The organism is Halomonas sp. TH-94 (assembly GCF_057473365.1).
The window spans coordinates 54,464-112,134 of the sequence record NZ_JBYCKL010000034.1 but is presented as its reverse complement, the minus strand read 5'-3'; the positions used below and the strand labels follow the sequence as shown (position 1 = coordinate 112,134).

Below are 57,671 nucleotides of genomic sequence, written 5' to 3'. Positions count from 1 at the left end.
ACCCGATTCCCCCGGAGGTGCTGGCACGCTTGCTGGAGGCTGCCCATCATGCCCCTTCGGTGGGCTTCATGCAGCCCTGGGACTTCCTGCTGATCGACAGCCTCGACGTGCGGCGCCGTGTGCATGACATCTTCGAGCGGGAGAACGAGAAAGGAGCGCAGCGCTTCTCCGAAGAGCGGCAGCAGACGTATCGCCGCCTCAAGCTCGAGGGAATTCTGGAGAGCCCCCTCAACCTGTGCATCACCTGCGACAGGGCCCGCGGCGGCGAGCATGTGCTGGGGCGCAACAGCATCGTCGATACGGACCTGTTCAGCACCTGCCTGGCGGTGCAGAACCTGTGGCTGGCGGCCAGGGCCGAGGGCATCGGCGTGGGCTGGGTCAGCATTCTCGATCAGGATGAACTGGCGCAGGTGCTTGGTTTGCCGGAACGGGTCTACCCCTTGGCGTACCTGTGCCTGGGCTATGTCAGCGAGTTCCTGGAGCAGCCCGAGTTGGCGCGCTCCGGGTGGCGTCAGCGCCTACCCTTGGCGGAGCTGGTGCATGGCAATGGCTGGGGGCAGGCACTGACGGATGAAACGCTACGGGACGCGCTGGGCGAGGTGGCTCGGCCATGAGCACCCTGATGATCCAGGGCACCACCTCGGACGCCGGCAAGAGTACCGTGGTGGCGGGGCTGTGTCGGTTGTTGGCGCGCCGTGGGGTGTCGGTGGCGCCGTTCAAGCCGCAGAACATGGCGCTGAACAGCGCGGTGACGGTGGACGGCGGCGAGATCGGTCGCTCCACGGCGCTGCAGGCGCTGGCAGCGGGGGTGGAGCCCCACAGCGACATGAACCCGGTGCTGCTCAAGCCGGAAAGCGACCGTGGTGCCCAGGTGATCCTGCGCGGCAGGGTACACGGCCACATGAACGCACTCGATTATCACGCCTACAAGCGCACGGCTCGTGAGAGCGTGCTGGCGGCGTGGCAGGCGCTCTCTTCTCGATATGATGTGATCATCGCCGAGGGCGCGGGCAGCCCGGCGGAGATCAATTTGCGCGCCAACGACATCGCCAACATGGGTTTCGCCGAGATGGTGGATTGCCCGGTCGTGCTGGTGGGCGATATCGACCGCGGCGGCGTCTTCGCCCAGCTGGTCGGCACCTTGGAGCTGCTCAGCGAAAGCGAGCGTTCACGTACCCGTGGCTTCATCGTCAACCGCTTCCGTGGCGATATCGCCCTGCTCGAACCGGGCCTCGACTGGCTGGCCGAGCGGACCGGCAAGCCGGTTTACGGCACGCTGCCCTATCTGCAGGGATTATTGCTCGACGCCGAGGACAGCATAGGCCGCCATGGTCGCGAGGGGCAGGGCGCCAAGCTCAAGGTGGCCGTTCCAGCGCTGCCGCGCATCAGCAATCACAACGACTTCGACCCGCTGCGCCTGCATCCACAGGTCGAGCTTAGCTTCATCGGGCCAGGCCAGACGATCCCCCCGGCCGATTTGATCGTCCTGCCCGGTAGCAAGAGCACCCGCAGCGACCTCGCCTGGCTGCGTCTTCAGGGTTGGGAAGAGGCGATTCAGCGCCATCTGCGCTACGGCGGCAAGGTACTGGGCATCTGCGGCGGCTTCCAGATGCTGGGTCGGGCAGTGCACGACCCGGAGGGGCTGGAAGGGCCGGCAGGGTCGACCCCCGGGATAGGGCTGCTCGAGTTCGAGACGCGCATGGTGGCAGGCAAGCAGCTGCGCAACGTGAGTGGGCGCTTGCTACCCGAGGGGGTGACGATTCAGGGCTATGAGATACACAACGGTGTGAGCGAGGGGGCTGCACTGTCACGCCCCTTGTGCGAGCTGGAGGGGAGGTCGGATGGCGCCGTCAGCAGAGACGGCCAGATCATGGGCACCTACCTGCACGGCCTGTTCGACCGCTCCGAGGCGTGCGCGGCATTGTTGGCCCGCTGCGGACTCAATGCACAGGGTGCTGCCGTGGATTACCAGGTTCATCGGCAGCAGGAACTCGATCGGCTGGCCGACTGCCTGGAAGCGCACCTGGACATGGCGGCAATCGGTCGCCTCGTTGGGCTCTGAGCCTACTGTGAGGCTTGTTATTCTTTAGTTGTACCCGGAACTCGATCAGCAGTGTTTCTGCTCTGTAAATGCTGGCTCCACCTGCATCTTTCTGCTTTTTAGACCTTGAGTTGACGTTAACGTAAACTTCCGGAATCTTGCTCTGAATTTGTCGACAACTCCTGCCATTTGAGGCGGTGCATGATGGGGCGGAAGGCTCTATATGCAGACCTCTCTGAGTGCTTGTTTGTAATGTTGTCGACAAGTTCCGTGCGGCGACGACTCGAAGACTCCTCACTTGGTCGAATGTTGCACCGCGTCAGATATGCGTAAAACCAAGCTCAGCCAAAAATAACAATAAACGACCAAGAGGACCGCTCAACAAACAGAACCGCTGAGGTGTCGACGTGCTGCTCAAACGTGAATACGGCCAGGAACATCCCTACTGGCCACTGGGACCGTTCAAGGTCCGCCTGCCTTTCATCCATTTTCAGTGGGCCATTCCCGAGACCATCCAGGCGATGGTGATGTTCGTCATCTCCCTGGGCATGATCCCGCTGCTGGAGCAGTATCTGGGCGTGCCCTACGAGGTCGGCCTGGCCTTCGTGGTGGTGTGCGGCATCGGCTTCATCCTGCCGCCGCTGCTGGGCGTACCCTTCATCGCCGGCTGGATCACCCCGGCGATACCCGTGGTATTGCTGTTCATTGGCCAGTTCGAGCCGGGGCCCGAGGCGATTCGCGCCATGGTGGCGTTGCAGCTGATGGTCACGGCGATTTTCCTGTTCATGGCCGTCACGCGGCTCGGCAGCAAGCTGGTCAACAACGTGCCGGCATCGATCAAGGCAGGGATTCTGCTGGGTGCGGGTATTGCGGCGATAAGCGGGGAGATCGTCGAGGGCGGTCGGCTATACAACACGCCGATCTCGCTGGGTATCGGCGGGCTCATCACCCTCTACGTGCTGTTCTCGCTCTCCTTTCGCGATCTGGCGGAGAAGTATCGCTGGGCGCGCAATATCGTCGCCTTCGGTATGGTGCCGGGCATGCTGATCACCATGGCGATTGGCTGGGGTGTCGGCGAGTATTCGATGCCCACGGTGGAGTGGGGCATTGCCGTACCCGACTTCGCCGGTATCTGGGCCTACCTGCCGTTCTCCATCGGAGCGCCGGGTATCGAGCTGATGGTGGCGGCGATCCCCACCGCCATCATTGCCTACATCATCGCCTTCGGTGACATCGTGGTGGGCCAGACATTGCTCAAGCGCGTCGACCACCTGCGGCCGGACGAAAAGATCGAGGTGAACATCGACCGGGTGCATTTGATCACCGGTATTCGTAACCTGATGCACTCGCTGTTGGCCCCCTACCCGGGACTGGCCGGGCCGCTGTTCACTGGCGGCATGGCCACCGTGACCGAGCGCTACCGCTACGGTCGCAAGGCCATGGATACCATCTATTCCGGTACCGGGGTGTTCTGGATCGTCGGCTTCTTTGCCCTGTTCCTGCTGCCATTGGTGACTTTCTTTCGTCCGGTGCTGCCCATTGCGCTGTCAATCACGCTGCTGATCACCGGCTACCTGTGCATCGCCGTGGCAGTGGAGCAGATCAAGAATGCCACCGCCATGGGCGTGGCGGGGATCATGGGCGTGGTGCTGGCCACCCATGGCGCAGCCTGGGGTCTGGGTATCGGCTTGATTCTCTATTTCCTGATCGAGCATCGTGCCCGGAGTGCCCGTGAGGCGGAGGAGCAGGAGCCCATCGCAGTGGAGGACGACATGGTGGTGGAACGCGACGAAGGGGAGACCGCGCGGCCCGACCCCGCCACACGCTGATAGCCAGACGGAGCAATGGATTCGGGCCGACCTTCCGTTGTCGGCCCGTTTCATTGGTGTGAGGTAGGGCTCAGTCCGGCGCGATGGGCAACTGCCGCTTGTGCTCGGTACGACGGTAGGTGGTGACGATGGTCTCGAAAGCCTGCTCGGAAACGTCCCGGTTCTCGAGGAAGTCATCGATCTCCTCGTAGCTGACGCCGAGGGCCACTTCGTCGAGCTTCTGCGGTGCTAGCGACTCGAGGTCGGCGGTGGGCGCCTTGTTCACCAAAGAGCTGGGTGCGCCGAGATATTGTCCGAGCAGGCGCACCTGGCCTTTGGTCAGGCCGGTCAGGGGAGCGACGTCGCAGGCTCCGTCACCATACTTGGTGAAAAACCCCATCAGCGCCTCGGCGGCCTGGTCGGTACCGATGACCAAGCCGCCGCGGGCTCCGGCTACGGCATATTGAGCGATCATGCGCTGGCGTGCCTTGATGTTGCCCAGCACGAAGTCGCGCTGATGTATATCCTCGAACGCCATGCCGCCGCTTTCCAGCGACTCCAGTATCGCATCGCTGGCGCTTTTGATGTTCACGTCGAGGACCTCGTCGGGCTGGATGAAGGCCAGCGCTTTGTCGGCATCGTCGGCATCCTGCTGCTCGCCGTAGGGCAGACGCATGGCAACGAAGTGAGCTTTCTCGCCCTCTTCGCGCCTTTTCTCCACCGCAAGCTGTGCCAGACGACCCGCTACCGTTGAGTCGACGCCGCCGCTGATCCCCAGCACCAGCGTCGTCTGTCCGCTCTCCTGCATGATCTTGCACAGGAAGTCGCGCCGCCGGCCTATTTCATGCTGGGCGTCGATTCCCCTGTGGGCCTGCAGCTGCACTCCGATGGCGCGCTGTATGGCTTGACGTGAACGTGTCTCCTCCGCGTTCACCGTGTCACTGGCGAGGCACAGCTCATGGTAATGGGGCAGGCGTTCCAGTGCGTAATGGGCCGCAGCCAGGCGCACTTCGTTACGCTCGCCGTCGAAGCGGCGGGTTTCGCAATAATGATGGTGATCGCCGTTGTGGCGGAATGCCCAGGCGAAGCAGACCGTGCCGATGGGGGTATCGTCATCGCCGGGGTTGGGGCCGGCAATGCCGGTATTGGCCAGGGCCACGTCGGCATCGTTGTTGTTCAGCGCGCCTGCGGCCATCTCGATGGCCACGGCTTCGCTGGTCAGCCCGTAGCGCTCTATGGTAGCGAAACTGACGCCGAGGTAACGGTTCTTGGACTGAGGTGAATAGACGCCAAGACCACAGTCGATGCTCTGGCCGCTACCCGGCACCCGCGCCAGTTCGGAAACGATCAGCCCGGCAGTACACGACTCGGCGGTGGCCAGCTTGAGTTCGTTGTCGATCAAATAGTCAGTAATACGATTCAGCAGTTCCATTGCTCCATCTCCTGAGGGCCGACTAGCCTAGTGGACAGGTCCACTCTAACCCTAGGCCAAAAGGGCCGCATGGGGCGAGTTGGAAAGTCGGAATACGCCAGGAAAGGTGGGCTCTGCCAATGGAATGCATCGATGAAGCGCAAGCCAGGGTATTGAACGAGATCGTGGCAGAGGAAAATGAGAAACGCCACGAAAGTGAGATGCCGTCATTCACGGAAGAGGGTGAAAAGGATCAGGAACTGGTCGGTATTGCCGTCATGGGAGCCGAGGGGAGTAATGCCCAGGCCGGCAATACCGACCAGCGTTTCCCGCTGGAGAGTGTTTCCAAGGCGCTGACCTTGGCACTGGCGCTTGAAGACGTGGGCGCCGAGGCACTGTTCGAACGGGTCGGGATGGAGCCCTCAGGCGATCCTTACCACTCCATTGCCACCCTGGAAGAGGGCGAGATGGGCGTTCCATCCAATCCCATGATCAACGCCGGTGCCATCGTTACCACTGCGATGATCAAGGGGCGCGATGGCGACGAGCGGTTTACCCGGCTGCGTGATTTCTTTCGGCGTCTTGCCGGCAACCCGTCACTCGATTATGACCAAGCCATGTTCGAAGCCGAAGACCAGGACCTGAACCGCGCGCTCTTCTACTACATGCGTAGCCACGACGTTTACGCAGGCAGCGAGGAAGATCTGCTCGTGCCCTACCTCAAGCAGACTTCCATCGAGTTGGACTGTCGTGACCTGGCGCGGATAGCCGCGGTGCTGGCCAATCGTGGGCGCGACCCCGAAAGCGGGGAGCGGCTGATCGGCGAGGAGACGGTGCGCATCGTGCTGACACTGATGTTCACTACCGGCATGTACGACCAGTCCGGGCGGTTTGCCGTTGAGGTGGGCGTGCCATCGAAGAGCGGCGTATCCGGTGCAATACTCTCCGCCGTACCCGGTCGCATGGGCATTGGCGTGATAGGCCCGGCGCTCAACGACCATGGCAACAGCGTTGCCGGGCTGCGTATGCTGAAGCGACTCTCCCGGCAGTTGCAATTGGGCGCCTTTGCCTAGCGCGCGGCCGTAGTTGGCGGCGGCGCAATGTCAGCGTACAGGCCGGGGTCATCGCTGATGGCGCTGTCCACCCCCCATGACCACCGGCTGGCAAAGGCTGCCGGATCGTTGGGGGTATAGCACAGCAGACGATAGCCGGCTGCCTTGATCTCACGGGCACGACGAGCGGTGAGCCGCGTCCAGTCAGTGTGAATGCTGTAGGCATCGAGCGCTTCGCAGCGGGACTGCCATTTGTTCGGCACGCTCTCGCTGAGCACCCCGATAGGCAGAAGTGAAGCGTCGGCAATGGCGCGCGCCTGGCGCAGGGCGGGTTGGTCGAAGGAGGAGACGATCAGCCGTTCGGCCGGCAATGCCTCGAGCAGGCGGGGTATCACGGCCTCGGCCAGCGCGGTGCCGCTGCGCCGGCTGGTCACCTTCAGCTCCATGTTGACGCCCATCTCCAATGACACCAACAAATCGAGCATCTCGCTCAGGGTGGCCATGCGCTCGCCGCGAAAGCCGTCGCCGAACCAGGCTCCGACGTCCAACTTGCGCACCATGGCGAGGTCCAGCGTGGCCAGGCGGCCATGGCCATCGGAGCAGCGTTTGAGGGTTGCGTCGTGCCAGATCACCGGGGTGCCGTCACCGAGTAGCTGTACATCGAGTTCCACCCACTGGAAACCCGCCTCGTGCGCCGCTTCGACTGCCGCGAGCGTGTTCTCGGGGGCATGAGCGGAGAGTCCGCGGTGAGCGATCAAGGGGGGGAGCGCGATATCGGGGTGGGAGGTCGTCATGCAAAAGCTCCATTCGAGGTATCAGGTAAACTATCGGGCCTCGATGACAGGATAGCGACCCGCTCGTGGCACGCGTGGTCTCGGGCGCGACTATGCTAGGCTTGCAGCTTTGGATAAAGCAATGAGGCAAGGCATGAAGGTGATGACCCCCGAGCGTGACGACCAGCGCGATGCCTGGCTCGCCCGCCTGTGTGCCGACATCTATGGTAGGGAAGCGGGGCTGTCGCCGCTGGTCATCTTCACCGGTACCCGGCAGGTGCTGTTCGCCCAGGAAGCGGCCAGACTGTGGGCACTGACGGATACCGAAGGGCGTCCTGGCGCGCTGGCTCTGCTGGTGCTGGATACTGCTGGAACCGGCATGATTCTCTGGCATCACGCCTCGCCTAGTGGCGATCGTGAGAGTCTGCGCCGGATGATTCGCGAGTTGGCTCAGAAGGCTCCGATGAGGGTCGATGCAGCAGACCAGGACGAAGAAGCCTTCTATCGTCGCTGTGGCATCAACCGCTGGTTTGCCGCACCAGGCGGGCGGCGCATCGGTCTCTCGCCGCATCATCCCGCTCGCGGCATCGATGAGCTGGAACCCGCTCTGGGTTTCGATGACGAAGCGATTCTGCGTCGCTTCAAGCATGATCCGCGTTTTTTCGAGCAGGAAAAGAGCCGCTTCGTCGACCGACTGACGGCCTTTCCGGGCTGACAGCCCTCTAGTCTTGACCCAGCCCAGGATCAACGGTTGGATAACCCTCTGATGACGTAAATAGGAAGTGAGACATGGCCAAGCGCATCCAGTTTTCTCGCACCGGTGGCTCCGAGGTGCTCGAACTCGTCGACGTGACGCCGGCGGATCCGGCGCCCGGTGAGGTTCGCGTCAGGAATGAAGCGGTCGGACTCAATTTCATCGATATCTATTTCCGTACCGGTCTCTATCCCGCCCCTGGGCTGCCTTCCGGGCTGGGCACCGAAGGTGCCGGTGTGGTCGATGCCGTGGGCGAAGGCGTCAGCCATCTGAAGGAAGGCGATCGGGTCGCCTATGCTCAGGGCCCGCTGGGTGCCTATGCCGAATATCATGTGCTACCGGCGGGCAAGGTGGTCGTGCTGCCCGACGCCATCGACTTCGACACCGCCGCGGCCAGCATGCTCAAGGGACTTACCGTGCAGTACCTGCTGCGCCAGACACAGCCACTCGAAGGTGGCGAGACGATTCTTTGGCACGCCGCTGCCGGTGGCGTTGGTTCCATCGCCTGTCAGTGGGCCAAGGCGCTGGGCGTCAAACTTATCGGCACCGTCAGCTCACCGGAAAAGGCGGAGCTGGCAAAAGCCAATGGTGCCTGGGAAACCATCGATTACACGCGTGAGGACGTGGTCGAGCGGGTACGCGAGCTGACTAATGGCGAGATGTGCGACGTGGTCTACGACTCAGTGGGCAAGGACACCTGGATCACCTCGCTCGACTGTCTCAAGCCGCGTTCGCTGATGGTCAGCTTCGGTAACGCTTCGGGGGCGGTAGAAGGCGTCAATCTCGGCATCCTCAATCAGAAGGGATCCCTCTTCGTGACCCGCCCCAGCCTCAACGGCTACGCCGATACTCGCGAGCGCCTGGAGGAGATGTGCCGCGACCTGTTCGAGATGCTGGGCAGCGGCAAGGTCAAGGTCGATATCGGCCAGCGCTATTCACTGGCCGAGGCGGGCAAGGCCCAGGACGCCCTGGCCGGCCGCAAGACTACCGGTTCCACCATCCTGCTGCCTTGACGCCCCTTCCCTGATCCCCCGCGGTACCATTCTGTCGGTCGCCCATATGGGCGGCCGGCCGAGATCAAAGAGAGGCGCCGAGCTCGGCAATCATCGTCTCGCGATGCTTTAGCGCCGCCAGTCCGGCCTTGCCCAAGACGCTGGCCACGTCACTCAGCAGGCCTTCGGCAAGCAGCATGAAGGCACACATGCTGTTGCTGTAGAACAGACTGTGATTGGGCACCGGGAAGCTGTGCCGCGCGACACGGGCCAGGGGAGAATTCTCGGAATCGGTCAGGGCGATGATCTCGATACCATGGCGGGCCGCGACCTCGGCCGTGGCCAGCACGCTCGGGGTGTAGGGGAAGCAGCTTGCCACTACCAGCACGTCGCCGGGGTCGAGCTGGGCCAGGGCATCGGCGACGCCCTGCCGGCCTGCGTCCAGGGGGGCGACGTCAGGGCGTAGCATTCCCAGGCCATAGGCCATGAACAGCGCCAGTGAATGGAACTGCCGCATGCCGTGGACGCGTACCCGATGGGCCGTTGCCAACAGCGTCACCGTCTGCTCGAAGGCCTCCGGATCGATCCGCTCCAGCAGGCCCGCCATATTGGCGCTCTCTTGCCGGGCCAACCGGCTCAGCCGGGCCCGTTCCACCGTGTCGCCGCTCGCTTCGAGGAGGCGTGAGGCCTGGTCGCTGTAGAAGCTCTGGCCTTCGGTGACTTCACGGCGGAACACTGCCTGTAACTGGCCGAATCCCCCATAGCCCAGACGCTGGGCCAGGCGCGAGAGCGTCGAGGCATTCACGCCCAGCTGATCCGCAAGCTCGCTGATGGATGAAACCGCAGCCTGCTGCGGTGCCCCGATGAGCAGTGCCAGCACGTGCCGAGAGCGTTTGCCCAGCCGGATGTCCGCCTTGCCGGACTCGATATCCTCGAGACGTTGCCTCAGGCCGTCAAGTGTCTCGGGAAGTGTCCTCGTGGGGGTTTCCGTCATGGCATCGCTTCACTTCTATTGGGGCATCGGGAGGGCATTGTAGCCTTTGTCCTGCGAGGGACGCTGGGCTAGATTTGCAAATATTAATTGCAAATTATAATAGAGCATTTATATTTTGCATATTATTAGCCCGGAGGATTCCATGAGCCACGTCTTCCATCGTAGCCTGACACAGGATTACCCCACGGCCGTCAAAGGCGAAGGCCCTTACCTGATCGACGATCGGGGGCGACGGTACCTGGATGCCTGCGGTGGAGCCGCGGTCTCCTGCCTGGGGCATAGCGATGCTTCTGTCATCGAAGCCATCCGCGAGCAGGTGGGAAGGGTGGCCTACGCCCATACCGCCTTCTTCACCACCGAGCCGATGGAAGCCCTGGCCGACTTCCTGGTCGAGCGTGCACCCGCGGGACTCGAGTCGGTCTATTTCGTTTCGGGCGGCTCCGAGGCGATGGAGGCGGCCCTGAAGCTGGCTCGCCAGTACTTCATCGAGATCGGCCAGCCGCAGCGCAGGCACTTGATCGCACGGCGTCAGAGCTACCATGGCAATACGCTGGGGGCACTAGCCACCGGGGGCAACGCCTGGCGGCGCAGCCAGTTCGAGCCGCTGCTGATAGACGTGAGCCATGTCAGCCCCTGCTATGCCTACCGTGGCCAACTGGAGAGCGAGACCCCCGAGGCCTATGCGGCACGCCTGGCCGACGAGCTCGAGGGGGAGATTATGCGCCTCGGGCCGGAGAACGTGATGGCCTTCGTGGCCGAGCCGGTAGTGGGTGCCACCATGGGCGCGGTACCCGCGGTACCGGGATACTTCAAGCGCGTCCGCGAGGTGTGCGATCGCCATGGTGTGCTGCTGATCCTCGACGAAGTGATGTGCGGCATGGGGCGCACCGGCACCCTGTTCGCTGCCGAGCAGGAGGGCATCACCGCCGATCTGATCACCATCGCCAAAGGGCTCGGGGCCGGCTATCAGCCCATCGGCGCCACCCTGGTCAGCGGACGTATCCGCGATGCCATCGCCAGCGGTTCGGGCTTCTTCCAGCATGGACATACCTATATCGGTCATGCGACGGCCTGTGCTGCGGCCCTGGCGGTGCAGACGACCATCCAGGCGCGCGACCTGCTGCCCCGTGTGCATGAGCTGGGCGAGGGGTTGCAGCGGCGCTTGACCGAGCGCTTCGGCCAGCATCCTCATGTCGGCGACATTCGTGGCCGGGGGCTCTTCCTGGGTTTGGAGCTGGTGGCGGATCGCACCACCAAGGCGGCGTTCGAGCCCGAGCGCAAGGTGCATGCACGCGTAAAGCAGGCCGCCATGCAGGCGGGGCTGATGTGTTACCCGATGGGTGGCACTATCGACGGTCGCCAGGGCGATCACATCCTGCTGGCGCCGCCCTTCATTCTCGAGGAGAACCATCTGGACGAGATCGTCGACAAGCTCGATATGGCCCTGCGCAGCGCGTTGGGCAGCCGATAAGGAGATACGTATGGCCATCGATTCCCGTCTGACCCCGCTCGATGAGAAGCGCATGGACGCCGAGCAGCGCCGCGTGCTGGAGGAGATCCTCAGCGGCCCGCGCGGCAACCTGGACGGCCCCTTCCTGGCCTGGGTCCATAGCCCTGGTCTGGCCGATCACGCCCAGCGGTTGGGTGCCTTCTGCCGCTACGGCACGCGCCTGGAGCTGCGCCTGACCGAACTGGCGATTCTGGTTACCGCCGCCTGGTGGCACTCCCAGGCCGAGTGGCAGATCCACGCGCCCATCGCCCGCGAGGCAGGGGTCACCGACGCGGTGATCGAGGCGCTGCGCACGGGGCGGGAGCCGGTCTTCGAACGGGACGACGAACGCCTGATCTATCGCCTGGGCAGTACGCTCTATGCCACCCGGAGAGTCGATGCGGCGCTCTATGCCGAAGCCGTCGAGGCCTTCGGCGAACCCGCAGTGGTCGAGTTGGTAGGGGTGTTCGGCTACTACGCCCTGGTGGCCATGACCCTGAACGTCTTCGAGGTGCGCCGCGACACGGATGCGCCCTTGCCGTTCGCGGAGCCGTGATGTCGCTCCAGCCAATGCGCTCTGCCGTGGGAAAGGTCGTGCCGCGATAAACCCACGGAACCCGGTCGGGCCGGGTTTCGTCTTTTGTATGCGCTGTTGGCGATAGAAAGCGCTGGACCTTTGCCTCGGTGGCTGTTGTGCTGATGCGTGGAGCCATCACAGGGAGAGGTTGGCATGGCAGATCACACATTGGTTTTCATTCTTCTTGGTCTGACCTTGGCCGCCTTCGTCTGGGGTCGCTTCCGCTTCGATCTCGTGGCCCTCGCCGCGCTGCTTGCCTCGGTCGTGCTGGGCCTGGTGCCAGGTGACGACGCCTTCCTCGGCTTTGGCCATCCCGCCGTGATCACCGTTGCTGCCGTGCTGGTGCTCAGCCGTGGCTTCGAGCGCTCCGGGGTAGTCGACATCATCGCCGAGCAGGTGCTCAAGGTCGGCGATCGACTATTCCTGCAACTGCTGGCGCTGACTGCCACGGTGGTAGTGCTGTCGGGCTTCATGAACAATGTGGGAGCGTTGGCCTTGCTGCTGCCGGTGGCCATGCGCCTCGCGCGCGAACACGATACCTCGCCGTCGCTGCTATTGATGCCGTTGGCCTTCGGCTCGCTGCTGGGTGGCTTGATGACGCTGATCGGCACCCCGCCCAACATCATCATCTCGACCTATCGCGGTTCGGTAACCGGCGAGACCTTCGGCATGTTCTCCTTTTTTCCCGTCGGCGCTGCCATTGCCTTGGCAGGGATCGCCTTCATCGTGCTGCTGGGCTGGCGTCTGGTACCGCAGCGGGCCGGCAACGCTACCACCGAGGGTATGTTCGATATCACTCACTATCTGGTGGAAGCCAGGGTGGGGGAGGAATCCAAGGCCCTGGGCTGGACTCTGCGCGAGTTGCAACATGAGCTCGAAGAGACGCTGCCGGTGCTGGCGGTATTGCGCGGTGAGCGGCGATATGCCGGACACGCCTTCCTCAGCGCACTGAAAGAGGGCGATGTTCTGCTCGTGGAAGCAGGGCCGGAAGAGATGAAGCTGCTGGAGGACAAGGCCGGCCTCCAGGTGGGCATCGACCCGCAGGATGAAGCCATCGCGCAGGAACGTGTCGAGACGGAAGAGGGGGGCCAACTGCAACGAGACGGCACTCTCCCCGGGGACGATGACGACAAGAAGAAAAAGCACGTCAACTCTAACGGCTTCGATACCGAGGGACTCGAGCTCGTGGAAGCAGTGGTGCGCAACGACTCGGTGATGGTCAACCGCACCGTGACTCAGCTGCGGCTGCACAACCAGTACGGTATGCACTTGGTGGCGGTGGCGCGGGATGGCAGCCGGTTGCGTCAGCGCTTACGCGATATCCGCTTTCGCCCTGGCGATGTGTTGTTACTGCAGGGGGGCGAGAGCAATCTTACCGAGAGCCTGGCCACCCTGGGTTGCCTGCCCCTGGCAAGGCGGAACATTGCGCTGGGTCAGCCACGTATGCTGCTGGTATCGATCGGTATCTTCGCGCTAGCCATCGCTGCCATGCTGCTGGATATACTCCCCAATGCCGTGGCGCTTGCCCTGGCGGCACTCGTGACCCTGCTGGTCGGAGTATTGCCACTGCGAGAAGGCTATCAGGCCGTTGACGGGCCGGTAATCGTACTGCTCGCTGCAATGATACCGGTGGGGCAGGCACTGGAGACGAGCGGAGGTGCGGCTCTGATTGCCAACGGCATGCTTGATCTCGGCGGCACTTGGCCGGCCGTATGGATTCTGGTGCTGTTGTTCGTTACCACGATGATGCTGTCCGACGTCATCAACAACGCTGCAGCAGCAGTATTGATGGCACCCATTGCCGTCAGTCTTGCCAACGGATTCGAGGCCTCTATCGATCCGTTCCTGATGACCGTGGCCGTCAGCGCTTCCTGTGCTTTCCTGACGCCCATCGGACATCAGTCCAACACGCTGGTGATGGGTCCCGGAGGTTACCGCTTCGGTGACTACTGGCGCATGGGCTTGCCCTTGGAGCTAGTCGTGCTCGCGGTAGCGATACCGATGATTCTGCTGGTCTGGCCGCTTTAGGAAAACGCGACTCGCTACTGCACTCGTGATACGAACCGGGATTTCCCCAAGGCTGGAACTAAAACCCCGGCGCTGGGCCGGGGCGGAGAGTTGCTGCTGTCGAGAGAGCGTCAGGCAGCGTTGTGGCGCAGAATGTTGGCCTTGTCGGTGGCGAATTCGTCATATTCGAAGTCGTCGACGCTGAGCAGTTCCAGCACTTCGGCTTCGAAGCCGCGCATGAACTCGGCATCCTCCTCGCTGACGAGGCCTTTCTCCCGGGCCGCCTCCAGGCGTACCTCGGGGTGCAGCGCCTGAGCCGGCAGCTCACCCTTGGCATAGGCCTTGTTGACCGTACGATAGAGCGCCTCGGCACGGTCGTAGTCGACCAGCAAGGCGTTGTAGTGCGCCAACGGGTTCTCTTTCACACCGTCGTCTTCCTGCCAGGTTTCCCGAATGAGTTTGGTGCGCAGCGCGGTATCACGCGATACCGACTGAGCGATCTCACGGGTCAGATGATCGGCAGGGCGCTTCCAGCGGCGGCCCAGCGGCATCACCACGGCCCGCAGCACGCCGGCGAGGGCGCGGTTGGGGAGGTTGTCGAATAGCTCATCCAAGGCCTGCTCGGCGCGTTGCAGCAGGTGAGTACAGCTGTAGTGGAGCAGCGCAGCTTCACCCTCCACCTTGTCGCCCTCCTGCCAGTGCTTTATCACCATCGAGGCCAAGTAAAGGTTGGAGAGGACGTCGCCTAGCCGGGCCGAAATCATCTCCCGCTGTTTGAGGGCGGCGCCCAGGCTCGCCATGGCGGCATCGGCGCACAGGCTGAAACCTGCGGAGAGACGTGCCATATCGCTGGCATAGGGAGCGGCGACGGCATCGAAGGGAACGCTTGGCTTGCCGATGCCGAGCCCCATGGTGAAGGCGCGTGCGGCATTGCCGAAGATCAGCGCGGCGTGGCCGAAGAAGGCGCGGTCGAAGGCCTTGAGATCGTTCGTGTCGGAAGCGGCCAGCTCTTCGAGCACGAACGGATGGCAGCGAATGGCGCCCTGGCCGAAGATCATCAGGTTTCGGGTCATGATATTGGCCCCCTCCACCGTGATCGATACCGGATTGGCGCTATAGCCGATGCCCAGATAGTTGCGCGGCCCCAGCGTTACCGCCTTGCCGCCATGAATATCCATGGCATCGGAGAGAGCGAGACGCTGGAATTCGGTGAGCTGGCTCTTGAGGATCGCCGAAGGTACCGCCGGCTTCTCGCCGCGGTCGATGGTGTTGGCCGTCTGATAGACCGCAGCCTGTGCGATATAGCCTAGCGCCGCCATACGGGCGAGCGGCTCCTGTACGCCTTCCATTTCGGCAACCGGCACGTTGAACTGGCGGCGAATACGGGCGAAGCCGCCGGTCCAGCCCAGCGCATAGCGAGAAGTGCCGCTGGCGCCGGAGGGCAGGGTGATGCAACGGCCGATGGAGAGGCACTCCACCAGCATGCGCCAGCCCTGACCGATCATTTCATTGCCGCCGATGATGGTGTCCAGCGGTACGAAGACGTCCTTGCCCTTGATCGGGCCATTGAGGAACGGGCTGCCGATGGGGTGGTGACGGCGACCGATCTCCATGCCTGCGGTGTTGCGTGGCACCAGCGCCAGGGTAATGCCGCGGTCCTCTTCCTCACCCAGCAGATGCTCGGGGTCGAACAGACGGAACGCCAGGCCCACTACGGTGGCGATGGGAGCCAGGGTGATCCAGCGCTTCTCGAAATTGAGACGCAGACCCAGAACTTCTTTGCCATCGATCATCTGCTTGCAGACGATCCCGGTATCGGGCAGCGAAGTGGCATCGGAGCCGGCGCGGGGGCCGGTAAGGCCGAAGCAGGGAATCTCGCGGCCGTCGGCCAGGCGTGGCAGGTAATGGTCCTTCTGGGCCTGAGTGCCGTACTTGAGCAGCAATTCGCCCGGGCCCAGGGAGTTGGGCACGCCCACGGTGACCATCAGCGTCTCGCTGATGGAGAGTTTCTGCAGCACCAGCGACTGCGCCTTGGCCGAGAAGCCGAGACCGCCGTACTCCTTGGGAATGATCATGCCGAAGAAGCCTTCCTTCTTCAGATACTGCCACAGCTCCTCAGGCAGGTCGGCACGCTCCTTGGCGATCTCCCAGGCATTGCACATGCCGGCAGCCACGCTGCATTGATGGTCGATGAAGCGACGCTCCTCCTCGCTCAAGCCTTCGTCATGGTAGGCCATGAGCTTTTCCCACCGCGGGCGGCCCGAGAACAGTTCGCCGTCCCAGGCGACGGTGCCAGCCTCCAGTGCGATGCGCTCGGTTTTCGACACCTTGGGTGAAACACGCTTGAACATGGCGAACAGCCGCGGCGTGAGCCAGTGGATTCGCAGTGGTGGCAGGCCGGCCACGGCGACACCAGCTGCGCCGATCAGCAGCAGCACGCCGAGCACGGGGGAGCCCAACAGCAGGCCAGCCAGGCCAAGCACGCCGAGCAGCGCCAGGGTCGGCACGGCGCCGGCCTCGCGCCGCATCACCACCAGCAGGCCGACGATGGTGAGGAGGAGCAGTATCAGGGTGAGCATGCATCGTCTCCGTTACGGATAGCGTTTAGAACAGTTGTTTGAATGTGTCAGCCTAGCCCATATGATGCCAGCTGGCCAGCCTTGGGGAGGGCCAACGCAAGCGCCCCGCTCAATGGCGGGGCGGCTGGGTACGGCTCTTGGCGCTCAGGTCAGGCGCCGCTGAGGCTCGCGCCGGGCGGGAGTGTCGCCGGACACGTAGTAGGGCGCGTCGGAAGGGGGCAGCGGCTCGCGGCCGCGGATACGATCGGCGATCTTCTCGGCCAACATGATCGTCGGCGCGTTGAGGTTGCCGGTAGGGATCACCGGGAACAGCGAGGCGTCGACCACGCGCAGTCCCTCGAGGCCATGCACTCTACCCTGGCCGTCTACGACGGCATCATCCCCGTCACCCATGCGGCAGCTGCCGCACGGGTGATAGGCGGTTTCGGCGTGCTTGCGGACGAAGGCATCGAGCTGCTCGTCGGACTGTACGTCCGGCCCCGGCGAGATCTCCCGCCCGCGGTAGGCGTCCATGACCGGCTGGGCAATGATTTCCCGCGTCAGGCGAATTCCGTCGCGAAACTCCTGCCAGTCTTTCTCGGTGGACATGTAGTTGAACAGGATGCTGGGCGCGGCAGCGGGATCGCGCGAGGTGAGACGGATACGTCCGCGACTCTCGGAACGCATAGAACCCACATGGGCTTGAAAACCGTGCGCCTGCACCGCGCTCTTGCCGTTGTAGCTGATGGCGATGGGCAGGAAGTGGTACTGCAGGTTGGGCCAGGGTTCCGCGTCGTGGGTGCGGATGAAAGCGCATGACTCGAACTGGTTGCTGGCGCCTACACCGCTGCCGAGCAGCAGCCATTCGGCGCCGATCTTCGGTTGATTGAACCATTTCAGCGCCGGGTAGAGCGTGATCGGCTGCTTGCATTCGTACTGGATATACATTTCCAGATGGTCCTGCAGGTTCTCGCCGACGCCGGGCAAGTCGTGAACCACGGGAATGTCGAACTCGCGCAGGTGGTCGGAGTTGCCGACCCCCGAGCGCAGCAGGATCTGCGGCGAGGCGATGGCGCCTGCGCAGAGTAGTACCTCGCGGCGGGCGCGGGCCCGATGGGCCTGGCCGCGGCGCAGGTAGCGAACGCCCACGGCGCGCTTGCCCTCGAATTCGATCACGTCCGTGGTGGCATGGGTCTCGATGGTTAGGTTGTCGCGGCTCTTGGCCTGGTCGAGGTAGCCCCGAGCCGTGGAGGAACGACGCCCCTTGGGCGTTACGAAACGGTCCATGGGGCCGAAGCCCTCCTGCTGGTAACCGTTGACGTCCTCGGTTTCGGGGTAGCCGGCCTGTACGCCGGCATCGACGAAGGCGCGATAGAGTTCGTTGTTGCCCTCCTTGGGGGTGGCCACGCTGACCGGACCCTCGCCACCGTGATAGGCATTGGCGCCGATGTCGCGGCACTCGGCCTTCTTGAAGTAGGGCAGGCAGTCGGCGTAGCGCCAGTCGGCAAGACCGTCCCTGCCGGCCCAGTTGTCATAGTCCAGGGCATTGCCGCGGATATAGCACATGCCGTTGATCAGCGACGAGCCGCCCAGCCCCTTGCCGCGGCCGCACTCCATGCGGCGGCCGTTCATGTGCGGCTCGGGGTCGGTCTCGAAGGCCCAGTTGTAGCGCTTGCCCTGCAGCGGGTAGGCCAGCGCCGCCGGCATCTGGGTACGAAAGTCGAAGCGGTAGTCCGGTCCTCCCGCTTCCAGGAGCAGCACGCTCACTGCCGGGTCCTCGGTGAGGCGGGCAGCCAGCACGTTGCCGGCCGAGCCGGCGCCGATGATGACGTAGTCGTATTCGTTAACCCGGGACATGACGATCTCCTCAGAACACCGATTCGAAGGGTCCCATTTCCACCTGCACCGACTTTGTCTGGGTGTAGTGGGCCAGGGTTTCGATGCCGTTCTCACGGCCGACGCCGGATTGCTTGTAGCCGCCCACCGGCATTTCTGCCGGCGACTCGCCCCAGGTATTGATCCAGCAGATGCCCGCTTCCATGCGATGGATGGTGCGGTGCGCACGGGCGAGACTCTCGGTGAACACGCCGGCGGCGAGACCGTAGTGGGTATCGTTGGCGCGGCGGATCAATTCCTCGTCGTCGTCGAAAGCGAGAATCGACATCACCGGGCCGAAGATCTCCTCGCGCACGACACGCATGTCGTCGCTGCAATCGGTGAACACCGTGGCCGGCGCCCAGGCGCCGCTGGCGAAATCGCCCTCGACAAGGGGCTCTCCACCGACCAGTACGCGTGCGCCGTCCTGCTTGCCGTAGTCGATGTAGGCGAGCACCTTGGCCTGGTGCTCGAAGCTGACCAGCGGTCCGAAGTTGACGCCGGGATCGAGCGGGTCGCCGGCGCGTATGCGCGCCACGCGCTCGACGATCTTCGCCTCGAAGGCCTTCTTCACCTCACGCTCGACGAAGACCCGAGTACCATTCGTGCAGATCTGTCCGCTGGAGTAGAAGTTGGCCATCATTGCCGCATCGGCGGCGCGATCCAGATCGGCATCGGCAAACACGATCAGCGGCGACTTGCCGCCGAGCTCCATGGTCACGTCCTTCAGCGTCGAGCCACCTGCCGCTGACATGACTTTCTTGCCGGTGCCCACTTCACCTGTGAATGACACCTTGGCGATGCCTTCATGGGCGGTCAGCATCTGGCCGACCCGGGCGTCGCCGTGAACGACATTGAACACGCCCTCGGGCAGCCCGGCCTCGGTGAAGATCTCGGCCAGCTTCATGGCGGTCAGCGGCGTCACCTCGCTGGGCTTGAACACCATCGCGTTGCCTGCGGCCAAGGCGGGGGCCGCCTTCCAGCAGGCGATCTGGATAGGATAGTTCCAGGCACCGATGGCCCCGATCACGCCAAGTGGCTCGCGTCGGGTGTAGACGAATGAGGAGTCGCGAAGGGGGATCTGAGCGCCTTCAATGGCCGGGGCCAGGCCGGCATAGTATTCGAGCACGTCGGCGCCGGTGGTGATGTCCACTGCGGCGGTTTCGCTGATCGGTTTGCCGGTGTTGCGCGTCTCGAGTTCGGCCAGCTCGTCGTTGCGTTCTCTCAACAACGCTACGGCGCGCTGCAGCACACGTCCTCGCTGCATGCCGGTCATGGCGGCCCAGCGGCGCTGCCCCTCACGCGCAGAGGCGACGGCGCGGTCGACATCGGCCTGGCTGGCCTGGTCGACCTTGGCCAGCAGCGTGCCGTCGTAGGGGTTGAGGACGTCGAAGGTTTCGCCGGAGCTTGCCTCGGTCCGGCGGCCGTCGATATAGAGGTGCTCAATGATGGAAGCTTTCACGCTGTCTCCTTGGGGTAGGCAGGATGGCGCTCGTGGCCAGCCAGCAGCTTGTCGAGGCAGGCATGGGCCAGACGACGCGCGCGCTGGGTATCGAGACCTTCGGGGCTCAGGGTGCCACGCAACCACAGGCCGTCGATCATGGCGGCCAGGGTCCGGGCGGCATCGCGAGCCTCGTTCAGTGGCATCAGGCGCCGAAACTGGCAGCACAGATTGGAGTAGAGCCGCTGGTCATTGACCTGCTGGAGTCGTTGCAGCTGAGGTTGATGCATGCTGCTGGCCCAAAAGGCGAGCCACGTCTTGGCTGCCGGCCCGGAGATCTGGCTGCGGTCGAAGTTGCCGTCGATGATGGCGCCGAGATGGTCGCGTGGGGAGCCATCGACAAGCTGGCGGCGGCGCTGTGCCACTGCCTGCCCGAGGTCCGTGAGGATCTGGCGCATAGTGGCCTCGAGCAGGCCATCCTTGCCGCCGAAATAGTGGCTGATGATACCGGCCGATACGCCGGCATGACGGGCGATGCGCAGAACGGTGGCATCTGCCAGGCCGACTTCATCGATGGCAGCCATGGTTGCCTGGATGAGCTGACTGCGTCTTATGGGCTCCATTCCTGTCTTGGGCAATGCTGGCTCCTTGACCCTTTCGGCGCGTTTGGCATAGATAGTGAGTAGGGTAAAGTCTGGCATTTTTTTATTGAACGTTCAATCAATATAAAATGGCGAGAGGCGGTGACTTGCCTGATTAGCTACGGTCGTGCATAATTCTGCCGCGTTGAGTGGCGCTGCCGCCACGCAGCATGGCTACGTAGCTCAGCTGGTTAGAGCACATCACTCATAATGATGGGGTCCCCTGTTCAAATCAGGGCGTAGCCACCAGATACAGCAAGACGCCCGGCGACTTCGGTCAGCCGGGCGTCTTGCGTCTGGGCCCTTTCCCGCTGTTCCGCTCGGGCACGATACGCCCTTGACCTTATGTGGGCGATCCGTATACTACGCACCGTGTTCGAGGCCATTCCCGGATAGCTCAGTCGGTAGAGCAAGTGACTGTTAATCACTGGGTCGCAGGTTCGAGTCCTGCTCCGGGAGCCAACGAACACAGCTGATCGTGACGTTCGTCATTCCTCGATAGCTCAGTTGGTAGAGCAAGTGACTGTTAATCACTGGGTCGCAGGTTCGAGTCCTGCTCGAGGAGCCATCAGCCTATTCTCTCGAAGACGTTGGAAGTTCCGCTTCCGCCGCATGTCGTTCCCGGATAGCTCAGTCGGTAGAGCAAGTGACTGTTAATCACTGGGTCGCAGGTTCGAGTCCTGCTCCGGGAGCCATTCCATACCGTTCGTTGCCGTTTCCTTCGTCGAGCTGCATCAGGCGCAGCGTTGATTGCGGGAAAGTCGGGTCTGACTGGTACTTCCGTATAATCGCCGTTGTGGATAGTCGATAGGATGCCCGCCATGCGCAGTGCGTTTTCATGTGGCTTGATGCTGTGTCTGCTGGCCGGCAGCGGCCACGCTCTCGATGCACCCGCGGGGCCAGTGATCCTGACCCTCAGTGGCAGCATTGGCGTCACCAACGCCGAGCAGGGGGCTCTTTTCGATCGCACCATGTTGGAGGCTATGCCCCAGCATACGACACGGACCCATACCCCTTGGCATGACGGTCAGGTCGCATTCACCGGCCCACTGATGCGTGACGTGCTGGAAAGCGTGGAAGCGAAAGGGCAGGTGCTGCGTGTCACGGCCTTGAACGATTACAGTGCCAGCATTCCCGTTGAAGATTTCATTGAGTACGACGTGATTCTCGCCATGACCCTGAATGGCGCACCGCTGCGAGTGCGCGACCAGGGCCCGCTATTCATCATTTATCCCTTCGACGATCATCCTGAGCTGCAAAACGAGAAAATGATGACCCGTTCGGTCTGGCAGGTCGCGCATATCGATGTCCGCCCGGAGTAACGAGGTGCCGCGCTCGTCGGCGGGCTCGGACTTGCGTTACCGCATCGCCGCCTTTGCCGCCATCGTGCTGTTCTGCTCGGCGCTGCTGACGGCAAAGTTCATTTATGATCGTCAACGTCAGATCGAGCACAGGATGCTCGAGGATCTTTCCTGGTCGTCTTACCAGTTCGACCGGGAGGTCAGGGAGATGCGGATGGAGCTGTCGCCGCTGGGCGGCGGGCTCGACGCCGTGTTGCTGCGCTACGAAATTCTCTACAGTCGCGCCGATCTGTTTGGCCGAGGGGAGCTCAAGCAGACGCTGAATCAGCAACCCCTGGGAGAGGGCCTCGAGCGGGCCTTGGCAATGACGTTCGAGCTCGACCCACTCATGAGTGCCCTGGAGAGTGGTCAGGTCGTTCTCGATGATGCCACTCTGCGCCAGCTGGAGCATGATTTATTGGCGTTGCAGGAGCTGACGTCGCGCCTGATCCTCGACGTCAATGCCCACGTCGCGCTGATGCGCACCCAGGAACGCGTCAATCTGTGGAACCTCTATACGGTGCTGCTCGTGCTGATCGTGTTGCTCATGGCGGCAGGATCCGTACTGGTGATATCCCTGATCAGGGAAGGCAAGTCCAATCGAGCGCGCCGTGTTCTCCTCGAGATACAGGCCAGAGAGCTCGATGCCGCCGTGCAGAGAGCGGAGAGTGCCAGCCAAGCAAAATCGGAATTCATGGCGGTGATGAGCCATGAGATACGTACGCCGCTCAACGGTATCGTAGGGGTGTCCGAACTGCTCGCCTATGAGCCGCTGAGCAAGGAAGGGGTCCAACTGCTGGGCACTTTGAACGACAGTCTCGCGAGCCTTCAGGCCGTTATCAACGATGTCATCGACTATACGAAATTCGACTGCGGCGCCCTGGATATCGAGTTGAAGCCGTTTCAACTCGAGGGGTTCATGGATCAGCTCAGCCGGCAATATGGCCTGCTGAGCGCGAGCCGCGGCATCGCAATGCGTGTCGACGTCGCGGAGTCGTTGCCCGCCTGGCTGATGGGAGATGCCACCCGAATTCGACAGGTGTTGATGAACCTGCTCAACAACGCGTTCAAGTTCACCAGTGCCGGCGAGATTCGCCTGACCGTAGAGCGGGCCGATGACGATAGCCTGTGTTTCAGCGTCGAGGATACCGGTTGCGGGATCCCCGAGCAGAGCCAGGCACATATTTTCAAGCCGTTTACTCAGGCTGACAGCAGCATCGCGCGTCGTTATGGCGGCTCGGGGCTGGGGCTCGCCATCTGTGAGCGTCTGGTCAAGGCGATGCAAGGCCGAATCGCATTCACGACAGAGGTTGGCGTGGGCAGCCGTTTCCACGTGTTTCTGCCGTTGAGCGTGCCGGCTCAGGAAGCAGTCGAACGCTATGCATGGACGCACCAGGAGCCAGCTGCGGTCCTGCCTAGGGGAAGCGTGCTGGTGGTGGAGGACCAGCCGGCCAACCGTGAGCTGGCCAAGGCGATGCTCGAGCGTTTGAATCAAGCCGTGTGGGTGGCAGCCGATGGCAAGGCCGGGCTGGCGCTGATGGCGAATCATCGCTTCGACCTCGTGCTGATGGATATGCAGATGCCTACCCTGGATGGCTTGGAAACCACCCGACGCTGGCGTCGTCAGGAGTCGGAGCAGCTCTCGCCTCTACCTATCGTGGCACTCACTGCCAATGCGACCTCCTCGGCCAGACAGCGCTGCTTGGAAGCCGGTATGAACGATGTGCTGTGCAAGCCCTACACCCGGCGCGACCTTCAGCGAGTCATTCTTCAGTGGATGGCGGAGGGTAGCGGGGCGAGGTCCACCGTCGGGGCAGCAATGGGCGAGCGAGAGTCGGTCGTCACGTACGACCGTGAGGCCGATGCGGTGATCGATGCCGACACTCTAGCCGCGCTGCGTGAGGCGCTCGACGAAGCGGCACTGAGCAGTCTCGTGCGGCGTTTCGTCGAACGACTCGATGAGGACCGTGAAGCGTTGCTGCGGTATCTGGAGCAGCAAGATCGTACGGGACTCAGAGAAGCCTCGCACTCCTTGAAGGGGGCATCGTCTTCCATGGGGTGCACGGAGCTGGCACAGGCGGCTGCCCATCTCGAACGCATGGCGGAAGAGGCCGAGCTGGACGCGCTTCGAGTGGCAGTGGAGCGGCTGGTGTGCCTTGGCCGTATCAGCGTCACGGCCTTCGCCAGGCTTGGCTACCCGGGCGCGGAGGGCACGACAGAAGCCGAGCCGGCTTCTCCGGCCGAGAGCTGAATGCCTGCACGGCCGCTTAGCTCGCCTTCAGCATGGCGGCTTCAGTTTATCTCCGGCATGGGTGATGAATGCGCCGATTTGACCCGCCGGCATGGGTTTGGCCAGCCAGAAACCCTGAATCTCATCGACGTCGAGGGCTTCGAGATAGTCGCGCTGTCGCTGACTCTCCACCCCTTCGGCGATCGTTCTGAACCCCAGCCCCTGGCTCAACGTCGTGAGCGAGCGGACGATCGCTCGGCTGGAGCGATCCTCGGTGATGCTGTTGGTGAAGCCGCGATCGATCTTCAGCGTATCGATGGGAAAGCGTAGCAGGTAGTTGTAGGAGGAGTGACCGGTGCCGAAGTCGTCGATGGCGATCGAGAAGCCCAGATCCTTCAGCTCGAGCAGGATTTTCAAAGTCTGCTCGGGATGGCCCATGGCAGCACTTTCGGTGATTTCCAGTTCGAGCTGCTTGGGTACCAGGCGATAGGCATTGACGTGGGTCATGATGCGCTGAGTGAAGCCCGGCTGATTGAACTGCACGGCTGAAAGATTGATGCTCATGCGCAGATGCAGGCCGTCGCGGTTCCACTCCGCCAATTGGCGGCAGGCGTCTCTGATCACCCAGTCGCCGACGTCGACGATCAGTCCAGTCTCCTCGAGCAGCGGTATGAACTCTACCGGGGAGATCACGCCGCGCCTGGCATGACGCCAGCGCAGCAGCGCCTCCACGCCGCTGATATGGCAAGTGGCCAGGCGTTGCTGCGGCTGATAGACCAGGAAGAATTCTTCCTTGTGCAGGGCCTGCTGTAGGTGTGCTTCAAGACTGAGCGCGCCGATATGTGGGCGATCGCCGATCTCGTGCTTGAAAAGCAACCTTCGGTGTCCCGTCTGGGATCGGGCGAGACGCTGTGCCTGCAGTGCAGCGCCAAGCAAGGCCTCGGCGTCCTGTACATCATCCGGAAATACGCTGGCGCCAGCGGTGAAATCGATATAGACCTCTTCCCCTGCAATCCATTGAGTCCTGGCCAGAGAAGAGAGCCACTGCTGGCAGAGCTGCCGCGGTTCTGCCGAATCCGAAAGAGGAATCGCCACTCCGAAGCTGCCGGCTTCCAGGCGTCCCAGAAGAGCCTGGCTCGGCATGCACTGTCTCAAGCGTCGTGAGAACAGCACCAGGGCCTGATCTCCCGCCCGAATGCCCAGGGCTTCGTTTATCCGGTGTAACCGGCTGATATCCAGCACCGCCACCAGCCAGCGTGCATCGGACGCCTGAGCGAGGCGTTCGCCCAGTAGGCCGAGAAAGCAATGGCGCTTGGGCAGCCCTGTGAGCTCGTCGTGAGCTGCCAGGTAAAGCGCCTTGTCTTCGAAGGCGCGCAATGACGTGACGTCCTGGAAGGCGCCGACCAGGCAATGCTCATGCGCGCCGCTCTGATCGACGCTTTGCAGGCGTAGAGTACGCTCCAGGTTGCCCTGGCCAAGGGTAAGCTCCAGATCCAGGCCTTCGCGGTTCTGGCTGGCGACGCTGAGAGCGGTTTCCAGGCGCTGCCTGTCATCGGGGGCGACCAGCGCATTCAATTCCGCGACGCAGGCAGGCAGGGACGGCCACCCCAGTAGTTCGGCAGCCCCTTCCGACCATTGCAGGGCGCCGCTACGCACATTCATCTGCCAGAAGCCCAATCGAGCCAGCTTGCAGGCGCTGGCCTGCTCCAGCTGTGCTTCGCGTAGCGCTCGTTCACGTGCGGCGCCGCTCAGCGCGTAGCGAACTCTCTCGGTGAGCAGCGGCAGGTTGATCGGCTTGGTCATGAAGTCGGTTGCCCCCGCCTCGAAGGCGGCATTGATCGAGCCGACGTCGTCGTGGCCGGTCAGCATCAGCAGCGGGACGTGCTGTCCCATGTAGCCGACCTGGCCGCTGCGAATGGCGCGCAGCGTATCGAAACCGTCGAGACCGGGCATGCCGACGTCCACCAATACGAGATCGGGCGCATGCTGGCTGAAGGCCTCGAGCCCCTGCCGACCATCGGCGGCGAGCACGACGCGATAACCTTTGCGCTGCAGGCCAGCAGCGATCAGCAGCCGGATGGTGGGGTCGTCATCGATGACAAGGACGCTGGGCGGATCGCCCTGATCGTACGTGATGGGGTCGCTCGCCTGGGTGGCGCTATGTCGTGAAAGGGGAGCGGTGGTCGGGTCGAGTCCGCTTGATTCGATCATGTGCTTTCCCCCACGCCGGTAGCGCACTCGTCGTGCGCCGGAACGGATCGCGCGTCTCTGCCGAGTCGCCGTCTGTGGATCCATCGTCAAACATTCGCGGGAGAACGACAACAGAGCCGTTTAACGCATCCGTCAACCTAGTCAGGCTTCGGGTGGGAACGGTGTGCGAGACGAAACGAGAGTGTGGCGCCCGAGTGTGCTTGATCACGTCGGGCGCCTCTGGCGGTGGGGAGAGTCTGGTGATTCTTCGGCGGCTAGAACCGTCCGGCCAGACGTCGCTGGGTGAGCTCGGCGTAATCGGCCAGGATGGCGGCGGCCTCGGTTACCTGGACGCGCTCCACCGGTTCTTCCTCGTCATCCTCCCCGCGTGCGTCGATCAGCTCTTCAAGCGGCTCCATTCCCAGGGCTTGGCGACGCCGATTCTCTACCGTCAACTGCTCGGCATCACGCGCTTCCACTTCACGCTGACGCTGCTCGCGGTCGAGACTGACGCTGGTGTGCTCCTCGCGCATGCGGCGTGCCAGTTCGACCCGCTCCTGAAGGTAGACGAAGTTGGGATGCGAGTCGGCCCGCTCACGATGACGTGAACGCAGGGTCTCGAGATACTCCCAGGGCTCGCCGTAGTGGCGGTACTGCACGGCTTGGACGGTGTCCCACTCAAGGGCATTTTCCAGGCTGCTCTCGCCGATACGCTCAGGATCGACCATGTCGGGGAAAAGAATGTCGGGCTCGACCCCGCGGTGCTGGGTGCTCTCACCTGAGATACGGTAGAACTTGGCACGGGTCAGCTTGATCTGACCGTGGCTCAGATCGTTCAGGGTCTGGACGGTACCCTTGCCGAAGGTGGAGCTGCCCAGTACGAGGCCACGGCCGTAGTCCTGGATGGCACCGGCCAGTATCTCCGACGCCGAGGCCGAGAGGCGGTTGACCAGCACGGCCAGCGGACCGTCGTAGAGCGTGCCGGTTTCGGTGTCGCCATAAAGATTGATGCGGCCGCGTGCATCGCGCACCTGGACGGTGGGTCCACGGTCGATGAAGAGGCCGAGCAGGGAGTTGGCTTCCTGCAGCGCACCCCCGCCGTTATTGCGCAGATCGAGCACCAGGCCGTCGATGCCCTCCCTCTTGAGACGCTCGACCTCACGAGCTACGTCTCGCGTGGTGCTGCGAAATTCTTCCGCGCCGGACTGCCAGGCATCGAAGTCGACATAGAAGGTGGGGATGTTGATGACGCCGATGCGCTTGATGCCGTCTTCCCGCTCGACCTTGATGATTTCGCCCTTGGCCGCTTGATCTTCGAGATCGACCGTGTCGCGCGTGATCTCGACGGTGCTCGAGCGAGTCATGTCCACGGCTTCGGCAGGCACGACCTCGAGGCGCACCACGGTCCCCTTGGGGCCGCGGATGAGGTCGACCACCTCGTCGAGGCGCATGCCCACCACGTTGACGACGTCTTCGTCTTCCTGGCCTACGCCAACGATACGGTCGGCAGGTTCCAGTACGCCGGCACGGTCTGCCGGACCGCCGGGCACCAGGCTGGTGACTTTCACGTATTCACCATCGGACTGCAGCATGGCGCCAATGCCTTCCAGCGACAGGCGCATCTGAATGTCGAACGACTCGCCTTGGCGGGGAGAGAGGTACTCGGTGTGCGGGTCGATGCTGCTGGTCACCGCGGCCATGAACAGTCCGAAGACGTCTTCACCGTTGGTCTGGCGCAGACGAGAGAGCTGGCCTTCATAGCGCTGGCGCAGGTTGGCCTCGATCTGCTCATCGTCCTGCCCGCTGATGTCCAGCGTCAGAGCAGCGTTCTTGAGGCGCTTGAACCACAGCTCGTCGAGCTCGTCTTCGCTGGTGGCCCACTCTGCCTCGCGACGGTCGAGGTCGAGGCGCATGTCGCTTTCGTAGGTAAAGTCGAGCCCATCGTCAAGGGCATCGAGCAGCCACTCGAAGCGATGCTCGGCGCGGTCGTGATAGCGCTGATAGAGCTCGTAAGCCGGTAGCAGGTCACCTTCGAAGATGATGTCGTCAATACGCGTTTCCAGATGCCGGAATTCGTCGACATCGCTCTCGAGCAGAAAAGCACGCTGGCCATCGAGTATTTCAAGGTAGCGCTGGAAGGCCAGCTGCGACCAGTCATCGTCGAGAGGAGTTTCGGCGTAGTGGCCGTAACGCAGCGATTCGGCAACTTCCAGGGCGGCCTGCCGCTGGGCGTCGTCGGGTTGGATCTGGGCTAGCGCCAGTTGAGCGGACGACAGCAGCATCACCAGCGTCAGGATCGCGGTGTGCCGAAGAACGACTAACAGGCTCATCAATGAAGCACCCCTGGTTTCGTGTACACTTCCTTCCCTAGACAAGCGTATGGCGCATGAGTTGCCAAGGCAGACACCGCATTGTAGCAGCTCTGGCGTCAACCACGACCCCTGATGAGGATCCTCATGTCTCGGGAAGCCCGTCTCGAGCGTCTGCTCGAATTTCTGCACCGTTCCCCCTCTCCCTGGCACGCTGTGGCGTCCATGGCCGAACGGCTCGACGCCGCCGGATTTCGTCGTCTCGACGAGAGCCAGGCATGGCAGCTCACTCCCGGTGAGCGGTTCTACGTGACGCGTAACGACTCGTCGATCGTGGCGTTCCAACTCCCCCGTGAAGGCCTCGAGGCGCTGCGCATGATCGGGGCCCACACCGATAGCCCGGGGCTGCGCCTGAAGCCCAATGCGGAACGGCTCTCGGCGGGCTGGTTGCAGCTCGGCGTCGAGCTTTACGGTGGCGTATTGCTGTCACCCTGGTTCGACCGCGAGCTGGGCCTGGCCGGCCGTGTCCATGTGCGACACCCTGACGGCCGTATCGAGGGGTTGCTGCTGCATGTGCACCAGCCCGTCGCCATCGTTCCCAGTCTGGCGATTCATCTCGACAGGGAAGTCAACAACGGTCGGCCGATCAATGCCCAGACACAAATGCCGGCCGTTTTCCTGCAGGGTGGCGAAAATGGTGACCTCCGGCGTTTGCTGCTCGAGTGGCTGGAGCAGCAGCATGGCGTTGCAGGGTGCGAGATTCTCGACTTCGAACTCGGTCTGCACGACGTCCATCCGCCGGCGCTGGTGGGCGTCAAGCGCGAACTGGTCGCCAGCGCGCGTCTCGACAACCTGCTCTCCTGTTTCATCGGTCTCGAGGCGCTGCTGGAAAGCGATGGTAGCCAGGGCGTGGTGCTGGTCGCCAACGATCACGAGGAGGTCGGCAGTGCCAGTGCCTGCGGCGCGCAGGGGCCATTCTTGGGTGACGTGCTCAGGCGAGTCAATGCCCAGCTCGGCGAACCGGGTGACGAAGGATTCATTCGTCTGATCCAGGCCTCACGAATGATCTCCTGCGACAATGCTCATGCGCTGCACCCCAACTTCACCGACAAGCATGACGCTGCCCATGGTCCTGCGCTCAACGGTGGGCCGGTGATCAAGGTCAATGCCAATCAGCGCTATGCCACCAACAGTGCGACAGCAGCGCTGTTTCGCGACCTGTGCCGCGAGGCTGACGTGCCGGTCCAGACCTTCGTCACCCGCGCCGATATGGGCTGCGGCAGCACCATTGGGCCGATCACTGCCACGGAGCTCGGCGTACCGACCCTGGACGTGGGCGTGCCGCAGTGGGCCATGCACTCCATTCGCGAGACGGCAGGCAGCCTTGATGTGGAGTACTTGACCCGGGCGCTGGTCGCCTTTGCCAATCGAACGCAGCTGGCGTAATCGCTTCCACGAAAAACCCGGCGCCAAGGCGCCGGGTTTTTTTCGATCTTTGGTGGCTACGCCCTGATTCGAACAGGGGACCCCATCATTATGAGTGATGTGCTCTAACCAGCTGAGCTACGTAGCCAATCAACGGGGGCGAAGTTTACGGATTCACCCTCGTCAGGTCAAGAGCGAAGGTTACACATTGAAGCGGAAATGAATGACGTCGCCGTCCTTCACCACGTACTCCTTGCCCTCCAGACGCCACTTGCCGGCATCCTTGGCGCCCTGTTCACCGCCGAGTGCGACGAAGTCGTCGTAGGCGATCACTTCGGCACGGATGAAGCCCTTCTGAAAATCGGTGTGGATCACGCCGGCAGCCTCGGGGGCGGTGGCACCGATCCTGACCGTCCAGGCGCGCACTTCCTTGACCCCGGCGGTGAAGTAGGTCTGCAGTCCGAGCAGCTTGTAGCCGGCACGGATCACGCGATCCAGGCCGGGTTCCTCCATGCCCATCTCGCTGAGGAACATGGCGCGCTCTTCATCGTCCAGCTCGGCGATTTCGGATTCGAGCTGATTGCAAACCGGTACCACCACGGCGCCTTCCTCGGCGGCGATTTCGCTGACGACGTCGAGATAGGGATTGTTCTCGAAGCCGTCTTCATTGACGTTGGCGATGTACATGGTCGGCTTCAGCGTCAGGAAGCCGAAGCTCTTGAGCTGGCGCTTGTCGTCATCATCGAGGCCGAAGCTTCTCAGCGGCTGGCCTTCGGCCAGGTGGGGCTGGATGCGTTCCAGTATCGCTTTGGTGGCGATGGCCTCCTTGTCTCCCCCCTTGGCCACGCGTACCAGGCGCTGGATGGCCCGCTCGACGGTGTCGAGATCGGCCAGGGCCAGCTCCATGTTGATGATTTCGATGTCCGCCCGTGGGTCGACCTGGTTGGCGACGTGAATGACGTTGTCATTGTCGAAGCAGCGCACCACGTGGGCGATGGCCTGAGTCTCGCGAATGTTGGCGAGGAACTTGTTGCCGAGCCCTTCGCCCTTGGAAGCGCCTGCCACCAGGCCGGCGATGTCGACGAATTCCATGGTGGTGGGGATCACCTTCTGCGGACCCACGATCTCGCTCAGCTTGTCGAGGCGCGGGTCGGGCATCGGCACGATACCGACATTGGGCTCGATGGTGCAGAAGGGGAAGTTCTCGGCATCGATGCCGGACTTGGTCAGGGCGTTGAAAAGAGTCGATTTGCCTACGTTGGGAAGGCCGACGATACCGCAGTTGAAACCCATGGTCTTGTCCTGAATGAGATGGCGAGTGGCGCTCGCGAACGGGCGCTATTCTAGCCCGGCCTGGGAGCCGGTTCAGCCTGAGAAACTGTGCAGCCGGCTCATGGCCCGCGCCCAGTCGCCCGAAACGGCCAGGGGCAGCGTTGCCAGGCACTCGTTGAGAGCGCCGCCGATAGCCTCGATTTCCGCCTTTCCGGGGCGCCCCAGGACGTAGTTCGTCACCTGACGGGAGTCGCCGGGGTGGCCGATGCCGATGCGCAGGCGGTTGAAGTTCTTTTCGCCCAGCGCGCTGATGATGTCGCGCAGACCGTTGTGGCCGCCATGTCCACCGCCCTTCTTGTAACGGGCGGTTCCGGCGGGGAGGTCCAGCTCGTCGTGGGCCACCAGCAGCTCTTCGGGGGCGATCTTGTAGAATTGGCAGAGTGCTGCCGTGGCACCACCGCTGCGGTTCATGAAGGTGGTGGGCTCGAGAAGATGCAGTTCGTGGCCGTCGAGGATGACCTTGGCGTACAGGCCAAGGAACTTCTTCTCGGGGCGCAGTTCGGTGCCGGCCTGGCGCGCCAGGATCTCCACCAGCCAGGCGCCGGCGTTGTGGCGCGTGGCAGCGTAATTGTCACCGGGATTGCCCAGTCCGATGATCGCCTTGACCTGGGACATGCGGTTCTCCAAACAAAAACAAGCGCCGCAGCGCTTGATCGGGTTGGTGGGGCTGCCCAAGGGCAGCCCCGACAGCACGGCTTACTCTGCGCTGTCTTCGCCTTCCGCGCCTTCGCCTTCTTCGCCCTCGGCTGCTTCGCCGCGGGTCTTCGGCTTGGTGATGCTCAGCACGGCGTTGTCATGATCGGCGCCGTGAGAGAGCTCGACCAGCGTCACGCCAGCCGGCAGGGTGAGGTCGGAGAGGTGCAGGGTGGTGCCCAGTTCGACATTGGCAATGTCGACTTCCAGGAAGTCCGGCAGGTCCTTCGGCAGACAGCTGATCTGGATCTCGTTGGAGAGCACGTGCAGCTCGCCGCCCTGATCCTTGATGCCCTTGGACTTCTCTTCGCCCACCACGTGCAGCGGCACGTTGATGGTGATGGCGTGAGTGGCATCCACGCGCATGAAGTCGGCGTGGGTGATCAGCGGCTTGTACGGGTGACGCTGAAGATCACGCACCACGACCTGCTCCTTCTTGCCATCGATGACCAGATTGAGCACCGAAGAGAAGAAGGACTCGTCCTCGATGGCCTTGTAGAACGGGGCCTTGTCGAGAGAAATCGGCTGGGGAGCCTTCTCGCCACCGTAAACGATGGCCGGCACTTCGAGGTTCGCACGACGCAGGCGGCGGCTCGCACCTTTCCCCAGGTCGTTACGAGCGCTGGCATTGAGTGTGAAATCGGACATGTTGTTGCCTCTTGCTTGAGATAAGGAGAGGGTGCGACCCGCGACCTGATCGCATCCTTCCCGAAAGCTCCCGTAGGAGCGCTACACCGGCGCCATGTTCCTCAGTGGAACATGGCGCTGACGGATTCTTCGTTGCTGACGCGGCGGATCGCTTCGGCGATCAGGCCGGCCACGCTGAGCTGACGTATCTTGCCGCTGCGACGTGCGACGTCGGACAGCGGAATGGTATCGGTCACGACCACTTCGTCGAGCACCGAACCGGTGATGTTCTCCACCGCCGGACCCGACAGGATCGGGTGGGTGGCATAGGCCACCACGCGGCGGGCGCCATGCTCCTTGAGCGCGTCGCCTGCCTTGCACAGGGTGCCGGCGGTATCGATCATGTCGTCCACCACCACGCAGGTGCGATTCTCGATTTCGCCGATGATGTGCATCACCTGAGCCTGATTGGCCTGCGGGCGACGCTTGTCGATGATGGCGAGATCGGCATTGAGCTGCTTGGCGATGGCGCGGGCCCGGACCACGCCGCCCACGTCCGGCGATACCACCACCAGATCGTCGTAGTTCTGGCGCTCGATGTCGTCGAGCAGGATCGGCGAGCCGTAGACGTTGTCTACCGGCACGTCGAAGAACCCCTGGATCTGGTCGGCGTGCAGGTCCATGGTCATCACCCGGTCGACGCCGGCCTTGACCATCATGTCGGCCACTACCTTGGCCGAGATGGGCACCCGGGCGGAACGCACCCGGCGATCCTGGCGGGCATAGCCGAAGTAGGGCACCACGGCGGTGATCCGCGTGGCCGAGGCTCGACGCAGCGCGTCAACCATCAGGATCAGCTCCATCAGGTTGTCGTTGGTCGGCGCGCAGGTGGACTGCAGAATGAAGACGTCCTTGCCGCGAACGTTTTCGTTGATCTCGACCGCGATCTCGCCATCGCTGAACTGCCCGACCGTGGCGTTCCCCATGCGAGTATCGAGACTCTCGGCGATCTTCTGGGCGAGTTCGGGGTTGGCATTCCCGGCAAAAACCATCAATTTTGACACGCGCATCCACCTATGCAGTGTTGGGAAGCTCTGTTGACGCCGATTCTGGATACCGCAAGCGCGATTGTTGGAGCGCTCGCTGTCAGCATGTTCATCGACCTAGAGCAGCATGTAGCGGGGAGAGGTTCAGGCCGCGGGCCGTGAAAGCAGTCCAGTGGCCCGGCAAGTCGGCCATGAGTTGCCTTGCTTCGGCTGGCGAGTCGAGCCGGGCGAAGAGGCAGGCACCGGTTCCCGTCAACATGGCGGGTGCCCGGCTACCCAACCAGTCAAGCGCTTCGGCGACTTGCGGATAGAGTGACCTGACCGTGGGCTCGCAGTCGTTGTGCCAGCTGGGCGCTCCCCCCTGCAGTGCGCGCGCCATGGTAATCGGGGGCGTGTTACGTGTCAATTGCGCCGCCCCGAACACCGCGCCGGTGGCGACTTCGACACCCGGATGAACGACCACGAACCAGGAAGTGTCGAGGGTGACCGGGGTAAGCTTTTCACCCACCCCCTCGGCCCAGGCGGCATGGCCGCGCACGAACACCGGCACGTCGGCGCCGAGCTGCAGGCCGAGCGCTTCCAGGCGCTCGAGCGGCAGGTCGAGTCGCCATAGGCGGTCGAGGCCGAGCAGTGTCGTGGCGGCGTCACTGCTGCCACCGCCGAGGCCACCGCCCATCGGCAGTCGCTTGGTCAGGTGAATGTCGGCCCCCAAGCGACAGCCTGTTTCGGCCTGAAGCAGCCTGGCGGCCCGCACGACCAGGTTGTCGCTGGCGGGCAGGTTCGGCAGGCTGGGCGACAGTTGGATCTTGCCGTCATCGCGCTGGCGCAGGTGTAGCTCATCACCGTGGTCGAGAAATTGAAACAGCGTCTGCAGCTCGTGGTAGCCATCCGCGCGTCTGCCCAGGATGTGCAGCATGCGATTGAGCTTGGCCGGTGCCGGCAGTACGAGCTCGCCAGGGGATTCAGGCATCGATTCAATCACCGACGACGGGTCGCCAATCGGTGACCACCAGCGTCACCCGCAGGTCGTCGTACTCCATGATCAGCCGCCGTGGCAGCCACAGCGACTCGACCTCGACCCAGTCGCGATACTCGATCCGCCAGCCGTCCTGCTCCAGCAGCTGAGGGAAGCCCGTGTCGTCGTGCTCGAGCCGGTACTGGCTGTGCTCGGCAGGCAGCCCGCGTATCCAATCGGCCAGCGAGCTTACCGGCAATGACCAGCCCAACTGCTGCTGCATCAAGTCTTCCGGCGTCTCGGCCACGAAGCGTCCTTCGGCATTGGTCAGCGAGAAGCGCCCCTCGCGGCCCTCGAGCAGGTTACGGCCGCTGCCGAATGGTCCGCTGATCAGCATGCGGTAATAGTGAGGGTGCTGGCTCCAGTCCAGATTGGCGCTGGTGGAGTCCTGAGGTGTGCGCAAGCCGGCCTTGCCGATCAGGATCCAGGTGTCCAGCTCGGCGAGGCGTTCCTGCTGGGCCTCCCAGCGGTCAGTGCGCTCCCCGTCAGGCGCGGTCGTCGGCGTGGCGCAGCCGGCCAGCAGGGCGAGGGCAAGTCCCGCTGCCAGGCACCGTGTCGTGGTCATCAGGTGTGTCATGACGTCGTCTCGTTGGCCAGTGGGTTTGGTCAGGGTGCAAGCTCGGGTATGCGTTCGAGAAGCGCATCGATGCGCGGATGCTCGTCGAAATGGTCAAGGGCCTGCTCGACCACGCGGCGGGCCTGATCCTGCTTTTCCAGCGCCCATAGCACTTCCGCCAGGTTGGCGGCGATCTCCTGGTCGAGCATGCTGGCATAGGCGCGCTCCAGCCACGGCAGGGCGCGCTCCGGGTCGCCAAGGCGGAAGTAGACCCAGCCCAGGCTATCCATGATCGCCGGGTTGCCGGGCTCGAGTGCGTGGGCGCGCTCGATCAGCTCGCGGGCTTCCTCCAGGCGATCCTCGACGTTGAGGTCGGCCAGGGTGTAGCCCAGGGCATTGAGGGCAGCGGCGTTATCCGGGTTGGACTCGATGATGCGTCCCAGGTCCCGCTCCATGGCCTCGATATCGCCGCGCTCCCAGGCGCGCATGCCGCGCAGGTAGAGTAGCGCCTCGTCATTTGGGGTGCGGGCGAGTTCGCGGTTCAGCAGTGCGTCGGCCTCGGCGTGCAGGCCGGCTTCGCCGAGCAGCTCCACCTCCAGTGCCACCAGCTCGCTGAAGCGGGTCTCGTGACGTAAACGCTCGATCCGCAGAAAGGCCCGGGCGTCGAGCAAACGGTCGTCCTCGATCAGCATCCGCGCGGCACGCAGGCGTGCACGCAGGAAGTCCCCGCCGGGGGAAACCTGACGATAATAAAGCAGGGCGTTGTCGACCTCGTCCTCTTCCTCGGCAATGATCCCCATCAGATAGAAGGCGCCAGGCGGCGGTTCGTCGCTGCTGACCAGAGGCAGTAGCAGGCGTCTTGCCGCTTCGTAATAGCCATCTTCCAGATAGAGGCTGGCTAGCGATATGCGCAGCTCCTGGTTGCCGACATGCTCGTCGAGCAGGGTCGAGGTGTGCCGTTCGGCGGCAGCGACGTTGCCCAGCATCAGCTCGGCCTGCGCCAACAGCAGCAAAAAGCGTGGGTCGCCAGGCGATATCTCCAGGCCACGCGCCGCTGCCTCGCGAGCCTGGCGGGGATTGTCGGCTTCCAGGGCCAGCTGTGAGCGGGTCAGCCAAAGGGCGGGCAGTTCGGAGTGATCGCGAGCGAGCTGGTCCAGGCGCCGCTCAGCCTGCCGGCGCTGTCCGGTGGCGGCTTCGAGAATGGCCATTGCCAGCACGGCGTCGTGATAGTGGGGATGAGCGCCGGGGGTGGCACGCTCGAGGTAGCTGCCGAGCCGTTCGCGCAGGGGCAGCGGGTCGGTGCTGGTTTCAAGGGCGAGCTCGGCGAAAAGGGCAAGCTCGGCATGCTGCCCCTGTTCGGCCAACACCAGGCGCCACTCCAGCGCCTTGGTCCAGTCGCCGCGCTGCAGGGCCAGGCCGGCGAGCAGTCGCAGCGGGGCCTCGGCAGCCGGAGCGAGCTGGTGCCAGGTGTTCACGGCTTGCTCGAGCAAAAGGATGTCGTTACTGAAACGCGCGGCCAGCGTGGCGCGTTCTGCCAGCTGCGCGCCACTGTAACGCTCTGCCATGGCCAGGTAGCCCAGCGTGGCACGACGATAATCGCCGCGTTGCCCTGCAAGTTCCGCCGTCAGCAGCGTAGCCAGACCCTCGGCATCCAGCCCGCGCTCGATGGGGGGGGCCGTGGCCAGGGGGTCCTCTGGTGCAGAGGCGAAGGGCGAGGAAGTCAGGCCTTGGCAGCCACTCAGTAGAGCGGCCAGACCAAGCACTGCCAATCCATGGCGTGAAAAGCGTTTCAGCGTCGAGGGCATGCTTGTCTCATCCGGTATCCCGAGGTGTCAGCATACCGGCTAGCTGCGCATGGGCAAAGGGATCGCTGCGTACGGGTCCGTATGGAAGCGAATCGGAGTTGCCTTGTCATGCGTCAATAGCGTGTTCGGTGTGGCTGGCGCCGAGCGCGCCAGGCTGTGATAGAATGCAGCGCCGCAGATACCTTTTTTTCACTTTTGCTGCCGCCGGCCGACACCACCGAAGACGCTTACGCATGACGCTTCTTGCCCTTGGAATCAACCACAGGACGGCCACAGTCGCGGTGCGCGAGCGGGTCGCCTTTACACCCTCTCAGCTGGAGTCGGCGCTGACCCAATTGCGCTGCATACCCCAGGTGCACGAGGCGGCGGTGCTGTCGACCTGCAACCGCACGGAGCTCTATTGCGTTACCGAGCCGAGCGGCGAACGCATGATTCTCGACTGGTTGAGCCATTTTCATGGGCTCGCGCTCGAGGAGCTGACCCCCTGTGCCTACCACTATCTGGACAACGATGCCGCACGCCACCTGATGCGCGTTGCCGTGGGGCTGGATTCGATGGTGTTGGGTGAGCCTCAGATTCTGGGGCAGCTTAAGGATGCTTATCAGTCGGCGCGTCAGGCCAGCGGGCTGGGCGGTGAACTCGAGCTGCTGTTCCAGCACACCTTCGCGGTGGCCAAGCAGGTGCGTACGCGTACCGGCATCGGCCAGAATCCGGTGTCCGTCGCCTATGCGGCGGTGAGCCTGGCGAGTCGAATATTCGATGACTTCAGCCGCTCGCGGGCGCTTTTGATCGGTGCCGGCGAAACCATCGAGCTGGTGGCCAGGCATCTGCGCGAGGCCGGTGTGCGCAATATGATCGTGGCCAACCGCACACGTGAGCGCGCCGAACTGTTGGCCAACGAGTTCAACGCCGAGGCGATTTCACTCAACGAGATTCCCGACGCTTTGGCGCGGGCCGACATCGTCATCTCCTCGACCGCCGCACCCTTGCCGATCGTGGGCAAGGGGATGGCCGAGCGAGCGCTGAAGAAGCGCCGTCATCGGCCGATCTTCATGGTGGATATCGCCGTGCCGCGGGACATCGAGCCCGAGGTCGGCGACCTGGACGACATCTTTCTCTATACGGTGGATGACCTCAACGAGGTGATTCAGGAGAATCGTCGTCATCGCCAGGCAGCCGCCGATCAGGCCGAGTCGCTGATCGAACACGGTGTGCACGTCTGGCTTCAAGAGCGGCGCATTCGCAGCAGCGGGGAGCTGATTCGCCGCTACCGTGACCAGGCCTCGGACCTGCGCGAACTCTCCGAGCAACAGGCCTTGGCAAGGCTGGCGCGGGGAGAGAACCCCGAGGAAGTGATTCGGCTGATGGCACATCAGTTGACCAATCGTCTGCTGCATCGCCCTACGGTGGCCCTGCGCGAGGCGTCGGGTAGTGAACGGCGCGATCTGCTCAGTGCCGCCGAGGCGCTGCTGCTGGATTCCACATCAACGAAACCCTGACAGGACACGCCATGAAAGCGACCCTGCGCCAGCGTCTCGATGGCTTCGTCGAGCGCTTCGAGGAGCTCGCCGCACTGCTGGCGGAGCCCGAAGTGATCAGCGACCAGCCTCGCTTTCGCGACTATTCGCGCGAGTATTCCGAGCTCGAATCCCTGGTCGAGGCCTGGCGCGATTATCGAGCCACCGAAAACGACCTCGAAGATGCCGGTCAGCTGGCCAATGACAGCGATGCCGAGATGCGCGAGCTGGCTCAAATGGAGCTGGAGGAGGGGCGCGAGCGTCTCGAACAGCTGGAGGTTCTGCTCAAACAGCTGCTGGTGCCGCGCGACCCTGACGATAGCCGCAACGTCTTTCTCGAGGTGCGGGCAGGCACCGGCGGTGACGAGGCCGCTCTGTTTGCCGGCGACCTGTTTCGCATGTATTCCCGCTATGCAGAGAAGCAGGGCTGGAAGGTGGAGGTGATCAGCGCCAGTCACGGTGAGCAGGGCGGCTACAAGGAGGTCATCTCTCGGGTGAAGGGCGAGGGCGTCTATGCCCGCTTGAAGTTCGAGTCGGGGGCGCATCGGGTGCAGCGTGTGCCGGCAACCGAGTCCCAGGGGCGCATCCATACTTCGGCCTGCACCGTGGCGGTGATGCCCGAGGCCGACGAGGTCGGCGACGTCGATATCAATCCTGCCGACCTGCGGGTGGATACTTTCCGTTCCAGCGGCGCCGGCGGCCAGCACGTCAATACCACCGACTCGGCCATCCGAATCACCCATCTACCCAGCGGTGTGGTTGTGGAGTGCCAGGAAGAGCGCAGCCAGCACAAGAATCGCGCCAAGGCGATGGCGCTATTGGCAGCGCGGCTCAAGCAGAGCGCCGTGGAGAGTCATCAGCGTGAACGTGCCGATACGCGCCGTAGCCTGGTGGGCTCGGGCGATCGCAGCGAGCGCATCCGCACTTACAACTTTCCCCAGGGTCGTCTGACCGATCATCGCATCAACTTGACGCTCTACAAGCTCGGGGAAGTCATGGCCGGCGAACTCGACGAAGTGCTCGATCCGCTGGTCCAGGAGCACCAGGCCGATCAGCTCGCGGCGCTGCAGCAGGAGGTCTGATGCGCCTCGATGCGCTGCTGGCGAAGGCTGCCGGGCGTTTGACGCACGCAGGCTCGCCCAGTCCGCGACTGGATGCCGAAGTGCTGTTGTGTCACGTGCTCGAGGTCGATCGCACTTGGCTCTATACGTGGGGCGACAAGCCGGCGTCTCCCTTTCAGCGGGCCCGCTTCGAGGCTCTGGTCGCCGCTCGCGCCATGGGGCGGCCCGTAGCGTATCTCACCGGCGTGCGAGAGTTCTGGGGGCTGCCCCTTTGCACTTCTCCGCACACCCTGATTCCTCGCCCCGATACTGAAACGCTGGTGGAGGTGCTGCTCGAGCTGGCGCCGGGGTCATCCGGCCGTTTGCTCGACCTGGGAACGGGGACAGGTGCTATCGCACTGGCCTTCGCTAGCGAGCGATCCGACTGGGACGTGCTCGGGGTCGATCGCGTTGCCGAAGCGGTGGCCCTGGCCGCAGCGAATGCGCGCCGGCTGGGTATCGCCAATGTTCGCTTCCTGCTCAGCGACTGGTTTTCCGCCCTGGAAGGGCAGCGCTACACGCTGCTGGCCGCCAACCCCCCTTATATCGACGAACTGGACCCGCACCTGGCTCAGGGCGACGTGCGCTTCGAGCCCAAGAGTGCGCTGGTGGCAGCCGAGGCGGGGCTGGCCGATCTGCGCCACATCGCCAAGGCCGGCATCCAGCGGCTCGAGCCCGGCGGTTGGCTCGTCCTGGAGCACGGCCATGAGCAGGGGGCAGCGGTTCGCGAACTGCTCGCGGCCTGTGGCTATGGCGAAGTGAGCAGTCGTCAGGATCTGGGCGGGAGAGAGCGCGTCACCGTCGGGCGTCGGTAGAAACGTTGAGGGAAGTGCGCTGGAGAGGAAGCGAGGGCTGTGGTACATCTGTTCAGGAAATAATTCCAAATGTCGGCATGTTTGTGCGACTGAACACCAGCACCACGCCTGATTTCGATGCTTTTTCAGGCTGATCTGCTGTCATGCGACGTATCACTCACTCTGCATCGGCTTTCCGCGACACGACAATGAAAACCAAGACCCGCTCACTGGACCGTATTGACCTCAATATCCTGCGCTGCCTGCAGGAGAATGCCCGTATTTCCTACGTCGACCTGGCCGCTCAGGTTGGCCTCTCCACGACGCCCTGCCTGGAGCGCGTCAAGCGCCTGGAGAAGTCCGGCGTCATCCGCGGCTACAAGGCCGTGCTGGACCCGCGTTCGCTCAAGGCCAATTTGCTGGTCTTCGTCGAGATCAGCCTGGAGACCCAATCTCCGGCGGTGTTCGACGAGTTCCGCCGTGCCGTGGCTCGGCTGCCTCAGATCCAGGAGTGCCATCTGGTTTCTGGGCAGTTCGACTATATCCTCAAGTGCCGAATTCCCGAGATGTCCGCCTACCGCCAACTGCTCGGGGACGTGGTACTGACGCTTCCTGGTGTCAAGGAATCGAAGAGCTATGTCGTCATGGAAGAGGTCAAGGAGCAGTTTTCCCTCTACGTACCCGATATCGAGGAGCTCGAAGGCAAGTAATGGCCATGAACGACGAGGCGCTGCTGCGCTACAGCCGGCAGATCATGTTGGATGCGATAGACATCGAGGGCCAGGAGCGTCTGCTGGCGTCGCGCGTGCTGGTAGTGGGAGCGGGTGGGCTGGGCTCGCCGGTGGCGCTCTACCTGGCTGCCGCGGGGGTCGGTCGCCTGATCCTGGCCGATGCCGACAAGGTGGAGCTCTCCAACCTGCAGCGCCAGATCGCCCATGGCATGACCGACCTGGAGCGGAACAAGGCGCGCTCCGCCCGCGATTCGGCCGTGGCGCTCAATCCGGGCTGTGACGTCCGTGTGATCGAAGCCCATCTTGGCGGGGAGCAGCTCGATGCCGTGGTGAGCGAGGTCGATCTCGTGCTCGATTGCACCGACCGCTTCTCCAGTCGCTACGCCGTCAACGCCGCCTGCTACCGAGCAGGGGTGCCACTGGTGTCGGGGGCGGCGATTCGCTTCTCTGGTCAGCTCGCAGTGTTCGACCCTCGCGATGCGACGTCTCCCTGCTACGCCTGTCTCTACCCGCCGGGTGAGGGCGGTGACGAGGAGCTGCGCTGCGCCGAGAGTGGGGTCGTGGCCCCCCTGGTGGGGCTGATCGGTTGCTTTCAGGCGCTTGAGGCGGTCAAGTTGCTAAGCGGAGCCGGCACGCCGCACCGAGGGCTCTCCACCTTCGACGGCATGAGTGGTCAATGGCGCCATTTCCAGGTGCCGCGGGATCCCGCCTGTGCCGTATGCTCTGGTCGTCGCTACGACGAGTGATGGTTATTATTTGACAGATGCGTATGCGGGTAAGCTGAGTCGGACATGGGCATCTGTTTTTGGTTGTACATAATTTAATGTTTTTATGGGATTTGACAGCTGGTCCTGGCGGATCGCTGCGAAAGCCGGCTCGCCTCTCTCGTTATTGTATACTTGACATACCCCGTCGGTTTGATGCCAGACTAATCGAATCCAAGATGCCGGTTCATTGCTTCAGGAACTCGATGCATGGCCAACGCCATACCGCGCTCAAGCCCCGCCTCCTACTACCGCGATTCCCTGGCGGTCTCCCTCGACCGGCCTTGTCTGCCCGCTAAAGGTCGGCAGCGTGTCGACGTATGCGTGATCGGTGGTGGCATAACGGGCTGTTCTGCAGCCTTGCACCTTGCCGAGCGCGGCTATTCGGTGACGCTGCTCGAAGCTAATGAGCTGGGCTTCGGGGCTTCCGGACGCAGCGGTGGGCAGATCCTGCCCGGCCTCGGGACCGATATCGCGACCGTGGAAAAGGAACTGGGTCGCGAGCGGGCTCGCGAGGTGTGGGAAATGAGCCGCGAGGCGGTACGCCTGACGGCTGAACTCATCGAGCGACATGCGATTCCCTGCGACCTTGCCTGGGGCTATCTGCATGCCGCTGTGAAGCCTCGACACGTTCGTGAACTGCGCCAGTTCCAGGAGCGTTTGTCGCGCGACTATGGCTACGAGGCGCTCACTTGGCTTGAGGGCGATGCGCTGCGTGAGCGTGTGGTGACCGATGCCTATCCCGGCGCGCTCTTCGAAAGCGAGGGTGGGCACCTGCATCCGCTCAATTACACCCTGGGGCTGGCGCGCGCGGCGCAACGAGCCGGGGTGACGCTTCACGAGCACAGCCCGGCGCTGTCGGTACGCCACGGTCAGCCGGCCACGGTAACGACCGAACATGGCGAGATCACGGCGGATTACGTCGTGGTGGGGGCCAACGCCTATTTGGACCGGCTGCTGCCGCAGCTGGATGGCCGCATCATGCGGGCGGCCAACTACATCATTGCCACCGAGCCGCTGGGCGAGGCGCGAGCGGCTCAGGTATTGCCGCACAACGATGCGCTGTCGGATGCCAACTTCGTGCTCGACTACTACCGCCTTTCGGCCGACAAACGGCTGATCTACGGCGGCGAAGTCAGCTACGATGGGCGGGAGCCGCGCGGCCTGCAGCGGCGTATGGATGCCAAGATCGCACAGCTGTTTCCGGCCCTTGCGGGTGTGCATATCGACTATCGCTGGGGCGGCGACGTGGCGATCACGCTCAACCGTGCTCCCGACTTCGGTCGTATCGGTGCCAACGTCTACTACGCCCAAGGCTACTCGGGGCACGGCATGGCGCTGGCCGGGCTCGCCGGTAAACTGATCGGCGAAACCATTGCCGGCCAGAGCGAGCGCTTCGATGTATTCGCCGCCATGCCCCACCGACGCTTCCCCGGGGGAGAGCGTCTACGCACGCCGCTACTGGTACTGGCCACGGCTTTCTACAAGCTGCGCGACCGACTATAACGAACGAAATGCCCGGGACGGGCAGCAACGAGGTTCCCATGAAAGACCTGGAAAGCTGGCTGAAGGAGAGACGCATCACCGAGGTGGAGTGCCTGGTCAGCGACATCACCGGCATCGCCCGTGGCAAGATCACCCCTGTCTCGAAATTCATGGCAGAAAAGGGCATGCGGCTTCCAGAGAGTGTGCTGCTGCAGACCGTGACCGGCGACTACGTCGAGGACGAGCTTTACTACTCGCTGCTCGACCCCGCCGATATCGACATGATCTGTCGGCCGGATATTTCCGCGGTCTACCCGGTGCCTTGGGCGCTGGAGCCCACCGCCCAGGTCATCCACGACTGCTATGACAAGATGGGCAACCCCATCGAGCTCTCCTGTCGCAACCAGCTGAAGCGCGTCCTGGCGCTCTATGCCGAACAGGGCTGGAAACCGGTGGTGGCGCCGGAGATGGAATTCTATCTGACCAAGCGCTGCGAGGACCCCGATCTGCCGCTGCTGCCGCCCATCGGCCGCAGCGGGCGCCAGGAAACCGGCCGTCAGTCTTTCTCCATCGATGCGGCCAACGAGTTCGACCCGCTGTTCGAAGACATGTACGACTGGTGCGAGGTTCAGGGGCTGGATATCGATACCCTCATTCATGAAGAGGGCACCGCCCAGATGGAGATCAACTTCCGTCACGGTGACCCCCTGATGCTGGCGGATCAGGTTTTCCTGTTCAAGCGTACCTTGCGCGAGGCGGCGCTCAAGCACGACGTGGTGGCCACCTTCATGGCCAAGCCGATCACCAACGAGCCCGGCAGCGCCATGCACATTCACCAGAGTGTGCTGGATGCGACCACCGGCAAGAGCGTGTTCGCCAATGAGGATGGCTCCATGAGCCAGCTGTTCCTGCATCATATCGGCGGCATGCAGCGGTTCATTCCCGAGGCGCTGCCGCTGATGGCACCCAACGTCAACTCCTTCCGCCGCTTCCTGCCTGACACCTCGGCGCCGGTCAACGTGGAGTGGGGCGTGGAGAACCGCACCTGCGGCTTGCGCGTTCCCGACTCGTCGCCACAGAACCGACGCATCGAGAACCGCCTGCCCGGCGCCGACGCCAATGCTTACCTGGCCATCGCCGCCAGTCTGCTCTGCGGCTACCTGGGTATGGTGCAGCAGCTCAACCCCTCGGCCCCGGTCCAGGGGCGTGCCTTCGAACGGCGTAACCTGCGCTTGCCGTTCACCCTGGAGCAGGCGCTGGAGCGAATGGAGAACTGCAGCGAACTCGAGCGCTATATGGGTCACCGCTTCGTGACTGGCTACGTGGCGGTCAAGCGGGTGGAGAACGAGAATTTCAAGAAGGTGATCAGTTCGTGGGAGAGGGAGTTCCTGCTGCTGAGCGTCTAGTGCCCCGGGTCCGGAGCTGAGCGGGCTCATCGAAAAACAATGCAAACGAGAGGTGCCATCATGTCCTGTCTACGCAAGCTTTCCCTGGCCGTTGCGCTGGGCTCCCTGGCCATGGCCGCCGCAGCCCAGGCCAACGAGGTGCGGGTATACAACTGGTCGGATTACATCGCCCCGGACACCTTGGAAAAGTTCACCGAGGCCACTGGCATCCGGGTGATCTATGACGTCTACGACAGCAATGAGGTACTCGACGCTGCCATGCTTTCCGGGCGCTCGGGTTACGACGTGGTGATGCCCTCCAATCACTACCTGACGCGGCAGGTGAGTGCCGGGGTCTACATGGAGCTGGATCACGACAAGATCCCCAACATGGAGAACCTGAACCCCGAGCTGATGGACGATCTCGAATCGATCGACCCCGGCAGCCGCCACTCCATACCCTACATGTGGGGTACCAACGGCATCGGCTACAACGTCGAGCGGGTCACGGAGATCCTCGGCGACGACGCTCCTCTCGACTCCTGGGCGCTGATCTTCGACCCCGAGATCACCACGGCGCTGCGTCAGGGCGGCTGCGGTATCTCCATGCTAGATTCCGGCGACGAGATGCTGTCGCCGGCCATGGCCTACCTGGGCCTTTCGCCGCTCTCCGAGGAAAGTGCCGATCTCGAGGCGGCCGGCGATCTGATCGCCGCAGTGCGCGACAACATCACCTACTTCCACTCCTCGCGCTACATCTCGGATCTCGCCAACGGCGACATCTGCGTGGCGGCGGGTTATTCCGGCGACATCTTCCAGGCCGCCGACCGGGCCGAGGAGGCTGGGCGCGATTTCACCATCGACTACATCATTCCCAAGGAGGGCGCGGCGCTGTGGTTCGACATGATGGCGATTCCTGCCGATGCGCCCAACCCCGATAACGCCCACGCCTTCATCAATTTCATTCTCGAGCCCGAGATTGCCGCGGCGATTACCGAGTACGTGGTCTATGCCAATCCCAACATCGCGGCCAACGAATACCTCGATCCCGATATTCTCAACGACCGATCCGTCTATCCCGATCAGGAGGTAATGGACAACCTCTACGTCGCAGAGGAGAAGCCGCTGGCCGTGCAACGCGTGCGCACTCGGGTCTGGAACCGGGTGAAGTCCGGTATCTGACCCATCCCACCGGCCCACTCGGGGCGACAGAGAGGGCTGCAAACGGCTGCGTCCACCCGCGGGGTGCGGGCGTTTGCGACCTTCTCTTGGACTTGTGAGCACAGGAGACGCTGCCATGCCTCAGACTCGGACCCAAGCCTCGGAGCCGCCGCGACGAACGCTTGAACAAGCGCCGCAGAGTGCCAGCGGGCCGGGCAAGCCGCGCCCGGCCCACGCAGAGGGGTTGATGGAGATTCGCCGGGTCAGCAAGCGCTTCGACGGCGCGCTGGCGGTGGATGACGTCAGCCTGACGATTCGTCGCGGCGAGATCTTTGCGCTGCTGGGGGGCTCCGGCTCGGGAAAGTCGACGCTGCTGCGTATGCTCGCCGGCTTCGAGAAACCCAGTGAGGGGCAGATCGTCCTCGATGGCGAAGACATCACCGCCATGCCGCCCTACGATCGACCGATCAACATGATGTTCCAGTCCTATGCGCTGTTTCCCCATATGACGGTGGCGCAGAACATCGCCTTCGGGCTCAAGCAGGACAAGCTGCCGCGGCGGGAGATCGAAGAGCGCGTGGCGGAGATGCTCAAGCTGGTGCACATGGAGGCCTTTGCCCGACGCAAGCCGCATCATCTATCCGGCGGTCAGCGCCAGCGGGTAGCCCTGGCGCGCTCGCTGGCCAAGCGCCCCAAGCTGTTGCTGCTCGACGAGCCGATGGGGGCGCTGGACAAGAAGCTGCGCACCGAAATGCAGCTCGAAGTGGTGCAGATTCTCGAACGGGTGGGGGTGACGTGCATCATGGTCACCCACGACCAGGAAGAGGCCATGACCATGGCCGACAGGGTGGCCATCATGTCCGATGGCTGGATCGCTCAGGTAGGCACCCCCATGGACGTCTACGAGAGCCCCGCCAGCCGCATGGTGGCCGAGTTCGTCGGTACCGTGAACCTGTTCGAGGGCGATATCGTGGTCGACGAGGCGGACCACTGCGTCGTGGAAAGCCCAGCCCTGGGTCGCGCGATTCGCATCGGGCATGGTGTCAGCACCCAGGCCGACGAGCGGCGGGTATGGGTTGCAGTGCGTCCGGAAAAGACCTGGCTCTCGCGTGAGCGCCCCCCGGGAGAGTTCAACTGGGCGGCCGGCATCGTCGAGGACATCGCCTATCTCGGCGGTCTGTCGGTCTATTTCGTGCGCATCGAGAGCGGTCATCTGGTCAAGGCGAGCATCGCCAATACCGAGCGTCGCGGTGACCGGCCACGCTGGGACGAGCCGGTATTCGTCCACTGGGACGAGCACAGCGCCATCATCCTGCACGACTGAACGTGCCTGTCATCCGAAAGAGTGCGGGACGGCCCGACCGGGCCGGGGGGGAGATTCTCGTGTCCAAAATCACCGTTCGCCTGCGGCGCATGCTGAAGCCGGGCCGCGGCTGGGTCATCGCCGTGCCGCTGCTGTGGCTGGCGCTGTTCTTTCTGCTGCCATTCGGCATCGTGCTAAAGATAAGCCTCTCCGAGGCGGCCATCTCGATACCGCCCTACGGCCCTATCTTCGATTACGCCAACCAGACGCTGAACGTGGCCGTCACCTTCGGCAATTACCTGTTCCTGGCCACCGACATGCTCTATGTATCGGCCTACTGGGGATCGGTGAAGATAGCGCTGATTGCCACCGTGCTGTGCCTGGCGCTGGGCTATCCCATGGCCTACGCGATGGCCCGGGCCCCGGCGCACTGGCAGCTGGTGCTGCTGCTGCTGGTGATGCTGCCGTCCTGGACCTCGTTCCTGATTCGCGTCTATGCCTGGATGGGAATCCTCAGCAACAACGGGCTGGTCAACAATCTGCTGATCTGGTCAGGGCTGATCGACTCGCCGATCCGACTGCTCAATACCAACTTCGCCGTGATTCTGGGTATCGTCTACGCCTATCTTCCGTTCATGATCCTGCCGCTATACGCCAACCTGACCCGACTCGATACCTCGTTGCTGGAGGCCGCTTCGGACCTGGGCTCGCGCAAGTTCAACACCTTCCTCAAAGTAACCCTGCCACTTTCCAAGGGTGGCATCATTGCCGGTTCGATGCTGGTATTCATCCCGGCGGTGGGGGAGTACGTCATTCCCGAGCTGTTGGGTGGACCCAATACGGTCATGATCGGCAAGGTGCTGTGGGAGGAGTTCTTCCATAACCGCGACTGGCCCGTGGCGTCGGCGCTGGCGATGGTGATGCTGGCGATCCTGATCGTGCCGATTGCCCTGTTTCACCGCTATCAATCTCGCGAGCTGGAGGAGTGACCATGCGCAAACCGTCCTTCACCACGCTGATGCTGATCGCCGGGCTGGTCTTCCTCTACCTGCCGATGATCATCCTGGTGATCTATTCGTTCAATGCTTCACGCCTGGTGACCGTGTGGGCGGGCTTCTCGACCCGCTGGTACCTGGAGCTTTTCCGTGACCAGCAGATCCTCGCTGCGGTGTGGACCAGCCTGCGTATCGCCTTCTTCTCCGCCTCCATGGCGGTGTGTCTGGGTACGCTGGCGGCCTTTGTGATGGTGCGCTTCACTCGCTTTCGTGGCAAGACCGCACTGTCGAGCATGGTCACCGCGCCGCTGGTGATGCCCGAAGTGATCACCGGCCTGTCGCTGCTGCTGCTGTTCGTGCACATGGCGCAGACCATCGGCTGGCCGGCGGATCGCGGCATGGTCACCATCTGGATCGCTCATACCACCTTCTGCAGCGCCTATGTAGCGGTGGTAGTGGCTTCGCGCCTGCGAGAGGTGGACCTCTCCATCGAGGAGGCCGCCATGGACCTCGGTGCCCGGCCGGTGCGCACCTTCTTTCAGATCACCCTGCCGGTCATCGCCCCGGCGCTGGCAGCGGGATGGCTCTTGGCCTTCACGCTGTCGCTCGACGACCTGGTGATAGCAAGCTTCGTTTCTGGGCCGGGTGCTACCACGCTGCCCATGGTGGTGTTCTCCTCGGTACGCATGGGCGTCTCGCCCAAGATCAACGCACTGGCCACGCTGATCATCTTGGCGGTGTCGCTTGCCACTTTCATTGCGTGGTATCTGATGCGGCGCAGTGAAGCAAGAAGGCGGCAGGCGATGTTGCAAGACATGACCGCGGGTAGATAACGAGTTTCAGGATGATGAGGTAGCTATGTCGACCAGTGAGAACAACGAGCATGTGGCGTCCTACTATGCCGCCACGGCCAACCCATCGCCAGGGCGTGCCGCTCTGGAAGCCGACATCGAGTGCGATGTGTGTGTGGTCGGAGCGGGCTTCACCGGCATCTCCACGGCGCTGCATCTCGCCGAGCGGGGCTTTGGGGTGGTGGTGCTGGAAGCCGCCAGGGTCGGTTTCGGCGCTTCGGGACGCAACGGCGGCCAGATCGTCAACAGCTACAGCCGCGACATGGACGTGATCGAGGCAAGATATGGCGTCGATACCGCCCGTGCGCTGGGCGACATGGCCTTCGAGGGCAATCGCATCATTCGTAGCCGGATCGAGGCATATGCCATCGAATGCGACCTCAAGAATGGCAACCTGTTTGCCGCCTGCAACCGCAAGCAGCTCGCGGGGCTGCGTGAGCACAAGTCGCTGTGGGAGCGCTACGGCAACCACGAGTTGGAGCTGCTGGAGGGGAAAGCATATCAGCGCGAGGTAGGTAGCGATCGCTATGTGGGCGCCTTGGTGGACCACTCCGGCGGTCACCTGCATCCTCTCAATCTGGTGCTTGGCCAGGCGGCTGCCTGCGAATCGCTGGGGGGTGCCATCCATGAAGACACGCCCGTGCTCGAGGTGCGCCACGGAGAGAAAGTCACGCTGCGTACGCCGCGTGGCAGCGTACGCGCTCAGCGTGTGGTGATGGCCGGCAACGCCTACCTGCAGGGGGTGCTGCCGGAACTGGAAAGCAAGTCGATGCCGTGCGGCACCCAGATCATCACCACCGAGCCGCTGCCGGAGACGCTACGCCGTGAGCTCTTGCCCAACGACATGGCGGTAGAGGATTGCAACTACCTGCTCGACTATTACCGCTTCACTGCCGACGGTCGCCTGCTCTACGGCGGCGGCGTCAACTACGGTGGTCAGGACCCGGCGGACATCGCGGCGGTTATCCGACCCAAGATGCTCAAGACCTTTCCCGAGCTTGCCGAGGTGGGTATCGACTACGCCTGGAGCGGTAATTTCCTCATGACGCTGAACAGGCTGCCCCAGTTCGGCAGGTTGAATGACAACATCTACTACGCTCAGGGTTACTCGGGCCACGGAGTAACCTGCTCTCATCTCGCCGGCAAGCTGATCGCCGAGGTGATCCGCGGGGAGGTCGAGCGTTTCGATGCGTTTGCCAGCTTGCCGCACCTGCCGTTTCCCGGCGGCAGATTGTTGCGCGTACCGCTTTCGGCGCTGGGCGCCTGGTATTACGCCACGCGGGATCGTCTCGGGTGGTGAGGTGTCGCCAGCGGCTGACACCGGGGCAGAAAATGTGAAAGCCGCTGCGTTGCGCTTAACCCGCGCCGGCCGCGGCGTATACTGAGGGTAATTCTTGAGTGGCACGGAATCGCCACCCCTCACGTCTCTTCTCTTGCACATCGTATCGAGCCGAGCCCTACAAGCCCGGGGCGGCATAACGCCCTGCAGGAGATCCTGATGAACAAGTCGATCGTAATCGGAACCACGTTGAGCGTGCTGGGCCTGGGTGGCCTGGCGTTCGGTGCCTGGCAGGTGCAGCAAGGCGCGGACCCGGTCGAGAGCGGGCCACAGTTCGCCGAGGTCGTGGGAATACAGCCGGTGACGCGCAGCGTCGAGACGCCCCGCGAAGTGTGCGAGGACGTGGTAGTGCACCAGCAGGCGCAGGCGCCCAGCCGCGACCCGCATCGCATAGCCGGCACCGCGGCAGGAGCCGTGGTAGGCGGCCTGCTCGGAAATCAGGTGGGTGGCGGCAGCGGCAAGACGCTTGCCACCGTGGCAGGCGCGGTGGGCGGCGGTTTCGCCGGTCGTGAGATACAGGGGCGCGTCGAGGCCAACCAGACCCACACCTATGCCACCACCCAGCGCCAGTGCCATACGGTGATGGATAGCTCGGAGGAAACCATTGGCTTTGACGTGACGTGGCGTCATGGCGAGCAAACCGATGTCGCCCGTCTCGATCATCGGCCTCAGGGTAACCGTGTGCTCCTCGAGGAGGGGCGTCCGCGCTGGGATCTGCCGCTGGCCAGCAGCGACGGCTGAAGTACCTTCACTTTCGACATCGCCCCGGCCCAGGCCGTGGCGATGTCGTTCCAGGGCGCCGCAGCGATTAACACATGCTGTTCGGACACTGGCGTCTAGACGTGGCGCAGGTACCAGGCGTATTCCAGCTGACTGACGGTCTGCATGGCCTGATCGCGCTCGGCCCGGCGATTGGCGACGAATACGTGAACGAAGTCACTGCCCAGCGCAGCCCTCAGCGGTTCGCTCGCTTCCAGCAGTTCGAGGGCCTGCAGCCAGCTATTGGTCAGTGTGGGCTCGAACTGCTCGTAGGCATTGCCCACCACGGGGGCGGGCGGCTTCAGCTGACGCGCGATGCCATGCTCGATACCGGCCAACAAAACGGCCAGCAACAGATAGGGGTTTACATCGGCACCGGCGACGCGGTGTTCGATGCGCCGTGCTTCGTTGTCGCCCGACGGAATGCGCAGGGCCACCGAGCGATTGTCGAACCCCCAGGTCGGGGTCATGGGTACGTAAAGGCCCGCCTGGAAGCGGCGGAATGAATTGAGATTGGGAGCACATACCGCCATGCTGGCAGGCATCAATTCAAGCAGCCCCGCGACGGCTTGGCGCAAGGTCTGGCTTCCCAGCGGGTCGCCGTTTGACGCAGCGAAGACGTTGCGCCCTTTGCCATCCAGCAGGCTGAGGTGGACATGGGTGCCATTGCCGGCCTCGAGGCCGTAAGGCTTGGCCATGAACGTGGCTTCGAAGCCATGATTGAGCGCGACACCCTTGATAAGACGCTTGAGCAGTATGGCGCTGTCACATGCCTTGAGCGCATCGTCACAGTGGCCGAGGGTGATCTCGAACTGACCTGGGGCACACTCCTTGAGCGTGGTGTCCAGAGGCAGGCCCTGGCATTCCGCAGCCCGCTGAATGTCCTCCAGGAAGGCGGCATACTCGTCGAGTTCGTCGATCGAGTAGAGCTGGCTCTGGGTGGCACGCTCGCCGCTGCGGGGTGAGCGTGGCGGCTGTATCATGCCTTCGGCAGTACGTGCCCTGTCCAGCAGATAGAACTCCATCTCCACGGCCGCAACCGGGGTCAGGCCCCGCTCGCGCAGCCGTCTCAGCTGTTGCCACAGCAGCTGACGTGGGTCGGCGAAGAAGGGCGTCTCGTCGGGTTCGACCATGGTCATCAACAGCTGCGCCTGGCGCCCGCCACGCAGCCAGGGGGTGGGCATCAGGGACTTCGCTATCGGTCGACAGATTCGGTCGCTGTCGCCGATGGCGAGCCCCAGGCCGGTGGCCTCGATGGTATGGCCATTGATATCCAGGGCGAAGACCGATGCCGGCAGGTTGACCCCCAACTGGCAGACCTTTTCCAGATTGCTGCTGGGAATGCGTTTGCCGCGCATGACACCATTGAGATCGCTGATCAGCAGATCGACGCTGTCGATATCGGGGTGGCGAGCAAGGAACGCACGGGCCTCATCGGCACTTAGCGTCGGCATGGGGGCACCTGTAGGATAGAATATCTCGTTGTGCTATCTTTCGATGCCGTGTTTGTGTTGTCAAATCCTTTACGTTTTTTCACGCCTGCAAGATTCTGCTTTCGCGTAATTCTTCCATTTCTTATAGCTCGGTGTTGAGCGATTCAATGCGATGCTGGATTTTTCCGCCTTGCTGGTGGAAAGTTTAATCAACAGTGATGCCGCGCTTTGTCATCAAGGAGGCTCCATGCCGACGCGTCCCCTGGTGGGGGTAATCGCCTGTCGCCGCGAGGTCGAAGGGCATTCTGCCCATGCGGTGACCGACAAGTATCTGAGTGCGCTGCGTGCCTATGGCATGGCACCGGTAGTGCTGCCGGTGTGGCAGGATGCCGTCGATGGTGACCTGCTTGGCCATCTCGACGGCCTGCTGCTGACCGGTAGCTATTCCAATGTCGAGCCCACTCGCTACGGTGCCGAGCGTGCCCCGGAGAATACCCGTGACGATCTGCACCGGGATGCCGCCGCGCTGGCCTGGATTCCCGCCGCCATTGCACGTGGCCTGCCGCTGCTGGGCATCTGTCGCGGTTTCCAGGAGCTCAACGTTGCCTACGGCGGAACCCTGCATCAGGCGGTGCAGAACGTGCCGGGCTTGGGCGATCATCGTGAACCCGACGCCGACTATGCGACTCGCTACGCCCCGGCGCACGACATCGACATAGTTCCCGGCAGCCGTCTGGCAGCGCTTCATCCCGAGTTGCATTCTCGCGTCAATTCGCTGCATCAGCAGGGCATCGAGCGGCTGGCAGAAAATCTTGTGGTGGAGGCTCGGGCACCGGATGGTCTGATCGAAGCAGTATCGGTGGCCGGAGCATCGAGTTTTGCGCTGGCCGTGCAGTGGCATCCCGAATGGCAGCCGCAGGAGCATTCGCTGTACCACGCGATTTTTCAGGGCTTCGCTGCGGCCTGCCGAGAACATTCCGAACGCCGGGAGCCCGCGCTGGCCAAGTAATTGCCACGTAATAACATAGGGGTTAGCAATCCTCTTACAGGAGTCCGATCGTGAGCCAAATGCAATCCCCCCGATCACTGGCCGACTGGCAAGCCAAGGCCGCGGAGCTCGCTTTCGAGTCGCGCGCCTTCATCGATGACGCCTTCGTCGACGCCGCCAGCGGCGATACCTTCGAGTCTCGCAACCCGGCTACCGGCGAGTGTCTGGCCCGGGTAGCGAGCTGCGACGCACCCGACGCCGAACGCGCCGTGGCGGCGGCGCGCGCTGCCTTCGTCGACGGCGAGTGGTCGCGCCTGGCGCCGGGCAAGCGCAAGAAGACCCTGCTGCATCTGGCCGATCTCATGGAGGCCAACAAGCACGAGCTTGCGCTGATCGATACCCTCGACATGGGCAAGCCGGTGTCGAGTTCGCTGGGCGACATGGCCGGCGCCATTGCCTGCATTCGCTACCAGGCAGAGTGCATCGACAAGCTCTACGGTGAGGTGGCGCCCACCGGTGAGGACGCCCTGGCGATGGTATTGCGCGAACCCATCGGCGTGGTGGCGGCCATCGTGCCGTGGAACTTCCCGTTGATGATGACCGCCTGGAAGATCGCCCCGGCACTGGCCGCCGGCAACAGCGTTATCCTCAAGCCCTCCGAGAAGTCGCCGCTGTCGGCGTTGCGCCTGGCGCAGCTGGCCCAGGAGGCGGGTCTGCCCAAGGGCGTGTTCCAGGTGCTGCCGGGCTTCGGCCACACCGTGGGCAAGGCCCTGGCGCTGTCGATGGAAGTCGACTGCCTGGCTTTCACCGGCTCCACCGCGGTGGGCAAGCAGCTGATGCAGTATGCCGGCCAGTCCAACCTCAAGCGTGTCTACCTGGAGTGCGGCGGCAAGTCGCCGAACATCGTCTTCGCCGATTGCAAGAACCTCGACAAGGTGGCCAGCCATGCTGCCGCGGCGATCTTCCATAACCAGGGCGAAGTTTGCATCGCCGGCTCGCGGCTGCTGGTGGAGAACTCGATTCGCGAGCAGTTCGTCGAAAAAGTGCTCACCGCGGCGGAGGGCATGCAGCCGGGCGATCCGCTGGATCCGCAGAGCTTCATGGGGGCCATCGTCGACGAGACCCAGCATCGCCGTATCCTCGACTACATTCGGCAGGGCGTGGAAGAGGGCGCGCGGCTGCGCACTGGTGGGAAGGCCATCGACGGCCCGGGGCTGTTCATTCCGCCCACGGTATTCGACGGAGTGACGCCCACCATGACCATCGGCCGCGAGGAGATCTTCGGCCCGGTGCTGGCGGTGTTCGGCTTCGACACGGAGGAGGAGGCCGTCGCCATGGCCAACGACACGCCCTACGGCCTGGCGGCGGGGCTGTGGAGCCAGGATATCGACCGCATCATGCGCGTGACGCGGCGGCTGCAGTCGGGCCAGGTGTTCGTCAACAACTGGGCGGGCGGTGATCAGACCATGCCCTTCGGCGGCGTCAAGCAGTCGGGCAACGGCCGCGACAAGTCGCACCACAGCCTGGAGGAGTACTCCGAGCTCAAGAGCGTGTGGATGTCGCTGCAATCAAGCTGATCCTGCCAGAGATCCGCAGGGGATGAGCCGGCGGTCGTGGCAGGTATACTGGCGCCACGACCGCCTGCAGGAGAACGTCCCTTGAACGACCTTGCCACGCTGCTGGTTTCTCTTCCCCCCGGCTATGCCATGGCGCTCGCTGCGCTGCCGGCATTCCTGTTCGCCTTCGTCCTGGCTGGACTGCTCGCCGGCCGGCAGCGCGTCATGGAACGCGAGCGCCATGCTGCCATCCTCACCGAGTTGAACGAACGATTGGCAGAGCGCGAGCGGCGCCTCGACCAGCTTCAGAGAGAGCTGGGTGAGGTGCAAGTGCGCGAGGCGCGCCTGGCCACCACCCTGGAGCAAAAGCAGCAACACTTCGATGCCCAGCTAGACCTGGTGCGCGACAGCCGCGAGCAGCTGCGCCAGGAGTTCGAGAATCTGGCCAACGAGATCCTCGAGCGCAAGGGGCGCGCCTTCTCGGAGCTATCCCAGCAGCGCATCAGCGGCCTGCTGCAGCCGATCCAGGCGGAAATGAAGGGCTTTCGCGAGAAGGTCGAGACGATTCACCGCCACGATACTGAGCAGCGCGCCGGACTGCGTGCCGAACTGCGCCACCTGCAGGCACTCAACCGTGAGATCACCGATCAGGCCGAGCGTCTGACTCAGGCGCTGCAAGGTCAGAAGAAGGTACAGGGCAACTGGGGCGAGCTGATGCTGGAGAACGTGCTGGAGGGCTCCGGCCTGCGCCCCGGCAAGGATTACCAGCGCGAGGTGAGCTTCACCACGGCGGAGGGGCGTCGTCGCCCCGATGCGGTGGTCTATCTGCCCCAGGGTCGCCACCTGGTGATCGATGCCAAGACCTCGCTCGCCGCCTACGTGCGCTATGTCAACGCCGAGGAGGAGCATGAGCGCGATCTGGCCCTGGCGGCCCATGCCACGGCGGTGGGCGAGCGCATCGCCGAGCTGGCCGACAAGCACTACTACGACCTGCCGGGGCTCAACTCGCCGGACGTGGTGATCATGTTCATTCCGGTGGAATCGGCCTACGTGGAGGCGCTCAAGCACGACGAAACCCTCTATCAGCGCGCCATAGAGAACAACGTGCTGGTGGCCACGCCCACCACGCTGCTGACCAGTCTCAATGTGGTGCGACAGCTGTGGCGCTTCGAGGACCAGAGCCGTCACAGCGCCGAGCTGGCCAATCGTGCCGAGAGGTTCTACAACAAGCTGCGGCTGTTTCTCGAGAGCATGCAGGAGGTGCAGTCAAAGCTCGACGGCGCCCGTGACAGCTACGACCGCGCCATGGGGCAGCTGGTCAACGGTCGCGGCAATCTGATCAAGCAGGCCGCCGAGTTCCAGGAGCTGGGGGTGGCGGTGAAGAAGGAGCTGCCGGCGGAGCTGGTCGAGCGGGCGGGGTTGGAGCTGGATGCCTCACGCCCCCGGACGGCATTGCCGGACGGGGGCTATCGGAGTTAGCGGGTCTTTCCCTTACCTCAGGGGCGGTCTAGAAGTTGGCCCACTCCGGCTGGCGCTCTCTGGCGGCCAGCTGCAGCTTGGGCAGGATGGGCTGCGTGGGTGACATGGTGCGGGTTTCGCTTTGCGGCCAGCTCTGGCTACCGGCATTGCCATGATGCGGTAGCTGAAAGGCTGCCATGGCATTCATCAGCTGGCGAGCATGCTGGCGCAGGTTGTCGGCCGCCGTGGCGCTTTCCCCGACCAGCGTGGCGTTCTGCTGCGTGACCCGATCCATCTCGGCGACGGCCGTACCGGCTTCCTGAACCCCGGCACTCTGCTCGACGCTGGCCTGGCTGATTTCCCGCATCAGCTGACTGACCCGTGCAATGGCTTCGACGATCTGGTTGGTGGCCTGACGAGCCTCGGCGGCGCGCGCATTGCCACTCTTCACACGCTCCACGTTGCTGGTGATCAGTTCGTTGATCTTGCTGGCGGCATCGGCACTCTTCTGAGCCAGCTTGCGTACCTCGGCGGCGACCACGGCGAAGCCACGGCCATGTTCCCCAGCCCGCGCCGCTTCCACCGAGGCGTTGAGCGCCAGAATATTGGTCTGGAAGGCGATGTCGTCGATGGTCGAGATGATGCTGGCAATCTCGCTGGCGCTCTTGTCGAGCTCGTTCATGGTAGCTGCCATCTGCTCTACCGCGACGCCGCCCTGGCGCGCCGTGTGAGAGGCATTTTCCGCCTCACGACTGGCTTGCCCGGCGTTCTCGCTGTTCTGGACCACGGTGCCGTTGAGCTCTTCCATGGCCGATGCCGTCTGGGTCAGGGCGCTGGCCTGCTGCTGAGTGCGTGAGGCGAGGTCGGTATTGCCTTCGGCGATCTGCTCGCTATTGCTGGCCACGGCCTCGGCGGCTCCGCGAACCTGAGTCACGATGGACTGTAGCTGACGTGCCATCTCCACCTGCGAGGCCATGATGCTGCTGCGGTCCCCGTTGCGCAGGCGGCCGCTGGTGGCCAGCTCGCCGCGGCCGATCGCTTCGGCAAAGGCTTTCACTTCGTAGGGTTCGG

At 63.3% G+C, this 57,671-nt stretch carries 46 protein-coding genes and 5 tRNA genes (2 of these 51 running past the window's edge); 32 read left to right on the top strand and 19 right to left on the bottom strand.

What is annotated here, in order from left to right; all coding sequences use genetic code 11:
• The 3 genes from bluB to AC2VNO_RS06230 form a co-directional block, all read left to right on the top strand.
• A protein-coding gene (gene bluB / locus AC2VNO_RS06240) for a 5,6-dimethylbenzimidazole synthase (RefSeq protein ID WP_486933316.1) crosses the window boundary here: on the top strand, positions 1-614 show its 3' portion. The gene continues 94 nt to the left of window position 1, outside the view; the window shows 614 of its 708 coding nt (coding positions 95-708); the start codon falls outside the window, past its left edge; its stop codon occupies positions 612-614.
• Positions 611-2,062, top strand: coding sequence for a cobyric acid synthase (locus AC2VNO_RS06235; protein ID WP_486933315.1), 1,452 nt, complete (start codon positions 611-613; stop codon positions 2,060-2,062). The genes bluB and AC2VNO_RS06235 overlap by 4 nt, the downstream gene beginning before the upstream one ends.
• Positions 2,063-2,448: 386 nt before the next feature.
• Positions 2,449-3,870 (top strand): xanthine/uracil/vitamin C permease, encoded by a 1,422-nt coding sequence (locus tag AC2VNO_RS06230; RefSeq protein WP_486933314.1) that lies wholly within the window; start codon positions 2,449-2,451, stop codon positions 3,868-3,870.
• Between the two features lie 70 nt (positions 3,871-3,940).
• Here the strand turns inward: AC2VNO_RS06230 and nadE are convergent, their stop codons facing one another.
• Positions 3,941-5,281, bottom strand: a complete 1,341-nt coding sequence (gene nadE / locus AC2VNO_RS06225) for an ammonia-dependent NAD(+) synthetase (protein ID WP_486933313.1) — start codon at positions 5,279-5,281, stop codon at positions 3,941-3,943.
• A 200-nt stretch (positions 5,282-5,481) separates the two neighbouring features.
• On the opposite strand from nadE, the gene glsA reads away from it, so the two are divergent.
• Complete coding sequence (glsA, locus tag AC2VNO_RS06220) at positions 5,482-6,333, top strand: glutaminase A (protein WP_486933312.1); 852 nt, start codon at positions 5,482-5,484, stop codon at positions 6,331-6,333.
• On the opposite strand, the gene AC2VNO_RS06215 is transcribed toward glsA, so the two are convergent.
• Positions 6,330-7,106 carry a glycerophosphoryl diester phosphodiesterase gene (locus AC2VNO_RS06215; RefSeq protein WP_486933311.1) on the bottom strand — a complete coding sequence of 259 codons (777 nt, stop codon included), beginning with the start codon at positions 7,104-7,106 and terminating at the stop codon, positions 6,330-6,332. The genes glsA and AC2VNO_RS06215 overlap by 4 nt on opposite strands.
• A 133-nt stretch (positions 7,107-7,239) precedes the next feature.
• On the opposite strand from AC2VNO_RS06215, the gene AC2VNO_RS06210 reads away from it, so the two are divergent.
• Together AC2VNO_RS06210 and AC2VNO_RS06205 are read left to right on the top strand one after the other, a co-directional pair.
• Complete coding sequence (locus AC2VNO_RS06210; RefSeq protein ID WP_486933310.1) at positions 7,240-7,800, top strand: hypothetical protein; 561 nt, start codon at positions 7,240-7,242, stop codon at positions 7,798-7,800.
• 74 nt (positions 7,801-7,874) lie between these two features.
• A complete protein-coding gene (locus AC2VNO_RS06205) occupies positions 7,875-8,852 on the top strand; it encodes an NADPH:quinone reductase (RefSeq protein ID WP_486933309.1) in 978 nt (325 codons plus the stop codon).
• A gap of 64 nt (positions 8,853-8,916) precedes the next feature.
• Here the strand turns inward: AC2VNO_RS06205 and AC2VNO_RS06200 are convergent, their stop codons facing one another.
• Positions 8,917-9,825, bottom strand: a complete 909-nt coding sequence (locus AC2VNO_RS06200; RefSeq protein ID WP_486933308.1) for a MurR/RpiR family transcriptional regulator — start codon at positions 9,823-9,825, stop codon at positions 8,917-8,919.
• A 142-nt stretch (positions 9,826-9,967) separates the two neighbouring features.
• On the opposite strand from AC2VNO_RS06200, the gene AC2VNO_RS06195 reads away from it, so the two are divergent.
• The 3 genes from AC2VNO_RS06195 to AC2VNO_RS06185 all read left to right on the top strand — a co-directional run bounded on the left by AC2VNO_RS06195 (position 9,968) and on the right by AC2VNO_RS06185 (position 13,919).
• Positions 9,968-11,296 (top strand): aspartate aminotransferase family protein, encoded by a 1,329-nt coding sequence (locus tag AC2VNO_RS06195; protein WP_486933307.1) that lies wholly within the window; start codon positions 9,968-9,970, stop codon positions 11,294-11,296.
• A 10-nt stretch (positions 11,297-11,306) separates the two neighbouring features.
• Positions 11,307-11,870, top strand: a complete 564-nt coding sequence (locus AC2VNO_RS06190) for a carboxymuconolactone decarboxylase family protein (RefSeq protein WP_486933306.1) — start codon at positions 11,307-11,309, stop codon at positions 11,868-11,870.
• A 174-nt stretch (positions 11,871-12,044) separates the two neighbouring features.
• Positions 12,045-13,919 (top strand): SLC13 family permease, encoded by a 1,875-nt coding sequence (locus AC2VNO_RS06185; protein WP_486933305.1) that lies wholly within the window; start codon positions 12,045-12,047, stop codon positions 13,917-13,919.
• A 110-nt stretch (positions 13,920-14,029) separates the two neighbouring features.
• On the opposite strand, the gene AC2VNO_RS06180 is transcribed toward AC2VNO_RS06185, so the two are convergent.
• The 4 genes from AC2VNO_RS06180 to betI all read right to left on the bottom strand — a co-directional run bounded on the left by AC2VNO_RS06180 (position 14,030) and on the right by betI (position 20,410).
• Entirely contained in the window at positions 14,030-16,477 is a 2,448-nt protein-coding gene (locus AC2VNO_RS06180) for an acyl-CoA dehydrogenase (RefSeq protein ID WP_486933304.1), read from the bottom strand.
• Positions 16,478-16,621: 144 nt separating this feature from the next.
• Positions 16,622-18,313: a choline dehydrogenase gene (betA, locus tag AC2VNO_RS06175; protein WP_486933303.1), complete on the bottom strand. Its 1,692-nt coding sequence runs from the start codon at positions 18,311-18,313 to the stop codon at positions 16,622-16,624.
• Positions 18,314-18,323: 10 nt separating this feature from the next.
• Positions 18,324-19,793, bottom strand: a complete 1,470-nt coding sequence (betB, locus tag AC2VNO_RS06170) for a betaine-aldehyde dehydrogenase (RefSeq protein ID WP_486933302.1) — start codon at positions 19,791-19,793, stop codon at positions 18,324-18,326.
• Positions 19,790-20,410: a transcriptional regulator BetI gene (betI, locus tag AC2VNO_RS06165; RefSeq protein WP_486933301.1), complete on the bottom strand. Its 621-nt coding sequence runs from the start codon at positions 20,408-20,410 to the stop codon at positions 19,790-19,792. Before betI ends, betB begins: the two co-directional genes overlap by 4 nt.
• Positions 20,411-20,585: 175 nt before the next feature.
• On the opposite strand from betI, the gene AC2VNO_RS06160 reads away from it, so the two are divergent.
• The 6 genes from AC2VNO_RS06160 (at position 20,586) to AC2VNO_RS06135 (ending at position 24,004) form a co-directional block, all read left to right on the top strand.
• Positions 20,586-20,662, top strand: a tRNA-Met gene (locus AC2VNO_RS06160).
• A gap of 137 nt (positions 20,663-20,799) precedes the next feature.
• Positions 20,800-20,875 (top strand) — tRNA-Asn (locus tag AC2VNO_RS06155).
• 30 nt (positions 20,876-20,905) lie between these two features.
• Positions 20,906-20,981 (top strand) — tRNA-Asn (locus AC2VNO_RS06150).
• A 51-nt stretch (positions 20,982-21,032) separates the two neighbouring features.
• A tRNA-Asn gene (locus AC2VNO_RS06145) sits at positions 21,033-21,108 on the top strand.
• A 126-nt stretch (positions 21,109-21,234) separates the two neighbouring features.
• On the top strand, positions 21,235-21,735 hold the full coding sequence (locus AC2VNO_RS06140; protein WP_486933300.1) for a putative pterin-binding protein: 501 nt from the start codon (positions 21,235-21,237) through the stop codon (positions 21,733-21,735).
• Positions 21,736-21,739: 4 nt separating this feature from the next.
• Positions 21,740-24,004: an ATP-binding protein gene (locus AC2VNO_RS06135; RefSeq protein ID WP_486933299.1), complete on the top strand. Its 2,265-nt coding sequence runs from the start codon at positions 21,740-21,742 to the stop codon at positions 24,002-24,004.
• Positions 24,005-24,031: 27 nt separating this feature from the next.
• Here AC2VNO_RS06135 and AC2VNO_RS06130 read toward each other — a convergent pair whose 3' ends face one another.
• Positions 24,032-26,194, bottom strand: a complete 2,163-nt coding sequence (locus tag AC2VNO_RS06130; protein WP_486933298.1) for a putative bifunctional diguanylate cyclase/phosphodiesterase — start codon at positions 26,192-26,194, stop codon at positions 24,032-24,034.
• A gap of 254 nt (positions 26,195-26,448) precedes the next feature.
• Positions 26,449-28,503: a carboxy terminal-processing peptidase gene (locus AC2VNO_RS06125; RefSeq protein ID WP_486933297.1), complete on the bottom strand. Its 2,055-nt coding sequence runs from the start codon at positions 28,501-28,503 to the stop codon at positions 26,449-26,451.
• Positions 28,504-28,629: 126 nt separating this feature from the next.
• Between AC2VNO_RS06125 and AC2VNO_RS06120 the strand changes: the two genes are divergently transcribed.
• Positions 28,630-29,928, top strand: coding sequence for a M18 family aminopeptidase (locus AC2VNO_RS06120; protein WP_486933296.1), 1,299 nt, complete (start codon positions 28,630-28,632; stop codon positions 29,926-29,928).
• Between the two features lie 50 nt (positions 29,929-29,978).
• On the opposite strand, the gene AC2VNO_RS06115 is transcribed toward AC2VNO_RS06120, so the two are convergent.
• The 8 genes from AC2VNO_RS06115 to AC2VNO_RS06080 all read right to left on the bottom strand — a co-directional run bounded on the left by AC2VNO_RS06115 (position 29,979) and on the right by AC2VNO_RS06080 (position 36,981).
• A tRNA-Met gene (locus AC2VNO_RS06115) sits at positions 29,979-30,055 on the bottom strand.
• Positions 30,056-30,108: 53 nt separating this feature from the next.
• Positions 30,109-31,200, bottom strand: coding sequence for a redox-regulated ATPase YchF (gene ychF / locus AC2VNO_RS06110; protein WP_486933295.1), 1,092 nt, complete (start codon positions 31,198-31,200; stop codon positions 30,109-30,111).
• Between the two features lie 72 nt (positions 31,201-31,272).
• Positions 31,273-31,854 (bottom strand): aminoacyl-tRNA hydrolase, encoded by a 582-nt coding sequence (gene pth, locus AC2VNO_RS06105; RefSeq protein ID WP_486933294.1) that lies wholly within the window; start codon positions 31,852-31,854, stop codon positions 31,273-31,275.
• 81 nt (positions 31,855-31,935) lie between these two features.
• A complete protein-coding gene (locus AC2VNO_RS06100; protein ID WP_486933293.1) occupies positions 31,936-32,580 on the bottom strand; it encodes a 50S ribosomal protein L25/general stress protein Ctc in 645 nt (214 codons plus the stop codon).
• 101 nt (positions 32,581-32,681) lie between these two features.
• On the bottom strand, positions 32,682-33,623 hold the full coding sequence (locus AC2VNO_RS06095) for a ribose-phosphate pyrophosphokinase (protein ID WP_176342835.1): 942 nt from the start codon (positions 33,621-33,623) through the stop codon (positions 32,682-32,684).
• Positions 33,624-33,714: 91 nt separating this feature from the next.
• Positions 33,715-34,575, bottom strand: a complete 861-nt coding sequence (gene ispE / locus AC2VNO_RS06090) for a 4-(cytidine 5'-diphospho)-2-C-methyl-D-erythritol kinase (protein WP_486933292.1) — start codon at positions 34,573-34,575, stop codon at positions 33,715-33,717.
• Positions 34,576-34,579: 4 nt separating this feature from the next.
• On the bottom strand, positions 34,580-35,197 hold the full coding sequence (gene lolB, locus AC2VNO_RS06085) for a lipoprotein insertase outer membrane protein LolB (protein ID WP_486933291.1): 618 nt from the start codon (positions 35,195-35,197) through the stop codon (positions 34,580-34,582).
• A gap of 29 nt (positions 35,198-35,226) precedes the next feature.
• Positions 35,227-36,981, bottom strand: coding sequence for a tetratricopeptide repeat protein (locus tag AC2VNO_RS06080; RefSeq protein WP_486933290.1), 1,755 nt, complete (start codon positions 36,979-36,981; stop codon positions 35,227-35,229).
• A gap of 233 nt (positions 36,982-37,214) precedes the next feature.
• On the opposite strand from AC2VNO_RS06080, the gene hemA reads away from it, so the two are divergent.
• The 13 genes from hemA (at position 37,215) to AC2VNO_RS06015 (ending at position 51,147) form a co-directional block, all read left to right on the top strand.
• Positions 37,215-38,480, top strand: a complete 1,266-nt coding sequence (gene hemA / locus AC2VNO_RS06075) for a glutamyl-tRNA reductase (protein WP_486933289.1) — start codon at positions 37,215-37,217, stop codon at positions 38,478-38,480.
• A gap of 11 nt (positions 38,481-38,491) precedes the next feature.
• Complete coding sequence (prfA, locus tag AC2VNO_RS06070; protein ID WP_486933288.1) at positions 38,492-39,580, top strand: peptide chain release factor 1; 1,089 nt, start codon at positions 38,492-38,494, stop codon at positions 39,578-39,580.
• Positions 39,580-40,413 (top strand): peptide chain release factor N(5)-glutamine methyltransferase, encoded by an 834-nt coding sequence (gene prmC / locus AC2VNO_RS06065; RefSeq protein ID WP_486933287.1) that lies wholly within the window; start codon positions 39,580-39,582, stop codon positions 40,411-40,413. Before prfA ends, prmC begins: the two co-directional genes overlap by 1 nt.
• A 188-nt stretch (positions 40,414-40,601) precedes the next feature.
• Positions 40,602-41,102 carry an Lrp/AsnC ligand binding domain-containing protein gene (locus AC2VNO_RS06060; protein WP_228578423.1) on the top strand — a complete coding sequence of 167 codons (501 nt, stop codon included), beginning with the start codon at positions 40,602-40,604 and terminating at the stop codon, positions 41,100-41,102.
• 5 nt (positions 41,103-41,107) lie between these two features.
• A complete protein-coding gene (locus AC2VNO_RS06055) occupies positions 41,108-41,869 on the top strand; it encodes a HesA/MoeB/ThiF family protein (protein ID WP_486933432.1) in 762 nt (253 codons plus the stop codon).
• Between the two features lie 228 nt (positions 41,870-42,097).
• Complete coding sequence (locus tag AC2VNO_RS06050; protein WP_486933286.1) at positions 42,098-43,393, top strand: NAD(P)/FAD-dependent oxidoreductase; 1,296 nt, start codon at positions 42,098-42,100, stop codon at positions 43,391-43,393.
• A 38-nt stretch (positions 43,394-43,431) separates the two neighbouring features.
• Entirely contained in the window at positions 43,432-44,778 is a 1,347-nt protein-coding gene (locus AC2VNO_RS06045) for a glutamine synthetase family protein (RefSeq protein WP_486933285.1), read from the top strand.
• Between the two features lie 60 nt (positions 44,779-44,838).
• Complete coding sequence (locus tag AC2VNO_RS06040; RefSeq protein WP_486933284.1) at positions 44,839-45,939, top strand: polyamine ABC transporter substrate-binding protein; 1,101 nt, start codon at positions 44,839-44,841, stop codon at positions 45,937-45,939.
• A 226-nt stretch (positions 45,940-46,165) separates the two neighbouring features.
• On the top strand, positions 46,166-47,242 hold the full coding sequence (gene potA, locus AC2VNO_RS06035; protein ID WP_486933431.1) for a polyamine ABC transporter ATP-binding protein: 1,077 nt from the start codon (positions 46,166-46,168) through the stop codon (positions 47,240-47,242).
• Between the two features lie 89 nt (positions 47,243-47,331).
• Positions 47,332-48,210 (top strand): ABC transporter permease subunit, encoded by an 879-nt coding sequence (locus AC2VNO_RS06030; RefSeq protein ID WP_486933430.1) that lies wholly within the window; start codon positions 47,332-47,334, stop codon positions 48,208-48,210.
• A 2-nt stretch (positions 48,211-48,212) separates the two neighbouring features.
• Positions 48,213-49,049, top strand: a complete 837-nt coding sequence (locus AC2VNO_RS06025) for an ABC transporter permease subunit (protein ID WP_486933283.1) — start codon at positions 48,213-48,215, stop codon at positions 49,047-49,049.
• A 25-nt stretch (positions 49,050-49,074) separates the two neighbouring features.
• Positions 49,075-50,367 carry an NAD(P)/FAD-dependent oxidoreductase gene (locus AC2VNO_RS06020; RefSeq protein WP_486933282.1) on the top strand — a complete coding sequence of 431 codons (1,293 nt, stop codon included), beginning with the start codon at positions 49,075-49,077 and terminating at the stop codon, positions 50,365-50,367.
• A 198-nt stretch (positions 50,368-50,565) separates the two neighbouring features.
• Positions 50,566-51,147: a glycine zipper 2TM domain-containing protein gene (locus AC2VNO_RS06015; RefSeq protein WP_228578435.1), complete on the top strand. Its 582-nt coding sequence runs from the start codon at positions 50,566-50,568 to the stop codon at positions 51,145-51,147.
• A gap of 95 nt (positions 51,148-51,242) precedes the next feature.
• Here the strand turns inward: AC2VNO_RS06015 and AC2VNO_RS06010 are convergent, their stop codons facing one another.
• Positions 51,243-52,619, bottom strand: coding sequence for a glutamine synthetase family protein (locus AC2VNO_RS06010; protein WP_486933281.1), 1,377 nt, complete (start codon positions 52,617-52,619; stop codon positions 51,243-51,245).
• Between the two features lie 226 nt (positions 52,620-52,845).
• Here AC2VNO_RS06010 and AC2VNO_RS06005 point away from each other — a divergent pair, with 226 nt between their 5' ends.
• The 3 genes from AC2VNO_RS06005 (at position 52,846) to AC2VNO_RS05995 (ending at position 56,621) form a co-directional block, all read left to right on the top strand.
• Positions 52,846-53,607 (top strand): gamma-glutamyl-gamma-aminobutyrate hydrolase family protein, encoded by a 762-nt coding sequence (locus AC2VNO_RS06005; protein WP_486933280.1) that lies wholly within the window; start codon positions 52,846-52,848, stop codon positions 53,605-53,607.
• A 59-nt stretch (positions 53,608-53,666) separates the two neighbouring features.
• The gene (locus AC2VNO_RS06000; protein WP_486933429.1) at positions 53,667-55,163 is read left to right on the top strand and encodes an aldehyde dehydrogenase; all 1,497 of its coding nucleotides are present in this window, start codon (positions 53,667-53,669) and stop codon (positions 55,161-55,163) included.
• Positions 55,164-55,244: 81 nt separating this feature from the next.
• Positions 55,245-56,621, top strand: a complete 1,377-nt coding sequence (locus tag AC2VNO_RS05995) for a DNA recombination protein RmuC (RefSeq protein ID WP_486933279.1) — start codon at positions 55,245-55,247, stop codon at positions 56,619-56,621.
• A gap of 28 nt (positions 56,622-56,649) precedes the next feature.
• Here AC2VNO_RS05995 and AC2VNO_RS05990 read toward each other — a convergent pair whose 3' ends face one another.
• Positions 56,650-57,671: the 3' portion of a methyl-accepting chemotaxis protein gene (locus tag AC2VNO_RS05990; RefSeq protein WP_486933278.1), read on the bottom strand. Its footprint extends 682 nt past the window's final position; only the last 1,022 of its 1,704 coding nucleotides appear in the window; its start codon lies off the right edge, out of view; it ends in the stop codon at positions 56,650-56,652.

What these genes read in the sequence shown, in the direction of transcription:
- pth (WP_486933294.1), bottom strand. Translation starts at nt 31,854, where the DNA reads ATGTCCCAGGTCAAGGCGATCATCGGACTGGGCAATCCCGGTGACAAT.
- AC2VNO_RS06100 (WP_486933293.1), bottom strand. Translation starts at nt 32,580, where the DNA reads ATGTCCGATTTCACACTCAATGCCAGCGCTCGTAACGACCTGGGGAAA.
- AC2VNO_RS06180 (WP_486933304.1), bottom strand. Translation starts at nt 16,477, where the DNA reads ATGCTCACCCTGATACTGCTCCTCCTCACCATCGTCGGCCTGCTGGTG.
- glsA (WP_486933312.1), top strand. Translation starts at nt 5,482, where the DNA reads ATGCCGTCATTCACGGAAGAGGGTGAAAAGGATCAGGAACTGGTCGGT.
- AC2VNO_RS06125 (WP_486933297.1), bottom strand. Translation starts at nt 28,503, where the DNA reads ATGAGCCTGTTAGTCGTTCTTCGGCACACCGCGATCCTGACGCTGGTG.
- AC2VNO_RS06200 (WP_486933308.1), bottom strand. Translation starts at nt 9,825, where the DNA reads ATGACGGAAACCCCCACGAGGACACTTCCCGAGACACTTGACGGCCTG.
- ychF (WP_486933295.1), bottom strand. Translation starts at nt 31,200, where the DNA reads ATGGGTTTCAACTGCGGTATCGTCGGCCTTCCCAACGTAGGCAAATCG.
- AC2VNO_RS06030 (WP_486933430.1), top strand. Translation starts at nt 47,332, where the DNA reads ATGCTGAAGCCGGGCCGCGGCTGGGTCATCGCCGTGCCGCTGCTGTGG.
- AC2VNO_RS06215 (WP_486933311.1), bottom strand. Translation starts at nt 7,106, where the DNA reads ATGACGACCTCCCACCCCGATATCGCGCTCCCCCCCTTGATCGCTCAC.
- lolB (WP_486933291.1), bottom strand. Translation starts at nt 35,197, where the DNA reads ATGACACACCTGATGACCACGACACGGTGCCTGGCAGCGGGACTTGCC.
- betA (WP_486933303.1), bottom strand. Translation starts at nt 18,313, where the DNA reads ATGTCCCGGGTTAACGAATACGACTACGTCATCATCGGCGCCGGCTCG.
- AC2VNO_RS06045 (WP_486933285.1), top strand. Translation starts at nt 43,432, where the DNA reads ATGAAAGACCTGGAAAGCTGGCTGAAGGAGAGACGCATCACCGAGGTG.
- AC2VNO_RS06010 (WP_486933281.1), bottom strand. Translation starts at nt 52,619, where the DNA reads ATGCCGACGCTAAGTGCCGATGAGGCCCGTGCGTTCCTTGCTCGCCAC.
- AC2VNO_RS06060 (WP_228578423.1), top strand. Translation starts at nt 40,602, where the DNA reads ATGAAAACCAAGACCCGCTCACTGGACCGTATTGACCTCAATATCCTG.
- AC2VNO_RS06015 (WP_228578435.1), top strand. Translation starts at nt 50,566, where the DNA reads ATGAACAAGTCGATCGTAATCGGAACCACGTTGAGCGTGCTGGGCCTG.
- AC2VNO_RS06195 (WP_486933307.1), top strand. Translation starts at nt 9,968, where the DNA reads ATGAGCCACGTCTTCCATCGTAGCCTGACACAGGATTACCCCACGGCC.
- AC2VNO_RS06130 (WP_486933298.1), bottom strand. Translation starts at nt 26,194, where the DNA reads ATGATCGAATCAAGCGGACTCGACCCGACCACCGCTCCCCTTTCACGA.
- AC2VNO_RS06210 (WP_486933310.1), top strand. Translation starts at nt 7,240, where the DNA reads ATGAAGGTGATGACCCCCGAGCGTGACGACCAGCGCGATGCCTGGCTC.
- nadE (WP_486933313.1), bottom strand. Translation starts at nt 5,281, where the DNA reads ATGGAACTGCTGAATCGTATTACTGACTATTTGATCGACAACGAACTC.
- AC2VNO_RS06050 (WP_486933286.1), top strand. Translation starts at nt 42,098, where the DNA reads ATGGCCAACGCCATACCGCGCTCAAGCCCCGCCTCCTACTACCGCGAT.
- AC2VNO_RS06000 (WP_486933429.1), top strand. Translation starts at nt 53,667, where the DNA reads ATGCAATCCCCCCGATCACTGGCCGACTGGCAAGCCAAGGCCGCGGAG.
- AC2VNO_RS06205 (WP_486933309.1), top strand. Translation starts at nt 7,875, where the DNA reads ATGGCCAAGCGCATCCAGTTTTCTCGCACCGGTGGCTCCGAGGTGCTC.
- prfA (WP_486933288.1), top strand. Translation starts at nt 38,492, where the DNA reads ATGAAAGCGACCCTGCGCCAGCGTCTCGATGGCTTCGTCGAGCGCTTC.
- AC2VNO_RS06140 (WP_486933300.1), top strand. Translation starts at nt 21,235, where the DNA reads ATGCGCAGTGCGTTTTCATGTGGCTTGATGCTGTGTCTGCTGGCCGGC.
- AC2VNO_RS06120 (WP_486933296.1), top strand. Translation starts at nt 28,630, where the DNA reads ATGTCTCGGGAAGCCCGTCTCGAGCGTCTGCTCGAATTTCTGCACCGT.
- AC2VNO_RS06020 (WP_486933282.1), top strand. Translation starts at nt 49,075, where the DNA reads ATGTCGACCAGTGAGAACAACGAGCATGTGGCGTCCTACTATGCCGCC.
- AC2VNO_RS06185 (WP_486933305.1), top strand. Translation starts at nt 12,045, where the DNA reads ATGGCAGATCACACATTGGTTTTCATTCTTCTTGGTCTGACCTTGGCC.
- AC2VNO_RS06025 (WP_486933283.1), top strand. Translation starts at nt 48,213, where the DNA reads ATGCGCAAACCGTCCTTCACCACGCTGATGCTGATCGCCGGGCTGGTC.
- potA (WP_486933431.1), top strand. Translation starts at nt 46,166, where the DNA reads ATGGAGATTCGCCGGGTCAGCAAGCGCTTCGACGGCGCGCTGGCGGTG.
- AC2VNO_RS06080 (WP_486933290.1), bottom strand. Translation starts at nt 36,981, where the DNA reads ATGCCCTCGACGCTGAAACGCTTTTCACGCCATGGATTGGCAGTGCTT.
- AC2VNO_RS06005 (WP_486933280.1), top strand. Translation starts at nt 52,846, where the DNA reads ATGCCGACGCGTCCCCTGGTGGGGGTAATCGCCTGTCGCCGCGAGGTC.
- AC2VNO_RS06190 (WP_486933306.1), top strand. Translation starts at nt 11,307, where the DNA reads ATGGCCATCGATTCCCGTCTGACCCCGCTCGATGAGAAGCGCATGGAC.
- AC2VNO_RS06235 (WP_486933315.1), top strand. Translation starts at nt 611, where the DNA reads ATGAGCACCCTGATGATCCAGGGCACCACCTCGGACGCCGGCAAGAGT.
- ispE (WP_486933292.1), bottom strand. Translation starts at nt 34,575, where the DNA reads ATGCCTGAATCCCCTGGCGAGCTCGTACTGCCGGCACCGGCCAAGCTC.
- hemA (WP_486933289.1), top strand. Translation starts at nt 37,215, where the DNA reads ATGACGCTTCTTGCCCTTGGAATCAACCACAGGACGGCCACAGTCGCG.
- AC2VNO_RS06040 (WP_486933284.1), top strand. Translation starts at nt 44,839, where the DNA reads ATGTCCTGTCTACGCAAGCTTTCCCTGGCCGTTGCGCTGGGCTCCCTG.
- AC2VNO_RS06055 (WP_486933432.1), top strand. Translation starts at nt 41,108, where the DNA reads ATGAACGACGAGGCGCTGCTGCGCTACAGCCGGCAGATCATGTTGGAT.
- prmC (WP_486933287.1), top strand. Translation starts at nt 39,580, where the DNA reads ATGCGCCTCGATGCGCTGCTGGCGAAGGCTGCCGGGCGTTTGACGCAC.